Annotated in this window: 54 protein-coding genes (2 of these 54 cut by a window edge); 29 read left to right on the top strand and 25 right to left on the bottom strand. The window is 70.6% G+C overall.

All coding sequences use genetic code 11. From position 1 onward, the window contains the following. Together ACFY1H_RS27975 and ACFY1H_RS27970 are read left to right on the top strand one after the other, a co-directional pair. Positions 1 to 223, top strand: partial view of an LLM class flavin-dependent oxidoreductase gene (locus tag ACFY1H_RS27975; protein ID WP_386951075.1) — the 3' end only. It extends 908 nt beyond the left edge of the window; only the last 223 of its 1,131 coding nucleotides appear in the window; its start codon lies beyond the left edge, outside the window; the stop codon is at positions 221 to 223. Between the two features lie 120 nt (positions 224 to 343). Next, positions 344 to 1,213, top strand: coding sequence for an SAM-dependent methyltransferase (locus tag ACFY1H_RS27970; RefSeq protein ID WP_386951072.1), 870 nt, complete (start codon positions 344 to 346; stop codon positions 1,211 to 1,213). 75 nt (positions 1,214 to 1,288) lie between these two features. Here ACFY1H_RS27970 and ACFY1H_RS27965 read toward each other — a convergent pair whose 3' ends face one another. Next, positions 1,289 to 2,035: a transporter substrate-binding domain-containing protein gene (locus tag ACFY1H_RS27965; protein WP_386951069.1), complete on the bottom strand. Its 747-nt coding sequence runs from the start codon at positions 2,033 to 2,035 to the stop codon at positions 1,289 to 1,291. A 96-nt stretch (positions 2,036 to 2,131) separates the two neighbouring features. Here ACFY1H_RS27965 and ACFY1H_RS27960 point away from each other — a divergent pair, with 96 nt between their 5' ends. Both ACFY1H_RS27960 and ACFY1H_RS27955 read left to right on the top strand, forming a co-directional pair. Continuing rightward, complete coding sequence (locus ACFY1H_RS27960; protein ID WP_386951067.1) at positions 2,132 to 2,815, top strand: class I SAM-dependent methyltransferase; 684 nt, start codon at positions 2,132 to 2,134, stop codon at positions 2,813 to 2,815. A gap of 7 nt (positions 2,816 to 2,822) precedes the next feature. Then, entirely contained in the window at positions 2,823 to 3,254 is a 432-nt protein-coding gene (locus tag ACFY1H_RS27955) for a hypothetical protein (protein ID WP_366584317.1), read from the top strand. Positions 3,255 to 3,380: 126 nt separating this feature from the next. Here ACFY1H_RS27955 and ACFY1H_RS27950 read toward each other — a convergent pair whose 3' ends face one another. The 3 genes from ACFY1H_RS27950 to ACFY1H_RS27940 form a co-directional block, all read right to left on the bottom strand. Continuing rightward, positions 3,381 to 4,259, bottom strand: coding sequence for an SDR family NAD(P)-dependent oxidoreductase (locus ACFY1H_RS27950; protein WP_386951064.1), 879 nt, complete (start codon positions 4,257 to 4,259; stop codon positions 3,381 to 3,383). 186 nt (positions 4,260 to 4,445) lie between these two features. Beyond that, a complete protein-coding gene (locus tag ACFY1H_RS27945; protein WP_386951061.1) occupies positions 4,446 to 5,867 on the bottom strand; it encodes a neutral zinc metallopeptidase in 1,422 nt (473 codons plus the stop codon). Between the two features lie 58 nt (positions 5,868 to 5,925). Continuing rightward, positions 5,926 to 6,849, bottom strand: a complete 924-nt coding sequence (locus tag ACFY1H_RS27940; protein WP_386951058.1) for a hypothetical protein — start codon at positions 6,847 to 6,849, stop codon at positions 5,926 to 5,928. Between the two features lie 184 nt (positions 6,850 to 7,033). On the opposite strand from ACFY1H_RS27940, the gene ACFY1H_RS27935 reads away from it, so the two are divergent. Then, positions 7,034 to 9,748 (top strand): BTAD domain-containing putative transcriptional regulator, encoded by a 2,715-nt coding sequence (locus ACFY1H_RS27935; protein ID WP_386951056.1) that lies wholly within the window; start codon positions 7,034 to 7,036, stop codon positions 9,746 to 9,748. Positions 9,749 to 9,832: 84 nt separating this feature from the next. Here ACFY1H_RS27935 and ACFY1H_RS27930 read toward each other — a convergent pair whose 3' ends face one another. After that, a complete protein-coding gene (locus ACFY1H_RS27930) occupies positions 9,833 to 10,648 on the bottom strand; it encodes a CDP-alcohol phosphatidyltransferase family protein (RefSeq protein ID WP_386951053.1) in 816 nt (271 codons plus the stop codon). Positions 10,649 to 10,717: 69 nt separating this feature from the next. Between ACFY1H_RS27930 and ACFY1H_RS27925 the strand changes: the two genes are divergently transcribed. Genes ACFY1H_RS27925 through ACFY1H_RS27915 form a run of 3 tightly spaced genes read left to right on the top strand, consistent with a single transcriptional unit; the run spans position 10,718 to position 12,859 of the window. Beyond that, entirely contained in the window at positions 10,718 to 11,701 is a 984-nt protein-coding gene (locus tag ACFY1H_RS27925) for a zinc-binding alcohol dehydrogenase (RefSeq protein ID WP_366584311.1), read from the top strand. 10 nt (positions 11,702 to 11,711) lie between these two features. Beyond that, the gene (locus ACFY1H_RS27920) at positions 11,712 to 12,110 is read left to right on the top strand and encodes a 6-carboxytetrahydropterin synthase (protein ID WP_366584310.1); all 399 of its coding nucleotides are present in this window, start codon (positions 11,712 to 11,714) and stop codon (positions 12,108 to 12,110) included. A 5-nt stretch (positions 12,111 to 12,115) separates the two neighbouring features. Further along, a complete protein-coding gene (locus ACFY1H_RS27915; protein ID WP_386951401.1) occupies positions 12,116 to 12,859 on the top strand; it encodes an SAM-dependent methyltransferase in 744 nt (247 codons plus the stop codon). A 5-nt stretch (positions 12,860 to 12,864) separates the two neighbouring features. Here the strand turns inward: ACFY1H_RS27915 and ACFY1H_RS27910 are convergent, their stop codons facing one another. Both ACFY1H_RS27910 and ACFY1H_RS27905 read right to left on the bottom strand, forming a co-directional pair. Then, the gene (locus ACFY1H_RS27910; RefSeq protein ID WP_386951048.1) at positions 12,865 to 13,824 is read right to left on the bottom strand and encodes a DNA polymerase domain-containing protein; all 960 of its coding nucleotides are present in this window, start codon (positions 13,822 to 13,824) and stop codon (positions 12,865 to 12,867) included. Positions 13,825 to 13,865: 41 nt separating this feature from the next. Next, on the bottom strand, positions 13,866 to 14,663 hold the full coding sequence (locus ACFY1H_RS27905) for an oxygenase MpaB family protein (RefSeq protein WP_366584308.1): 798 nt from the start codon (positions 14,661 to 14,663) through the stop codon (positions 13,866 to 13,868). A 151-nt stretch (positions 14,664 to 14,814) separates the two neighbouring features. Here ACFY1H_RS27905 and ACFY1H_RS27900 point away from each other — a divergent pair, with 151 nt between their 5' ends. Next, a complete protein-coding gene (locus ACFY1H_RS27900) occupies positions 14,815 to 15,384 on the top strand; it encodes an antibiotic biosynthesis monooxygenase (RefSeq protein ID WP_386951045.1) in 570 nt (189 codons plus the stop codon). 44 nt (positions 15,385 to 15,428) lie between these two features. Here ACFY1H_RS27900 and ACFY1H_RS27895 read toward each other — a convergent pair whose 3' ends face one another. Further along, positions 15,429 to 16,304, bottom strand: a complete 876-nt coding sequence (locus ACFY1H_RS27895) for a LysR family transcriptional regulator (RefSeq protein WP_386951042.1) — start codon at positions 16,302 to 16,304, stop codon at positions 15,429 to 15,431. 70 nt (positions 16,305 to 16,374) lie between these two features. Here ACFY1H_RS27895 and ACFY1H_RS27890 point away from each other — a divergent pair, with 70 nt between their 5' ends. The 3 genes from ACFY1H_RS27890 (at position 16,375) to ACFY1H_RS27880 (ending at position 20,379) form a co-directional block, all read left to right on the top strand. Then, positions 16,375 to 17,517 carry an FAD-binding oxidoreductase gene (locus ACFY1H_RS27890; protein WP_386951039.1) on the top strand — a complete coding sequence of 381 codons (1,143 nt, stop codon included), beginning with the start codon at positions 16,375 to 16,377 and terminating at the stop codon, positions 17,515 to 17,517. A gap of 110 nt (positions 17,518 to 17,627) precedes the next feature. Continuing rightward, the gene (locus ACFY1H_RS27885; protein ID WP_366584304.1) at positions 17,628 to 18,056 is read left to right on the top strand and encodes a hypothetical protein; all 429 of its coding nucleotides are present in this window, start codon (positions 17,628 to 17,630) and stop codon (positions 18,054 to 18,056) included. Between the two features lie 283 nt (positions 18,057 to 18,339). Further along, entirely contained in the window at positions 18,340 to 20,379 is a 2,040-nt protein-coding gene (locus tag ACFY1H_RS27880; protein WP_386951035.1) for an alkaline phosphatase family protein, read from the top strand. Between the two features lie 45 nt (positions 20,380 to 20,424). On the opposite strand, the gene ACFY1H_RS27875 is transcribed toward ACFY1H_RS27880, so the two are convergent. After that, positions 20,425 to 20,640: a hypothetical protein gene (locus ACFY1H_RS27875; protein WP_366584302.1), complete on the bottom strand. Its 216-nt coding sequence runs from the start codon at positions 20,638 to 20,640 to the stop codon at positions 20,425 to 20,427. Between the two features lie 119 nt (positions 20,641 to 20,759). Here ACFY1H_RS27875 and ACFY1H_RS27870 point away from each other — a divergent pair, with 119 nt between their 5' ends. Further along, complete coding sequence (locus ACFY1H_RS27870; protein WP_366584301.1) at positions 20,760 to 21,914, top strand: acyltransferase; 1,155 nt, start codon at positions 20,760 to 20,762, stop codon at positions 21,912 to 21,914. 9 nt (positions 21,915 to 21,923) lie between these two features. On the opposite strand, the gene ACFY1H_RS27865 is transcribed toward ACFY1H_RS27870, so the two are convergent. Beyond that, positions 21,924 to 22,331, bottom strand: coding sequence for a nitroreductase family deazaflavin-dependent oxidoreductase (locus ACFY1H_RS27865; protein ID WP_366584300.1), 408 nt, complete (start codon positions 22,329 to 22,331; stop codon positions 21,924 to 21,926). 120 nt (positions 22,332 to 22,451) lie between these two features. Here ACFY1H_RS27865 and ACFY1H_RS27860 point away from each other — a divergent pair, with 120 nt between their 5' ends. Then, entirely contained in the window at positions 22,452 to 22,907 is a 456-nt protein-coding gene (locus ACFY1H_RS27860; protein WP_366584299.1) for a MarR family winged helix-turn-helix transcriptional regulator, read from the top strand. Here the strand turns inward: ACFY1H_RS27860 and ACFY1H_RS27855 are convergent. Together ACFY1H_RS27855 and ACFY1H_RS27850 are read right to left on the bottom strand one after the other, a co-directional pair. Next, positions 22,888 to 23,460 (bottom strand): oxidoreductase, encoded by a 573-nt coding sequence (locus ACFY1H_RS27855; RefSeq protein WP_386951030.1) that lies wholly within the window; start codon positions 23,458 to 23,460, stop codon positions 22,888 to 22,890. The two genes, ACFY1H_RS27860 and ACFY1H_RS27855, sit on opposite strands and share 20 nt — an antisense overlap. A 65-nt stretch (positions 23,461 to 23,525) precedes the next feature. Then, entirely contained in the window at positions 23,526 to 24,194 is a 669-nt protein-coding gene (locus tag ACFY1H_RS27850) for a GNAT family N-acetyltransferase (RefSeq protein WP_366584297.1), read from the bottom strand. A gap of 52 nt (positions 24,195 to 24,246) precedes the next feature. On the opposite strand from ACFY1H_RS27850, the gene ACFY1H_RS27845 reads away from it, so the two are divergent. After that, entirely contained in the window at positions 24,247 to 25,095 is an 849-nt protein-coding gene (locus tag ACFY1H_RS27845; protein ID WP_386951026.1) for a PaaX family transcriptional regulator C-terminal domain-containing protein, read from the top strand. On the opposite strand, the gene ACFY1H_RS27840 is transcribed toward ACFY1H_RS27845, so the two are convergent. Next, positions 25,085 to 25,477 (bottom strand): RidA family protein, encoded by a 393-nt coding sequence (locus tag ACFY1H_RS27840; RefSeq protein ID WP_386951023.1) that lies wholly within the window; start codon positions 25,475 to 25,477, stop codon positions 25,085 to 25,087. The two genes, ACFY1H_RS27845 and ACFY1H_RS27840, sit on opposite strands and share 11 nt — an antisense overlap. Positions 25,478 to 25,545: 68 nt before the next feature. Between ACFY1H_RS27840 and ACFY1H_RS27835 the strand changes: the two genes are divergently transcribed. The 3 genes from ACFY1H_RS27835 to ACFY1H_RS27825 are packed head-to-tail and all read left to right on the top strand — an operon-like array spanning position 25,546 to position 29,825. Further along, positions 25,546 to 27,894: a bifunctional salicylyl-CoA 5-hydroxylase/oxidoreductase gene (locus ACFY1H_RS27835; RefSeq protein WP_386951020.1), complete on the top strand. Its 2,349-nt coding sequence runs from the start codon at positions 25,546 to 25,548 to the stop codon at positions 27,892 to 27,894. Further along, positions 27,894 to 29,033 carry an acyl-CoA dehydrogenase family protein gene (locus tag ACFY1H_RS27830; RefSeq protein WP_366584293.1) on the top strand — a complete coding sequence of 380 codons (1,140 nt, stop codon included), beginning with the start codon at positions 27,894 to 27,896 and terminating at the stop codon, positions 29,031 to 29,033. Before ACFY1H_RS27835 ends, ACFY1H_RS27830 begins: the two co-directional genes overlap by 1 nt. Before the next feature lie 60 nt (positions 29,034 to 29,093). After that, complete coding sequence (locus ACFY1H_RS27825) at positions 29,094 to 29,825, top strand: dienelactone hydrolase family protein (protein WP_386951018.1); 732 nt, start codon at positions 29,094 to 29,096, stop codon at positions 29,823 to 29,825. A gap of 55 nt (positions 29,826 to 29,880) precedes the next feature. On the opposite strand, the gene ACFY1H_RS27820 is transcribed toward ACFY1H_RS27825, so the two are convergent. After that, positions 29,881 to 30,132: a hypothetical protein gene (locus tag ACFY1H_RS27820; RefSeq protein ID WP_386951016.1), complete on the bottom strand. Its 252-nt coding sequence runs from the start codon at positions 30,130 to 30,132 to the stop codon at positions 29,881 to 29,883. 115 nt (positions 30,133 to 30,247) lie between these two features. Beyond that, on the bottom strand, positions 30,248 to 30,961 hold the full coding sequence (locus tag ACFY1H_RS27815) for a DUF2306 domain-containing protein (protein ID WP_386951013.1): 714 nt from the start codon (positions 30,959 to 30,961) through the stop codon (positions 30,248 to 30,250). 188 nt (positions 30,962 to 31,149) lie between these two features. Between ACFY1H_RS27815 and ACFY1H_RS27810 the strand changes: the two genes are divergently transcribed. Further along, a complete protein-coding gene (locus tag ACFY1H_RS27810) occupies positions 31,150 to 31,989 on the top strand; it encodes a TIGR03619 family F420-dependent LLM class oxidoreductase (protein ID WP_386951011.1) in 840 nt (279 codons plus the stop codon). On the opposite strand, the gene ACFY1H_RS27805 is transcribed toward ACFY1H_RS27810, so the two are convergent. From ACFY1H_RS27805 to ACFY1H_RS27770, 8 genes are all read right to left on the bottom strand, one after another. Further along, positions 31,980 to 32,336, bottom strand: a complete 357-nt coding sequence (locus tag ACFY1H_RS27805; RefSeq protein WP_386951008.1) for a nuclear transport factor 2 family protein — start codon at positions 32,334 to 32,336, stop codon at positions 31,980 to 31,982. The two genes, ACFY1H_RS27810 and ACFY1H_RS27805, sit on opposite strands and share 10 nt — an antisense overlap. Before the next feature lie 129 nt (positions 32,337 to 32,465). Then, entirely contained in the window at positions 32,466 to 33,872 is a 1,407-nt protein-coding gene (locus ACFY1H_RS27800) for a GH1 family beta-glucosidase (protein WP_386951006.1), read from the bottom strand. Between the two features lie 13 nt (positions 33,873 to 33,885). Continuing rightward, the gene (locus tag ACFY1H_RS27795) at positions 33,886 to 34,902 is read right to left on the bottom strand and encodes an ABC transporter ATP-binding protein (protein ID WP_386951004.1); all 1,017 of its coding nucleotides are present in this window, start codon (positions 34,900 to 34,902) and stop codon (positions 33,886 to 33,888) included. Continuing rightward, entirely contained in the window at positions 34,899 to 35,891 is a 993-nt protein-coding gene (locus tag ACFY1H_RS27790) for an ABC transporter permease (RefSeq protein WP_366584286.1), read from the bottom strand. The genes ACFY1H_RS27795 and ACFY1H_RS27790 overlap by 4 nt, the downstream gene beginning before the upstream one ends. 3 nt (positions 35,892 to 35,894) lie before the next feature. Beyond that, positions 35,895 to 36,875 carry an ABC transporter permease gene (locus tag ACFY1H_RS27785; protein WP_364049408.1) on the bottom strand — a complete coding sequence of 327 codons (981 nt, stop codon included), beginning with the start codon at positions 36,873 to 36,875 and terminating at the stop codon, positions 35,895 to 35,897. Then, a complete protein-coding gene (locus ACFY1H_RS27780) occupies positions 36,872 to 37,888 on the bottom strand; it encodes an ABC transporter ATP-binding protein (RefSeq protein WP_386951398.1) in 1,017 nt (338 codons plus the stop codon). Before ACFY1H_RS27780 ends, ACFY1H_RS27785 begins: the two co-directional genes overlap by 4 nt. A gap of 108 nt (positions 37,889 to 37,996) precedes the next feature. Continuing rightward, positions 37,997 to 39,667, bottom strand: a complete 1,671-nt coding sequence (locus tag ACFY1H_RS27775; RefSeq protein ID WP_386951000.1) for an ABC transporter substrate-binding protein — start codon at positions 39,665 to 39,667, stop codon at positions 37,997 to 37,999. A gap of 200 nt (positions 39,668 to 39,867) precedes the next feature. Beyond that, a complete protein-coding gene (locus ACFY1H_RS27770; protein WP_366584283.1) occupies positions 39,868 to 41,328 on the bottom strand; it encodes an ROK family transcriptional regulator in 1,461 nt (486 codons plus the stop codon). A 121-nt stretch (positions 41,329 to 41,449) separates the two neighbouring features. Here ACFY1H_RS27770 and ACFY1H_RS27765 point away from each other — a divergent pair, with 121 nt between their 5' ends. The 5 genes from ACFY1H_RS27765 (at position 41,450) to ACFY1H_RS27745 (ending at position 49,503) form a co-directional block, all read left to right on the top strand. Then, positions 41,450 to 42,700 (top strand): ROK family transcriptional regulator, encoded by a 1,251-nt coding sequence (locus tag ACFY1H_RS27765; RefSeq protein ID WP_366584282.1) that lies wholly within the window; start codon positions 41,450 to 41,452, stop codon positions 42,698 to 42,700. Between the two features lie 477 nt (positions 42,701 to 43,177). Further along, on the top strand, positions 43,178 to 44,422 hold the full coding sequence (locus tag ACFY1H_RS27760) for a ricin-type beta-trefoil lectin domain protein (RefSeq protein WP_386950996.1): 1,245 nt from the start codon (positions 43,178 to 43,180) through the stop codon (positions 44,420 to 44,422). 743 nt (positions 44,423 to 45,165) lie between these two features. Next, positions 45,166 to 46,248, top strand: a complete 1,083-nt coding sequence (locus tag ACFY1H_RS27755; protein ID WP_386950993.1) for a ricin-type beta-trefoil lectin domain protein — start codon at positions 45,166 to 45,168, stop codon at positions 46,246 to 46,248. Between the two features lie 2 nt (positions 46,249 to 46,250). Next, positions 46,251 to 48,119, top strand: coding sequence for a ricin-type beta-trefoil lectin domain protein (locus ACFY1H_RS27750; RefSeq protein WP_386950991.1), 1,869 nt, complete (start codon positions 46,251 to 46,253; stop codon positions 48,117 to 48,119). A gap of 19 nt (positions 48,120 to 48,138) precedes the next feature. After that, on the top strand, positions 48,139 to 49,503 hold the full coding sequence (locus ACFY1H_RS27745; protein WP_386950988.1) for a ricin-type beta-trefoil lectin domain protein: 1,365 nt from the start codon (positions 48,139 to 48,141) through the stop codon (positions 49,501 to 49,503). A 532-nt stretch (positions 49,504 to 50,035) separates the two neighbouring features. Here ACFY1H_RS27745 and ACFY1H_RS27740 read toward each other — a convergent pair. Beyond that, a complete protein-coding gene (locus ACFY1H_RS27740) occupies positions 50,036 to 50,743 on the bottom strand; it encodes a GntR family transcriptional regulator (protein WP_366584277.1) in 708 nt (235 codons plus the stop codon). Positions 50,744 to 50,867: 124 nt separating this feature from the next. Here ACFY1H_RS27740 and ACFY1H_RS27735 point away from each other — a divergent pair, with 124 nt between their 5' ends. The 5 genes from ACFY1H_RS27735 to ACFY1H_RS27715 are packed head-to-tail and all read left to right on the top strand — an operon-like array spanning position 50,868 to position 55,159. Then, positions 50,868 to 52,142: an MFS transporter gene (locus ACFY1H_RS27735; protein ID WP_366584276.1), complete on the top strand. Its 1,275-nt coding sequence runs from the start codon at positions 50,868 to 50,870 to the stop codon at positions 52,140 to 52,142. Positions 52,143 to 52,165: 23 nt separating this feature from the next. Beyond that, positions 52,166 to 52,933 carry a putative hydro-lyase gene (locus ACFY1H_RS27730; RefSeq protein ID WP_366584355.1) on the top strand — a complete coding sequence of 256 codons (768 nt, stop codon included), beginning with the start codon at positions 52,166 to 52,168 and terminating at the stop codon, positions 52,931 to 52,933. Next, on the top strand, positions 52,924 to 53,673 hold the full coding sequence (locus ACFY1H_RS27725) for a LamB/YcsF family protein (RefSeq protein WP_386950984.1): 750 nt from the start codon (positions 52,924 to 52,926) through the stop codon (positions 53,671 to 53,673). The genes ACFY1H_RS27730 and ACFY1H_RS27725 overlap by 10 nt, the downstream gene beginning before the upstream one ends. Next, positions 53,673 to 54,272: a 5-oxoprolinase subunit PxpB gene (pxpB, locus tag ACFY1H_RS27720; protein WP_386950982.1), complete on the top strand. Its 600-nt coding sequence runs from the start codon at positions 53,673 to 53,675 to the stop codon at positions 54,270 to 54,272. Before ACFY1H_RS27725 ends, pxpB begins: the two co-directional genes overlap by 1 nt. Further along, entirely contained in the window at positions 54,272 to 55,159 is an 888-nt protein-coding gene (locus tag ACFY1H_RS27715) for a biotin-dependent carboxyltransferase family protein (RefSeq protein ID WP_386950979.1), read from the top strand. The genes pxpB and ACFY1H_RS27715 overlap by 1 nt, the downstream gene beginning before the upstream one ends. Here ACFY1H_RS27715 and ACFY1H_RS27710 read toward each other — a convergent pair. Further along, positions 55,128 to 55,443, bottom strand: partial view of an alpha-ketoglutarate-dependent dioxygenase AlkB family protein gene (locus tag ACFY1H_RS27710; protein ID WP_386950977.1) — the 3' portion only. The gene runs 305 nt beyond the window's last position; 316 of the gene's 621 nt are visible here — the last part of the coding sequence; the start codon falls outside the window, past its right edge; its stop codon occupies positions 55,128 to 55,130. The two genes, ACFY1H_RS27715 and ACFY1H_RS27710, sit on opposite strands and share 32 nt — an antisense overlap.

Genomic DNA, 55,443 nt, shown 5'->3' with positions numbered 1-55,443 from the left:
CCACGCCGCGTTCGGCCACGACCTCCAGTCGTTCAGCCTGCCCACGATGCTGCCGCACGAGCAGCAGCTCGAGATGCTGGAGCGCTTCGCCGCCGAGGTGATCCCCGTGGTGCGCAAGGAAGTCCCCACGACACTGTGGACAGACGCCGACCCGTACGGCGCCCGTCCCGCCTTCGCGGGCAAGCAGGTCCCCGACGCCGCCGCCACCATCGACGGCCGCTGAGTTTTTTTCCTGTCCGGCCAGGCAGGACGCGGAACTTGATCACCCCGATGGAGGTATCCGGTTCGGGCGGGCTTGCCGGTACCGTGAGCGCCGACTTCCCGGCCGAAAGGTGTTCAGCAGGTGTCGGACTCAGATCTCGCGGCGGGCGTCAGCTCCACCGCCCTCATGGTCGCGGCCGCGCGCGCCATCGAAACCCACCACCCGCACAGCCTGCTGCGCGACGAGTACGCCGAGCACTTCGTCCGCTCGGCCAGCTCCCCCGTCGCCCTGCCCACCCGCATCTCCGACGTCCCGCTCGGCGACGCCGACCCCTTCTGGGGCCACCTCGGCCGCTTCTTCGCCGTCCGCGCCCGCACCTTCGACGACTTCCTGATCGACTCCGCCCCGCACACCCCGCAACTCGTCATCCTCGGCGCCGGCCTGGACACCCGCGCGCTGCGCCTGCCCCTGCCCCCGTCGGCGACCTGCTACGAGATCGACCGCCCCGACGTCCTCGCCTTCAAGACGAAAGTCCTGGACTCCTTGGGCGCTCTTTCGCCTGTGCCCCACCACCTCCTCACGGCCGACCTCGCGGACGACTGGCCCTCGGTCCTCCTGGCCGCGGGCTTCGACCCCGCCGTCCCCACGACGTGGATCGCCGAAGGCCTCCTCCTCTACCTCCCCGCCCCGGTCGAGACCACCCTCATCACCACCCTCAACACCCTGTCGGCCCCCGGCAGCCGCGTCGGCCTGGAAACCCTCCCCGGCCAGGACTCCCTCCGCGACCACACACTCTTCGACACCAGCACCTCGGAAACCGGGTCGCACTTGGGGAGCCTGTTCGATCCGGATCCCCGGCCGGATACACCTGGTGCTCTTCGTGCGTCCGGGTGGACCCTCACGACGTCGCCGGTGGATGTCTTCAGCAGGCGCTACGGCCGGGGGCCGGATCCGTCGATTCCGGGGCCGATCCTTCAGTCGCGGTTCACCTTTGGTGAGAAGGACTCGTGACCGAGGAGGGTTTCCGGGCGACGCCCGGAACAACCCTTCGTCGACCGGCCACTTACTCGGACTCCCGAGGATTTCTCAGCTGAACGCTTGCCGGTAGAACCGCGCGAAGGTCCCATCGTGCAGCGCGGCTTTGAGCCACTCATTCACCCGCGCGGTAAGGGGGCTGTTCTTCGGGAGCAGGTAGGCCTTGTGGTCCGACGTGAAGGGCTGGGCGGGGTGCACGGCGACGAGGCCGGGGTTCTTGCGGGCCTGGTATTCGGCCTCGATGGCGTCGGTGATCATCACGTCGGCGTGGCCGGTGAGGAGCTGGGCGAAGCACTGCGTGTTGTCCGGGGAGACGATGAGGGTGGCGTTGGACAGGTGCTGCTTCGCGAACGCGATATTGGTGCCGCCGGTGTCTTCGAGGACGCGGTTGCCGCGGGTGTTGATCTGGGCGACGGTCTGGAAATCCGCGGCGCGGGCGGTGGTGGTGAGGGGCGTTTTGCCGTTGGCGAGGTAGGGCGCGGTGAAGTCGGCCTGCTGCTCTCGGGCCGGGGTGACGGAGATGCCGCCCATGGCGATGTCGCACTTCGGGAGGTCGTGCATCAACGTCGACCACGTCGTGGGGACGAAGGTGACCGCGCGGCCGAGGTGGGTGGCGAGGCCGCGGGCCATGTCGATGTCGATACCGGAGTAGCGGCCGGTCGCGGGGTCGCGGTAGGTGAGGGGCTGGTAGTCGCCGGTGGTGCAGACCTTGAGTGGGGCCGGGGTGTTCGCGGAGCAGCTGGTCGCGAGGACCGCTGCAGCCAAGGCGACGACAGCGATGCGGGTCGGGATGGGCACGGAGACCTCCTCGTTGCTCGCGCTCGGTCAAGATCGTAATTCGCTTCGAGCGGAAACGGTGGCGGGCGCGGCGGCGCGAGCGGTCCACTGGTGCGGGTGAGGACGGCGTACGACGAGATCGCGGACTGGTACGAGGGACAGTTCCTGGGCGCGCAGCAGTCGGATCCGCTCGGGATCTCGGCCGCACTGCGGGAGCTGCTCGGGGAAGGCTCGGGCGCGTGCCTCGAGGTCGGGTGCGGCACGGGGGTTCACGCGGGCGTGCTGCGCGAGCTCGGGTGGACACCCGTCGGGGTCGACTTGTCGGCCGGGATGCTGCGGTACGGGCGCGAGCGGATGCCCGTCGCCCGCGCGGACGCGCAGCGGTTGCCGATGCGGGACAGCAGCGTGGACGCGGTCGTCGCTGTCATGGTGCACACCGACATGCCGGCGTACCCGGCCGTGCTGCACGAGGTTGCGCGGGTGCTGCGGCCGGGTGGGGTATTCGTGCACGTCGGGGTGCACCCGTGTTTCTGCGGCAGCTTCGCGGACCGAAGCGACCCGGCCGCGGCGGTGATCCGGGCGGGCTACCGCGAGCGCCACTGGACGAAGGATTCCTGGACGGACCAAGGGATCCGGGACAAGGTGGGCGCGGCGCACTGGCCGTTGCCGCAGCTGCTCAACGCGTTGGTGGACGCGGGGTTCGGGCTCGAACGGTTCAGTGAGGGTGGGGAGCCGCTGCCGATCGTGTTATCGGTGCGGGCCAGATTTCCGATCGACGGCGGAGCAGCCGGGTCGGCATGATGGCCGCATGCTCATCAACTCGCGAGCCTTCCCCTACCCCTTCCGCGAGGTCCCGTGGCCGGAGATCGCCGTGAGGTTTCGCGAGATGGGGGACCGGCACCCGGAGTTCGCGCACATGGCGGACATCGTCGACAGCGTCCTCGACTGCGACGGCGCCTCCCGCCTGGCCGGGCTGACCTCGATGCACGACCTGATCGTCACGCCGCGCCCGGTGCCCGACCGGCTCCCGGTCGAGGTCGTCGTGGCGCGGTCGCCGTCGTCGGGGTTCGTCGGTGCCGGCGGGGTGTTCATCGAGCACCGCTCGCACACCGGGTACGACGATCGGATCTACCGGCCGAGTTCGGAGGCCGTGCCGCTGTTCTGGCGGTTCATGATCGAGAAGTTCGCTGTGGCGCCGGTGCGTACCGGGCGAATCAGCGACCCGGAAGCCGCTGCGTGATCGCGGGCATCCCCGTCGCCACCCCGTTCCGCGACAAGGGCAGCGTCTTCCACCACTGCGCCCCCACGCCGATGGCCCCCACCCGGCGTTGTATCGGACGTTCCAGTGAGAAGTCCATGATCGTCCTTACCACGCGTGCGGGTGGAGGAGGTCGGAAAGACCCAGGCGGGTCAGGAACTGCGTGCGGGCCTCGTCGGCGACGGTGCTGACTGCTTCGGAGCCGTCGTCGACCGGGTCGATGTGGACGCGGAAGGGGCGGGTGCCGTGGGGCAGGGCGACGAGGTCGGTGACGGCGGTGGCGACGGCGTCGATGTCCGGTGGGGCCAGGTCGGAGAGCCGCGCGGCGACGTGGTCGAGGAGGCCTGGGTAGGCGGCGTCATACGCGGCGGCGCGGGCGGTGTCGGAGGCCGCGTGGCCGTTGGCGAACAGCGAGGTGCCCTGAGCGAAGACGCCGGGGACGACGATCGTGGTCTCGATGTCGAAGCGGGCGAGCTCGGCGGCGTACGACACGGCGAAGGCGTCCATCGCCGCTTTGGCCGCGAAGTACGGCGCGAGGTACGGCGGGGTGCCGCCCTTGGTGCTGGAGGAGCCGATCCACACCACCAGACCGTGGCGACGCTCGCGGAAGCGCGGCAGCACCGCGCGGTTGACGCGTTGGGGGCCGGAGACGTTGGTGTCCATGACATCCGCGATGTCGGCCGGGGTGAACGCCTCGGCCGGGCCCAGGGCGAGGTACGCGGCGTTGTGGACGACGACGTCCAGCGGCTCGGCGATCGAGGCGACGGCGTTGTCCACCGAATCCTGCGAACGGACGTCGAGTTCCACCGCGCGCAGCGCCACTTCGCGGGAGGACGCGTAGGTCGCCAGCGCGGCGGCCGCGGGGGCGTTGCGGCCGGCGAGGTCGCGGATGCCCGCGTGGACGGTGTGGCCGGCGTCGGCCAGCGCGCGCACGATCAGCGCGCCGAAGCCGGAGCCCGCGCCGGTGACGAGGACGGTCTTGCCCATGGCACTCCTTGGTTCAACGTGGGCAGCCGTCGAACGGGGCTGCCGAATGGTCGAACCAGCGAACGCGCGGAAATCATTGCCCGGCAACGAACTTCGGCGTGATCCGTGGGTTTGGCGGGATTCGTGCCACCGACGAAAACGGCCCTCCCCCGCCGAACCGGCGAGGGAGGGCCGCAGGAACCGAACTCAGGCGCCGTACTTACTGGTGCACGTCGCGACAGTCGGCGACGTGAACCCGTCGCGGAAAGCCTCCACGCGGGCGAAACCCGAAGGTACCGTCGCCCCGGAAGGGTCGGAAGCGATGACGCTCTTGGGCGACAACAGCTCGGCGATGGCTTCGTCCAGGTCACCCGGTGAAAGCTCCAGCGTGGCCTTCTTGTCCGGCGTCAACGTGCCCGCCCACATGCCCGTCAGGCAGGCCGTGAGCTGGCCCGTGGAGGCCGTGTCCAAGCGCAGGCCGTAGGCCTTTTCGACCGACAGCGCGTAGCGGGAGGCCACCTCGGCGAACGCGGCGAAGTCGCCGAAGCCGCCGGAGGTGCCGCGCGACGGTGGGGTGCCGACGCGGCGCAGGGAGGTCAGGTCGACCGACACGGTGTCGGTCGACGGGCAGTACGCGGCGGGCGTGGTCACGCGAGCGTCCGAGCAGGACTCGGGGTCGGAGGTGAGCTTCGGGGCGCCCTTGGGGAACGCGGCGCGCAGGCTCGACTCCAGGTCCTGCAGGTTCGCCGGGTCGACGACGTCGAGGTTGCCCTTGCCGTCGCCCGTGTCGAGGTCCTTCGACGAGAAGGGCAGCTGGCTGGTGCGGCTCACGACCTCGGCGTTGTCGATGGCGGCGCAGCGCTTCGGGCCGTCGGTGAAGCCGAACTGGAAGGCGGACACGCGGTCGAACGCGCTGCCGTGGGCGCCGGCGGTGTCGAAGCTGGAGCCGGCGGAGTCGCGGATGAAGAAGAGCGTGGCCATGATCTGGTTGAGGCCCGTGCCGGTGGACACCTGGAAGTGCGGCGAATTGCCCTCGGCCACCCAGCGGAAGAAGGTGCCGGCGTAGCAGTCGGCCTGCTGTTCCTTCACGATCGACGGGGTGTTGGGGCTCAGGCCGAGCCGCGTCTGCACGGCGTGGCCCAGTTCGTGGGCCAGCACGGCGACCACGGACATCGGGCCGAAGGAGTCGTTCAGCATGGGCAACAGCTCGCCGCGGTCCCACGCGACGAGGTCTCCGGAGGGGCAGTAGAACGCGTTCACGAGGCCGGCGGTGCTGGAGCCGCAGAGGTTCAGGCCCTGGCCGCGCGAGTCGTAGGAGATGAGCTGCCCGACGGGTTTGTAGTCCTTGCCGAAGCTCTCCGGCAGCTGCTCGGTCCAGTACTGCTGGACGTCGGCGACGGCGTTGGCGGCGAGCTTGTCGATCGCGCCGCCGTCGGTGTTGGCCACGGGCAGGTCGGTGTCCGCGACGCCGGCCTTCGGTCCGCTGGGACCGTCGGTGATGGCGAGGCCGGCGACCTTGGCCGGGTCGGGCCGGTCGACGCCCGCGCTGCCCTGGACGGCCGTGGTGCACCCGGCCACCAGCACGGCGCCCACGACCAGCGTCGCCACCCACGTGAACCGCGAAATCATTGCTCCTCCAAGGAAAAAGAGCCGATGCGACCGAGAGGCCGCACCGGCTCGAAGTAGATCAGGCGCCGAAGTGGACAGACTGGATGGCGTCGTCGAAGCCGATCGTGGAGAGGTCCTTCACGTCGCTGTCGACGACCGTGGACTTGCCGGTGCAGTTCGGGCCGGTCCACAGCTTGAGGGTGCCGTCGGTGGTCAGCGACGAGGTGACGCCGGGGCGGGCGAGGTTCTGGCAGGCGTTGTCACCGGAACCGAAGGAAAGGCCCTGCGAGGCACCGTTGTCGCTGAAGAACGCGTCGTCGAACAGGATCGTGCTGGTGGCGGCCTTCGAGCCGCTCGACGGGGTCGGGTTGTCCGACGGCGGGGTGGCGGTGCCGGAGCCCGAACCGTCGAGCACCTTGCCACCGGTCGGACTCATGCCGAACCACGTGCCGCCGACGCCTTCACCGTTGGTGTCGCCCGGGTTCTTGTCGCCGGAGAACGTGTAGGCGGGCCAGTTGCCGATCGTCAGCTGCAGCGAGCCGTCGTCGCGCTTCACGACGCCGATCGCGGACTTCTTGATGCCGGCGATGAAGACCTTGGTGCCCTTGGTGACCTTGACCGGCGGCCACTTCTTCTCGCAGTCACCGTTGCAAGTGGACTTCGGCGGCTTCGGGGAGTCGTTGTCGAAGCGGTAGATCGTCATCCCGGCGCCGTTGATCACGACCGGGTTCAGGTTGCCCGCCTTGCCGGCGCGCAGCGACACCCACTTGGTGCGCACGTCCGCGGGCGCGCCGGCCGGGGCGAGGTCGCCGGTGTCCCGAGCGGCGTTGTTGCTGCGGGCGGTGCCACTCAGCAGGTCGAGGCCACCGGCGTCGCCGGCGTTCACCGCCGCACCGGCCGGGGCCGCGCTCGGGGTGCCGTCCGTCTGACCGCCGCAGGCCGACAAGAGGGCCGCGCCCGCCGTCACGAAGGCAGCGAAAAACAGGGCGTGCTTGCGGAACATGGGGGAACTCCAAGGGGGTTCGACCGGGGCTCCCGGACCGTCCGGAGCCGCTCTTGCCCGTGACACGGGGCTGGGGTCGTGTTCGGTTCACGTGAGTTCGGAAGTTTTTTGGGGAATCGCGAACTCGCAGGTCACGCGGGATTCCCGGTCGCACGCCCCCGCCCGGGTGCGGTAAGCATGGGCCATGACCCTGGTCCGGTTCGGCTTGCTCGGCCCCGTGGAGGCGCACGTCGCCGGCGAGCCCGTCGACCTCGGGCACGCGCGGCAGCGCTGGGTGCTGGCCGCGCTGCTCGCCGACGCCAACCGGCCCGTGTCCACGGAGCGGATCGTCGAGCGCGTGTGGGCGGACGAGCCGCCGTACCGCGCGCACCGGCTGCTCGCCAGCTACCTCTCCCGGCTGCGCCGCACGCTCGCGGCGGCGGAGGGCGTCGAGATCAAGCACGGCCCGAGCGGTTATGTGCTCACCACGCCGCCCGGGAGCGTCGACGTGCAGCGGTTCCGCGCGCTCGTCGCGCAGGCTCGATCGCAACGGCGGCCGGAGCTGTTCGACGAGGCCCTCGCCCTGTGGCGCGACGACGCGTTCGCCGGCCTCGACACTCCGTGGGCCGAAGCCGCCCGCGAAACGCTCGCTGCCGAACGCCTGTCCGCCCAGCTCGACCGCACGGACCTCGCGCTGCAGCTGGGTGAGCACAACGCCGTGCTCGCCGACGCGGCCCAGCGCGCCGTGGCCTTCCCGCTCGACGAGCGGATCGCCGGCCAGCTCATGCTCGCGCGCTACCGCGCCGGGCGGCAGGCGGGCGCGCTCGAGGAGTACGACCGGATCCGCCGCCGGCTCGCCGACGAGTTCGGCGCCGACCCCGGTCCCGCGCTGCGCGAGCTGCACCAGCGCATCCTCACCACCGACCCGGAGCTCAGCCCGCCGCGCGAGACGCCCGTGCCACGCCAGCTGCCCGCGCCGCCGCGGTGGTTCGTCGGGCGCGACGCCGAGCTGGCCGAACTCGACGCCGCGATGGCCGGCGGCTCGGGCACGGTCGCGATCTCGGCGATCGGTGGCGCCGGCGGCATCGGCAAGACGTCGCTCGCGCTGCGGTGGGCGCACCGCAACGTCGCGCGGTTTCCCGACGGCCAGCTGTACGTGAACCTCCGCGGCTTCGACCAGGCCGGTTCGCCGCTACGGCCCGAAGCCGTGGTGCGCCACTTCCTCGACGCGTTCGGCGTCGCGCCCGCGGCCGTGCCCGCCGACCCCGAAGGCGGCTTCGCGCTGTACCGCAGCCTCGCCGCGGGCCGGCGCCTGCTCGTGGTGCTCGACAACGCGCGCGACGCAGCACAGGTCGAACCGCTGCTGCCGGGCAGTGAGACGTGCACCGTGATGATCACCAGCCGCCACCGCCTCGGCGGCCTCGGCGTCCGTGGCGCGCAGCTGCTGGACCTGGCCGAGCTGGCCGAACGCGAGGCGCGCGAGCTGCTCACGCGCCACCTCGGCGACCGGCGCGTGGCGGCGGAGCCGGCGGCCGTCGCCGACCTCGTGCGCTGGTGCGGCGGTCTGCCGCTGGCGATCAGCGTCGTCGCGAGCCGGGCCGGGGCGAACCCACGGTTCCGCTTGGAGGTGCTGGCGCGCGAGCTCGAGGACGCGTCGGCTCGGCTCGACGCGCTGGACGCCGGCGACCTGGCCACGAACGTCCGGGCGGTGTTCTCGTGGTCCTACGACGCCCTCGACGCGGGCGCCCAGCGCGTGTTCCGGCTGCTCGGCGCCGTGCCGGGACCGGACGTGAGCCTCGCGGGCGCGGGCGCGCTGGCCGGCCTGGAGCGGCCGCGGGCGGTGCTGCGCCGCCTCGTCGACGCGCACCTGCTGCAGGAGCACCTGCCCGGCCGCTACCGGATGCACGACCTGCTACGGCTGTACGCCGACGAGCTCGTCACCCCGCCGGAACGCGCCGAGGCACTCCGGCGCTTCACCGACTTCCTGCTGCACACGGCCGGCGTCGCGAACCGCCTGCTGCGGCCGGAACGCCAGTCGATCGACCTCCCGGAGGCGACCGCGCCGCCGCTCGCCGACCGCCGGGCCGCGACGCGCTGGTTCGACGACGAACAGCACAGCCTCCGCGCGACGCTGGATTCCGCCGTGCAGCGCGGCGCGCACCAGGACGTCTGGCGGCTCGCGTGGAGCATCAGTGGGTACCACGTGATTCACGGCCAGCTCGTCGAAGACCTCACGGCGTGGCAGGCCGGCCACGCCGCCGCCCGCGCCTTCGACGACCCGGAACCGCAGGCCATCGCCGCGATGTACCTCGGCACGGCCTACACGCGCACCGGGTCCCACGACCACGCCCTCCGGCACCTGCGTGAGGCACTTTCCCTTGCGCGACACGCGGATCTCGCCGCCGACGCGTCCCGCGCGCTCGGCTGGGCGCTCGGCCAGAGCGGCGACTTCGACGGCGCCCTGCACCACACCGCCGCCGCGCTGAAGCACTACCGCGCCACCGGCAACGGCCTGCGCCAGGCCGACGCGTTGAACACCCTCGGCTGGTACTCCGCGCAGCTCGGCTTCCTGACCGAAGCCCGCGAACACTGCGAACAGGCGCTCGCGCTGTGCCGCAAGCACGACCACCACCGCGCGGAGACCGTGACGCTCGACAGCCTCGGCTACATCGCCTCGGCGATGGGCGAACACGAAGACGCGCTCGACCACTACACGGCCGCTCTCGCGCTCGCCCGCGACACCGAAGACGCCTACGACGAGCCCGTGATCCTCGCCAACCTCGGCGACACCCACGCCGCCCTCGGCAACCCGGCCGCCGCGCGCGAGGTGTGGGCGCGGGCGCGCGAGCTGTTCCAGTCCCACGGCCGCACGGGTGACGCCGAGAGGATGGCGGCGAAGCTCGCGTCAGCCGAAGGGTGACGCGAGGGTGTCCGCAGCTACCCGCGAGACCCCGTGGCGAGGGAAAACCGGGCAACCCGGGCGCGTGATCCCCGTCTCTTCCGGCTACGGGTTGCGGGTCGCCAGGTGGTGGTGGCGACGCAGGGTCGAACGGCGCCGGACGACGCACGTCGCGTGGCCGGCGCGGGGTTCCGGGAGTGCGGCGGTGCGATGGGCTCGGTGGGCTCGATGGGCTCGATGGGCGCTGTGCAGCCACAGGACGTCGCGGCCGAAGGACCACACGAGGGTGGCCAGGGCGGCCACCGTGACGGCCAGGCCGGCGAGGTGGGGCAGCAGGCCCGAGGCCGCGGCCACCAGCAGCACGCCCTGCAGCGCGGCGACGACCTTGCGCGCCCGGCTGGGCGGCAGTGTGCCGTTGAGCCAGGGCAGGGCCCAGGTCGCCGCGACGAACGCGTAGCGCATCAGGCCGATGACGAGGACCCAGTAGCCGAACGTCTCCGCTGCCAGCACGCTGAGCACCAGGATGAGGAACGCGTCGGACTCCATGTCGAACCGAGCGCCGAGCGCCGAGGATGTGCCGGTGCGGCGCGCGACCTGCCCGTCGACGGCGTCGAGCGCCAGCGCGACCGAAGCCAGCGGCACGAGCACGGCGAGCGGCGCTCCCCCGTTCAGGTGGTCCGCGACCAGCGCGGTGACGCCGCCGATGAGGATGGCGCGGGCGAGCGTGACGTGGTCGGCGGGGCCCAGGGACCGGGCACCGGCCTTGCGCGCGGCGCCCGCGAGCAGGGCCCACAGGCCGACGGTGTACGCCAGGCCCGCGGCCCAGCCGGCGGCGCCGAGGCCGACGGTCAGGGCGAGCACGCCCAGCAGCGCCACCTGGGCTCCGGCACCCGCGGCCTGCTGCCGAACGAGTGAACCCACGGTGGAACGTGATCGTGTAGTGGTGGTGACAGCCATATCGCCTCGATCTCGCGGCAGAGGAGGACGACCATGACACGTACGGGACAGGCCTTCTGGTTCAAATCCGCCGGAACCGGCGAGATCCGGGCGGCGGAGGTGCCGGCGCCGGGGCCGGACGAAGTGCTGGTCAGGACGCTGTTTTCCGGCATGAGCCGCGGCACGGAAAGTCTGGTGCTGCGCGGCGGCGTGCCCGAGAGCCAGCGCGAGGTGATGCGCGCGCCGTTCCAGGAGGGCGACTTCCCGTTCCCGGTGAAGTACGGCTACCTCAACGTCGGGCGCGTCGAGGCCGGGCCGGCCGAGCTGGTGGGGCGGACGGTGTTCAGCCTGTACCCGCACCAGACCGAGTTCGTGGTGCCGGCCTCGGCGGTCACGGTGGTGCCGGACGACGTGCCGGCCGCGCGGGCCATCCTCGCGGGCACCGTGGAGACGGCCGTGAACGCGCTGTGGGACGCCGCGCCCCTGGTCGGCGACCGGATCGCCGTGGTCGGGGCCGGGATGGTCGGCAGTAGCGTCGCCGGGCTGCTCTCCCGCTTCCCGGGAGTGGACGTCCAGCTGGTGGACACCGACCCGGCCCGGGAGAAGGTCGCGGCGGCGTTCGGCATCCGCTACGTGCGGCCGGAGGACGCCGAGGGCGACCTCGACCTCGTGGTGCACGCCAGCGCGACCGACGCGGGGCTCGCGCGGTCGCTGGAGCTGCTGGGCCGCGAGGCGACGGTGGTGGACCTGAGCTGGTACGGCGACCGGCGCGTGAGCGTGCCGCTCGGCGAGAACTTCCACTCGCGCCGGCTCACGATCCGCAGCAGCCAGGTGGGCACGGTCTCCCCCGCCCGTTCGGCGCGGCGCACCTACGGTGACCGCATGGCCACGGCTCTGCGGCTGCTGGCCGACCCGGCGTTCGACGTGCTCGTCACCGGCGAGACCGCGTTCGCGGACCTGCCGGACCTCATCTCCCGCCTCGCCGGCGGGGACCTGCCGGGGCTCGCGCACCGGATCGTTTATCCACTGGGTACGTAAGGAGAAAATCTTGTTCAGCGTCACCGTCCGCGACCACATCATGGTCGCCCACAGCTTCCGCGGTGAGGTCTTCGGTCCGGCGCAGAAGCTGCACGGCGCCACTTTCGTCGTCGACGCCACGTTCCGCCGCACCGACCTCGACTCCGACAACATCGTGGTCGACATCGGCCTCGCGACTCAGAAGCTCGGCTCCGTCCTGGCCGACCTCAACTACCGCAACCTCGACGACGACCCGGCGTTCGAGGGCATCAACACGTCCACGGAGTTCCTGGCGAAGGTGATCGCCGACCGGCTGGCCGACGCCGTGCACGCCGGGGAGCTCGGCGAGGGTGCCCACGGGCTGTCGGGGATTTCGGTGACGCTGCACGAGTCGCACGTCGCTTCGGCCGGCTACGAGCGTTCGCTTTGACCGAGGTGGATCCCTCCGGCTACGCGCCGGAGTGGTTGCGGCTGCGGGAAGGCGCGGATTCCGTCGCGCGCGCCGCGTCCCTTGTGGACTCGCTCGAGCCGGCCACGCCGGTCGTGGTCCGCGACCTGGGCTGTGGCACCGGTTCCATGAGCCGCTGGCTCACGGGCCGGTTGCCGCGGCCGCAGCAGTGGATCCTGCACGACCAGGATCCGGGACTGGTGCGGCTGGCGGTCGCGGGTGTTGAGAATGCGACAGGCGAGGTTCGAGATGTCACACGGCTGACGGCGGCGGATCTTTCGGGAACCTCGCTGGTGACCGCGTCGGCGTTGCTGGACCTGTTCACGCCGGAGGAGATCCGGCGGCTGGTCGACGCTTGTGCGGGGGCGCGGGTGCCGGCGTTGCTGACGTTGTCGGTGGTCGGGCGGGTCGCGCTGACGCCGCCGGATCCGCGCGACGAGGCGGTGGGGGCGGCGTTCAACGCGCACCAGCGCCGGGAAGGCCGGCTGGGGCCGGACGCGGTGGCGTTCGCGGCGGCGGAGTTCGCCGCCCGTGGGTTCGCGGTGCGGCGGGTGGCGACGCCGTGGCGGCTCGGGGCTCAGGACGCGGCGTTGATGGAGACGTGGTTCTCGGGCTGGGTTTCCGCGGCCGAGGAGGAGAATCCGGCGTTGGAGTTGGCGGGATATCGGCGGGAGCTCGAGTCGGCGGTTGTGGAGCACGAGGACTTGCTGGCTCTGCCTCCGCAGTCTTAGCCGCCTTAGCTGTCGGCTTCCCGCCGGGCCTTGGCTCGCCGTTTGCCCTCGTGCATCGCGGCGACCCGGGCGATCGGGATGGTGTGGCCTTCGGCGACGAGGTCGTCCGGAAGTGCCTGCGGTGCGGGCATTTCCGTCGCCCACGGGTCGGTGTCGCCGAGGAGGCCGAGTGCCGTGTGGACGGTGAAGTCGCGCGGGGTCACGTCGTCGGCCGCGGACCACGGGATCGGGAACGACACGGTGAGGCCGGGCCGCACGCGTGGGCTGTAGGCGGCGACCACGGTGGCGCCGCCGGCGCGGGTGGAGTCGAGGAACACCTTGCCGTGGCGGTCTTCGCGGATGAACGCGGTGGTGGCGAGGTCCGGGTCGAGGCGCTCGGCGCAGGCCGCGACCGCGCGGGTCGCGGCGGCGACGTCCTCGTGGGCCTGGCCGGGCTGGAGCGGCACGAAGACGTGGACACCCTTGGAGCCGCTCGTTTTCAGCGCACCGGCCAGCCCCGCGTCGGCGAGGGCCTGGCGGACCAGGCGCGCGCCCGCGACGGCGACGCCGAACGGCGCGCCCTCGGGCGGGTCGAGGTCCATGATCAGGTGGGTCGGGCCCTGGGTGTGGTCGAAAAGCGTCAACGTGGGGTGGTATTCGATCGCGCGTTGGTTGCCGAACCACAGGAGCGTGGGGCGATCGTTGCACAACGCGTAGGAGACTTCCCGCTTCGAACTCTCGGCCCACAGCTTCACGCGCGGCACGAACTCGGGCGTGTACTTCGGCAGGTTCTTCTGCATGAACGCGTCCTGCCCGCGCAGCACGCGCACCACCGACAGCGGCCGGTCGTGCAGCACCGGCAGGAGCCGCTGCGAGACGCCGTCGAGGTAGTCGAGCAGGTCGCGTTTGGTCGCGCCGGCGTCGGCGAACAGCGGCTGGTCGAGATTGGTCAGTTTGACACCCTCGCGTACGTCGTCGCTGCTCATCGGCCTACCTTCGCCCACCGCGCGGGCGTCGGTCAACCGCTTCACACGAGCGGACGGCCCTCGCAGCGGCGCTTGCGGAGATCACGCAGGTACGCGTTGTACGGGAACCGCTGCACGCTGCGCGGGAGGTGCCGCACGACGTGTCCGATCCCGCGCGTGAGACGTTCGAATGTTCGCTGATCGTGTTCGGTCCACGACAACCGCATGTGCTCCCGGAAACACGCCGGCAGGAACCCGGTCGTCACGAACCGGTGGAACCGCCCGAACACCAGTGGGAACGGCTGCGGCAGGAACCGCAGGTCGACAAGGTCGGTGAGGTACGCGCGGGTCCGGTCGTCGATGGTCACCCGGTCGAGCCCGTCGGCCCAGTACTTCGCGAACGCCTCGCGGTCCTCGGGCCACATCTCCGGCCGCACCTGCAGCGTCGTGCCGAGCACCACGGCGTCGGCGTACAGCTCCTCGGGCGCGGCCCCACCGAAGAACGCCGCGTGCACATCCTCGAGCCCCTTGTACAGACACGCGGCGACCCACAGCTGCAGCTCGGGGTCGAAGGCGTTGTAAGCGACCGGACTGTCCTTCGTGGACCGCACCTGACGGTGGGATCCGTTGACCGCCTTGCGGTAGGCCTTGCGCTCCTCGTCGGTCCCGAACGCCGCGACCGCCAGGTAGGTCCCCGTGGTGCGCGCCCGTTTGACCGGGTGCCGGAACAGGTTCCCGCTCTCGACGCGGCTCTCCATCACCCCGTACCCCACCGGCGCCCGCCCGAGCTGCATGATCACGTTGGCGCTGCCGGCCATCAGCCCGATGCCGACCATGGCTTTCTCGAGTGCGTCACCCATCGCGCCTCCTCGTGGATCAAGGAAACGCGACTGTTTACCCGGAGTCAAGAGCGGCTTGACTTCAAGACGCCTTGAAGTTCCACAGTGTTCGCCAAGACGGGGATCTCCAAGACAGGGATCTCCCAGACGGGAACTTCACCAGGAGGCAACCATGACCTTTCCCGACCCGGGCCGCGCGGGCGTCGCGGCCGTGCGCATCCGCCAGGGCGACGGTTCGCCTGAGCTCAGCGCGCCGGCTCCAGCGGCAGGACGATTGAGTCACACGGTGTTCACCGGCGACGAAGGGTGGTTCACCTACGAACAGTGGGCGCGCGAACCCGAACCGGACGGGAGCGAATTCCACCTCTACCGCAGCGCCCGGCGGCCCGATGCGCCACCGGCGGGCTGCGTCGTGCTCGTCTCCGTGGCGTTCGACAGCCCCGACGAAGCCCGGCTGAAGGCGTGGGTCGACACGATCTTCGAGGCCCTCGCCGACTCCCGTCCCCACCCCGGCGGGATCTCGGCCCACTTCCACCTCAGCGCCGACGGCACGCGCGTCGCGAACTACGCGGAGTGGGTGAGCGAGGCAGCGCACCTCGACGCACTCGGCGAGACGGGGTTCGTGGGTTCGTCACCGAAGTTCCAGGTCGCGCAGGCGTTTCCGGGCCTTGTCGGCAGCACTGTGCGGCGGTATCGCCCGATCGGCCGCCTCGACGTTGCCGACCGGACCGGTACGGACTGAACCTGTCAGCAGACCGACACTGAAGCCGGACCCGAGGGAGGCGGCTAGAGCACCGAACGCGCGAACTCGATCAACGTGCGCGCGGCGGGACCGCTCGGGCCGTCGGCCCGCCACGCCAGCGCGAGCTGACCGCGCAGCCGAGGCCGCAGCTGCAGCGTGTGCAGCTCGGTGGCGTGGTACCGCGCGAGGGACTCCGGCACGATCGCCACGCCGAGGCCGCGCATCGCCAGCTGGGCCAGCACGTTCGGGTCGCTGGCCTCGATCGTCACGCGCGGGTGGACCCCCGCCGTCGCGAAGGCGCGGTCGAGCACGCCGCGCACGCCCGTGCCCTTGGGCAGGCAGATCAGGCCGCGGCCGGCCAGGTCGGAGTACGCCACTTCGTCGCGTGAGGCCAGCGGGTCGCCGGGCGCGGTGACGGCGACGACCGCCTCGTCGAGCACGACCTGCGCGGCGAGGCCCGCGGGCACGCCGTCGGCGAGGCCGATCACGGCGACGTCGAGGCGGCCTTCGCGCAGCGCTTCGACCATCACGTCGGAATTGGCCTCGCCCAGGGTGATCTCGACACCCGGGTACCGCTCGGCGAAGCCGGCCAGGAAATCGGGCAACGCGACCGGTCCCGCCGACGTCACGATCCCCATCGCCACCTGCCCGCGGACCAGACCTTCGTGCTCGGCGACCGTCTCGCGCACAGCGGCCACCGCGGCGAGCGCGGCGCGGGCGTGGGGCAACGCGGCGGCGCCGACGTTGGTGAGCCGCACCGCGCGTCCCGACCGGTCGAACAACGGCTGCCCCAGCTCGCGTTCCAGACGCCGGATCTGCGCACTGACGCCGGGCTGCGCGACGTGCATCCGGGCCGCGGCGCGCGTGAAGTTGGCTTCCTCGGCGACGGCCACGAAGTACTCGAGCTGATGCAGTTCCATAAGCGCTGATTCTAGCCAGCGGAACCACTATCTCTTGGACTTCTCGAACGCCCCGAGCCACGCTGGGGTCATGCAAACCTTCACCCCTGGCCAGGACGGCTACCGCGAGGAAATCGCCGGTTTCCAGACCGGCATCGAGTCGACGCCGAAGCTGGTCGTCGCCGCCACCACGGCCGACGACGTCGCCGAGGCCGTGCGCCACGCCGCGGCCCGCGACCTGCCCGTGGCGGTCCAGGCGACCGGTCACGGCCTGCGCGCCCCGGCCGACGGCGTGCTGATCTCGACGCGGCGCATGACCGGCGTCGAGATCGACCCGGTCGACGCCGTCGCCCGGGTCGAGGCCGGCACGACCTGGGGCAAGGTGCTCGAAGCCGCCGCCGAGCACGGGCTCGCGCCGCTCAGCGGTTCGGCGCCCGGCGTCGGCGTGGTCGGCTACACGCTCGGCGGCGGCTTCAGCCTGCTCGGGCGCCGCTACGGCCTCGCCTCCGGCCAGGTGCGCTCCGCGGACGTCGTGACCGCCGACGGCACGCTCGAACGCACCACCGACCTCGGCGCCGGCGTGATCACCGCACTGGAGTTCGGGCTCGTCCCCGTGACCGGCCTGTACGGCGGCGGCCTCTACTTCGACACCCCGAAGCCGGCCGACGTCCTGCGCACCTGGCGAGACTGGACCGCCGACCAGCCCGACACGCTCACCACGTCGCTCGCCCTGATCCCCTACCCGGACCTGCCGATGGTGCCGGAACCGTTGCGCGGCAAGCACATCGCCCACGTCCGCGTCGCCTACCTCGGCGACGACGGCCCGCGGCTCGTCGCTCCCCTGCGCGCGCTGGGACCGCTCGTGGACACGCTCGACACCATGCCGTTCACCGACTCCGGCTCCATCGCCGCCGAGCCGCCGCACCCCCACGCGTACCTCGGCGACAACCGCGTTGTCGCGCAGCTGCCCGACCCCACGATCGACGTGATCCTGGAGCACGCGGGCCCCGGCGCGCCCGTGCCGACCGTGCTGATCATCGACCTCCTCGGCGGCGCCTACACCCGGTCGACGGCCCCGGACTTCACGCCCGAATCGCGTTACACGATCCGCGCCCTGTCCGTTTTGGACGAATCCGGCCCGGACCCCGTGCGCGCGGCTCACGACAAACTGTTCGTCCCGCTCACCGCAACAGGCCGGCTGCGCAGTTTCGTGTACGGCCAGCCGTTCTCCTAAGTCGATCTTAAGTTTTCACCGGAGCCCTCGACGCCGCTCGCGCTCTGAGTAGATTTGCGCCAGGCCAGTCGAATTCTGGGGGCTGGCACTACTCGGAAGGTTCACCGCGAATGGGTATTCAGGATTCTTCGCGCCGTTTTTCCCGGCTCGGCGCGGTCGTCGCCGCGGCCGCAGTCGCCGGGGGCGTGCTGCTCACCGGCGCCACAGCCGAGGCGGCACCGCAGTCGGCCAATGCGTGTTCGGGCGCCCACCAGGCGGGCGGCGCGCCGCAGGTCTGGAGCAAGGCGTCGCACTCGGGCTGCAGCGTGTTCGGCTCGCCGGGCCGCAAGCAGGGTTACAGCTTCACCGTGACGAACAACCAGACCGCCTGCGTGCAGGGCTGGGGATTCGACTCGGCACACCCGAAGGGCGGCTGGTTCGACATCGGCTGCGGCGTTTCCGGGCACATGACCGTGCCGTGGGGAAATGTGCTCGGCGAACCGCAGGTGCGCGTGAAGAGCGTTTCCCTGTTGCCGACACTGCTCGACTGGTACAACTGATTTCCTGAAACCGCGGCCGGCGAATTCATTTCCCCGGTGAGTTCGCCGGCCGGTTCTTCTCATCGCGGCGGTTGCCCGTTCTCCACTCGATCCGCACACCCGAAAACGCCTGACCAAAACTGGGCGTTTTGTGCGGTTTCGGACACTCGGCGCGGGCTCGTGGGACCGTGTGCCCTCAACCGTCGGCCGCCTGCCAGTGATCGCTTCGCAGGTGTTCACGCGGCGTTGGTGTCGGCTGGATTGGATCGACGGTCGACACCACCCCCGCGTGAGGAGTTGTACCTTGTCCGCCGACCCCACCACCCCCACCCCCGAGCCCGAAGCCGGCCCCACCCGCCGCCGGTTCCTGCAGGGCGCGGGCGTCGCCGCCGGAGCCCTGATGTTCGGCGGGATCGCCGACGCCGGCCCCGCGAGCGCCGCGACCCTGGGCAAGAACGGCTTGCCCAGAGGGTTCAGAGGCGACATGTCCGACCTGAAGCACGTCGTGATCCTGATGCAGGAGAACCGTTCGCTCGACCACTACTTCGGCACGTTCCCCGGCGTGCGCGGCTTCAACGACAAGCAGGCGCTGAAGTTCCAGGACGGCACCACCGTCTTCCAGCAGAAGGACAAGACCGGCGCCATCGTGACGCCGAAGGTCGACGACGGCATGTGGGGCAACGACCACGGTGCCTGGGGCGACGTCGCGCACCGCAGCTGGGACCAGTGGGTGCAGCACAACGGCGCCAGCTGCATGAACTACCACAGCGACGGCTACATGAGCTTCTACCACTCGGTGGCGGCCCAGTACACGATCGCCGACCAGAACTTCTGCTCCGAGTTCGGCCCGACCGACCCGAACCGCAAATACCTGTGGAGCGGCACGTCGAACACCGAGACCGGCAACACCGACGAATCGAACTACAGCCGCCCGTGGATCACCGTGCCCGAGCAGCTGCAGCAGGCCGGCATCGACTGGCGCCTCTACTCCGACAACAGCGGCAACGGCCGCCAGGGCTACCTCAGCTCGTGGATCGGCGACTACGGCGACAACGAACTCAAGTACTTCAAGGGCTTCGAGCCCAACGGCCTCAGCCCGCTGGACCCGAAGCTGCAGCCCGGCACCGGCCTGATCTGGCGCGGCAACGCCACCTACTACGCCGGCAAGACCACCCCGAACGACGACTCCGACGCCAACCTGCAGGCCGTCCTCAAGGACTTCCGCGACGCCTGCCAGCCGGGCGCCGAGCACCCGCTGCCGGCCGTCTCGTGGATCGTCGCGCCCTACGGCTGGTCCGAGCACCCGGACGCCGACACGCTGCACGGCGAGCGCTACGTCCAGGAGGTGCTCTCGATCCTGCAGAGCAACCCGGACATCTGGAACCACACGCTGTTCATCCTCAACTACGACGAGAACGACGGGAAGTTCGACCACGTGCTCCCGCCGTGGCCCGAGGCCGGCACCGAAGGCGAGTACACCGGCTCGTACCCGCTCGGCTTCGGCCCGCGCGTGCCGATGCTGCTCGTCTCGCCGTGGTCGCGCGGTGGCTACGTCGCTTCGGAGGTCTTCGACCACACGTCGACGATCAAGTTCCTGGAGAAGTGGGCGGCGCACCTCGGCAAGCCGTTCACCTGCCCCAACATCAGCGACTGGCGCCGCTCGATCGCGGGTGACCTGACGAGCGCGCTCGACTTCGCCCACCCGCAGACCGGGCCGGCGACGTTCGCGGACCCGACGGCCGAGCAGCCGGTGAAGGTCGCGGCCGGCCACATGAAGCCGCGGCCGCTGAACTTCCACCCGCACGCCACGGTCACGCAGGACCACAAGGGCCACGTCACGGCGAAGCTGACGCTGGCCGGCGGCGACAAGGGCAAGGCCGTGAGCTTCCAGGTCTTCCCGGACAAGCTCAAGCCGTTCACCAGCACGCCGTTCACGGTCACCGAACGCAAGTCGCAGTCCTACACCTGGGACACCTCCGCCACCGGCGGCGAGTACGCGTTCTCGATCTACTCCAACGACGGTTTCGTGCGCTCGTTCGCGGGCAAGGTCACCTCGTCCGGGCACGACCCGCGCGTGGACGCCGACCTGCTGCAGCCGACGCTGCTGGTGCGGGAGCAGCACGTGCGCTTCACGCTGCACAACGACAACCTGCTCAAGCCGATGCACTACAGGCTGACGGCGAACGACTTCAGCGGCGGGACGAAGACCGTCACGGTGCTCGGCGTGCTGCCGGCGATCGTGAACTGGCCGACCGAGAACGGCTACTACGACGTGGTCATCACGGTCGAGGGCGACTCGACGTGGAAGCAGCGCTACGCCGGCCGGATCGGCGAGGGCTGCTAGTTCTCTCGCAGACGGCCGGTGGATCCCGCTCGGGTCCGCCGGCCGTCAGCGTTTGTTCCGGCGGACGCGGTCGAGCCAAGTGAGGTCGCTGCTCTGGTAGCGCGCGACCTCGGCGGCGTGGAAATCGCGGCGCGTCTCCTTGAGCGCGTCCCAGCCGTCTTCGGCGGCGCGCCGGCCGCGGCGGCGGGCCCGGAGGTCGAGTGCGGCGGCGACGCCGATCACCACGAGCACAGCCCCGACCAGGATCACCAGCAGCGCCACAGCACCCACCACCCAGAGTAATCGCAGGTCACGGGCGTGGGCCCGCCGCGCGGGTGCCCATGATCGTCCACCTATACTCCCACCGCAGCCGGGCGATTGGGGTCGATTTCTTGCGAACGATGAGCCATGACGAGTACCTCGGCATGCGCAGGTTCCCCGGCCTCGACGGCCTGCGCGCCATCGCCGCGACGATCGTCGTGTTCTTCCACTTCGCCGGGCCGGAGTTCGTGTGGCCGTCGGGCTGGGTGGGCGTCTACATCTTCTTCGTGCTGTCGGGGTTCCTGATCACGACGCTGCTGCTGCGCGAGCAGGACCGCACCGGACGCATCTCGCTGAGCGGGTTCTACGTGCGGCGCGTGTTCCGGATCCTGCCGCCGTACCTGGTGATCCTCGGCGGGATCATCGCGTTCGTGCTGCTGCGCGGCGAGTTCCTCGCGCGCGACTTCCCGCACGCGCTGAAGTACTATCTGACGTTCCTCAACGAGTTCTTCCCCGGCTCGCACGGCAACGGCTCCGACAACTTCTTCTCCGGCTCGTGGACGCTGGGCATCGAGGAGAAGTTCTACCTGGTGTGGCCGTTCCTGCTGGTCGCGATCGGCATCGGCGCCGCGCGGCGCAAGCTCGCGCTGGTGCTGGCGGCGATGGCCGTGCTGCTCGCGCTCGTGCCGCTGACCACCGAGGGCGGCTGGCTGCTCGACTTCTCGCCGACCGCCGTCTACCGCTCCAGCATCCACTACGCCATCCTGCTCGGCGGCTGCCTGCTCGCGATCCTGCTGCACTACCGGCGCAGCTTCGCCGTGCTGCGGCCGTTCACGCACCCGCTGGCCGCGATCCCGATCGTCGCGGGGTTCCTCGTGCTGCACGCGAACCTCGACCCGCTGTGGGTCGCGACGCGGCAGAACCTGCTGGTGCTGCTCGCGTACGCGCTGGTCACCATGCTGCTGCTGATCGTGCTGCTGTCACCGGGCCCGGCGCGCTGGCTGCTGTCGACGGCGCCGATGCGGTTCGTCGGCGAGCGGTCGTACTCGCTGTACCTGCTGCAGGGCCCGGTGCACTTCGTGGTGGTGCAGGCCGTGCCGGCGCTGGGTCACAACCGGCTGGTCACGGCCGTGACGGTGTTCCTGGTCGACCTCGCGATCGCCGACCTGATCCACCGCTGGGTCGAGCAGCCGATGATCGCGACCGGCAAACGGCTGCTCACGCGCCGGCAGGCCCGCAAAGCCGCACGGGCCGCGGTTCCTGCCGACGCGAAGCCGGTGCCGGCCGGCGTCTGAGCTGTTTGCTCAGCGCTCGAGCACGAAGACCGGGATCAGGCGGGTGGTCTTCTTCTCGTAGTCGGCGAACCCGGGCATGTGCTTGACCATGCCGGCGAAGAGGCGGTCGCGCTCGGCGCGGTCCTCGATCAGCTTGGCGGTGGCGTCGAACTTCTCGGTGCCGATCTCCAGCGTGACCTTCGGGTTGGCCACGAGGTTGTGGTACCAGTCCGGGTTGGTGTCCGCGCCGCCCTTGGACGCGGCGATGACGTACCGGCCGTCGCCGTCGGTGGTGTAGACCAGGGGCGCGACGCGCTGCGTGCCGCTCTTCGCGCCGGTGTGGGTCACCAGGATCATGTTCGCGCCCTCGAACATCCCGCCCACCTTGCCCTCGTTGGCGCGGAACTCGTCGATGATCTGCTGGTTCCAGTCCGACATGGGGTGGGTCCCTCCAGTTTGGTTTTGCGACCAAACTTACTTTGTTTGCAAAACTGATGTCAACGCGAGGTATCCTCTTGCGCGACAAGGTGTTTGCGTGGTTCTGGTCGAAGGAGCGGGATGACCACCGGACCGAGCCTCGAGGACGGCGTGCGCGAACTGCTGCTGCTCATGCCCCGCCTGGCCGGCCGCGGCAAGCGCGCCCCGGTGCCCCCCGAGCTCGCGGACCTGACGTTGGCGCCGCGCCACCTGTGCCTGCTGTCCATTCTGCTGTTCGACGGCCCCATGACCGTCACCGAGCTCGCCGGCCGCCTCGAGATCGCCCCCACCACCGCCAGCCTCATGATCGGCGACCTCTCCCGCCAGGGCGTGCTCGCCCGCACCGAAGACCCCACCGACCGCCGCCGCACGATCGTCAGCATCAGCCCCTCCCAGCGCGCCGCCGTCGACGCCTGGCTGGCCCCGGGCGCCCGCGCTTGGGAACGCGCGCTGGCGCCACTGTCGCCCGGCGAGCGGGCGCTGGTGATCGACACTTTGAAGACCTACTCGCAGGGGTTCACTGGCGAGTGCTGCTGAGGGCTCCTTCGGCGAGGGCCTTGGCGTGGGCTTCTCCCGGGCAGGCGTGGGGGCCGATGCCGAAGGGGAAGTCTTTCAGGTCGACGATCACTTCGGCGCCGTCGACCCAGCGGCGAGTGGTGGGGACGGGCGGGCCTTGGGGGTTCTCGATCAGGCTCTCGGTGGCGGCGGCTTGGACCAGCAGGCCGACTTTGGCGGCGGTTCGTTCGTCGGGCCGGCCCAGGGCTTCGACCAGCCTCGCCACGGCTTTGTCCGCCTCGGCGGTCTGGGGGAAGTGGGGCTGGTAGGCCTTTGCCACTTTGTCGACGTCTGCCGGGTCGACGTCGAATCCGAGCACCTCGGCGAGTGTTGCCACCGGCCCTTGGTGGGGCTTCGCTGCTGCCGCCTGGCGCAGGGCTTCCGGCTCTGCGTTGGCGAGTTCCTCGGTGACCAGCTTTCGCCGCCGGGTGTGGTCCTCGCCACTACTGAACCTCGCGACCATCGCGCGCAGCCAGGCCATGTTCACTTCGACGGGCGGCACGGGGGCATCGGTGAGGAGCTCGCGGGAATCCATGACTGGGACGGTAGGGCCGCGAAACGTCGGTGCGGGCCGAAGTTTCCAGCCGCCGGGCCGGCACCTCAAACCGACAACCACTCCGCCTGCGGTCCCTCACACCGATGCGGCCGTGGCACATCGTGCTGGTACCACCAGGCCTCACTCACCCGCCCGTTCGGCAGCGTGTACCGAGGCGGCCCGGCCGCCCGGCGCATCCCCGCCGCCTCCAGCGACCGCCCGCTCGCCACGTTGCCCACCTCGGCGCCGGCCCGGACCCGTGGCAGCCCGAGGTGCGAGTGCGCCAGCAGCAGCCCCGCCGTGAACAGATCCCGCCCCAGACCGCGGCCGCGGTAGGCCGGCGCGAGGTAGCCGCCCGTCTCGGGGCCGCCGTTCTCCCCTGCGTGGACGCTGACCAGCCCGGCGCAGCGGTTCTCCCGGAGGTCGATGGCAACGATGTCGACGGACTGCGGGTCCGGGTAGGTCCAGGCCGGGCCGGTGCCGGGTGTCACGCGGAGGGCTTCGGAGCGCAAGGGCTCGGCGATGACCGAATCCGCGAGCCAGCCGAGCCAGCGCTGGGCGGCCGGGTCGCTGCCGGAGGCCACGGCCGCGGCGTATTCCCAGGCTGTGGGGGTGCGGAAGAGGAACCGGCCGAGGGCGAACGCGTGGCCCCTGCGGTCGCACGTGCGTTTCGCCATGAGCCGGCCTCGGCGGGTCAACCGGCCGAACAGCGGTGCTTCACCCAGGTTCACCATCGCGGGAGAAATGGTACCCGCAGTCACGGCCCGCGGTTGTTATGGTGACCGGGTGACGGCCGTACCGGAGTCAACCGAGCTCGACGCCGGGCGTGCCGCCCAGCCTCGGCAGCTGATCGTGTCCGTATACGGCTTCTACCACCGCATCGAGGGTGGCTGGCTGTCCGTGGCGTCGCTCATCGACCTGCTCGCGGCGCTCGGCGTCGACGAGCCGGCGGTGCGCTCGTCGATCTCGCGCCTCAAACGCCGGAGCATCCTCGACGCCGTGCGGCGCGACGGGACCGCCGGCTACGAGCTGTCGGACACCGCCCTGGCGATCCTGCGCGAAGGCGACGAACGCATCTTCCGCCGAGACCGCGCGACGCTGGCCGACGGCTGGCTGCTCGCCGTGTTCTCCGTGCCCGAGACCGAGCGCCACAAGCGCCACGTCCTGCGCACGCAGCTGGCCCGGCTCGGGTTCGGCACGGCGTCGTCGGGTGTGTGGATCGCGCCGGCGCACCTGCACCAGGTGACGGCCGAGGCGCTCACCCGGCTCGGTCTCGCGAGTTACGCCGACCTGTTCCGAGCCGAACACCTGGCGTTCGGAAACGCACAGGACAAGGTGCGCGAGTGGTGGGACCTCGACCAGCTCGACGAGCTGTACACGGCGTTCCTCGACGAGCACGCCCCCGTGCTCGACCGTTGGAAGCGCCGGCGCACCGTGCCCGGCAACGAGGCCTTCGCCGACTACGTGCGCGTGCTCACCGGGTGGCGGCGCATGCCGTACCTCGACCCGGGCCTGCCCGCCGAGCTGCTGCCCGCCGACTGGTCCGGCATCCGCGCGGCCGAGGTGTTCTTCGCGCTCCACGAACGCCTCGAAGCCCCGGCCCGCGAGTACCTGCTGCAGGTCCTCAGCGGCTGAGCACCGCGAACCCCTGCACCTCCACCAGCGCTTCGACGTCCCACAGCCGGCTCACGCCGATGCCGGCCATCGCGGGGTACTCGGTGCCGGCGAGGCTCTTCCAGACCTTGCCGATCTCGCGCGCGTGGGCCTTGTAGTCGTCCATGTCGACGATGTAGATCGTCACGCTGCACAGGTCCGCGGGCTCGCCGCCGGCCGCGCGCAGGGCCGTGAGCAGGTTGCCCAGCGCCTGGGAGAACTGCTCGACCACACCGTCGCCGACGATCTTGCCCTCGGTGTCGAGAGCGGTCTGTCCGGCGAGGAACACGAGCTGTCCGGTTGCGGACACCGCGTGGGAGAAACCGGACGGGCGGCCCAGCTCGGGCGGGTTGATGCGCTCCATGGCGCGGAAGCCTAGCTCATGTATCGGATTCTTGACGATCGTATGTCAGACGACATACCCTGGCTCTCGTGCGGATATCGGTTCTCGGCGGCGGCCCGGCGGGCCTGTACTTCGCCGCCCTCGCGAAGCAGCTCGGGCCCGGCCACGAGATCACGGTGTGGGAACGCAACGCGCCGGACGACACCTTCGGGTTCGGCGTGGTGTTCTCCGACGAGACACTCGGCGGCATCGAGCACGCCGACGCGCAGGTTCACGAGGCCATGAGCCGCGAGTTCGCGCGCTGGGACGACATCGACGTGCACTACCGCGGCGAGGTCCACACGTCCGGCGGCCACGGGTTCGCCGCGATGAGCCGCAAACGCCTGCTCGCGATCCTGCAGGAACGCTGCCGCGAGCTGGGCGTCGACCTGCGCTTCCGCACCGAGGCCCCCGACCCGGAGCAGCTCTCGCGCGACTACGACCTCGTGATCGCCTCCGACGGCGTCAACTCGGGTGTCCGCCGGCGCTTCGCGGACTCGTTCCGCCCGACGGTCGAGGCGCGCCGCTGCCGCTACATCTGGCTCGGCACCGACCTCGTCTTCGACGCCTTCAAGTTCCACGTGCTCGAGACGCCCCACGGGATCATGCAGATCCACGGCTACCCCTACGGCCGCGACGGCAGCACGTTCATCCTCGAGCTGCACGAGGACGTGTGGCAGCAGGCGTTCGCGCCCATCGCCGCCACCGACCTCGGGCCGGGCGAGAACGACGAGAAGTCCATCGAGCTGATCCGCGAGCTGTGCGCCGACGTCCTCGGCGACCACCAGGTGCTGGCCAACAACTCGAAGTGGAACACCTTCGGCACCGTGCGCTGCGAAAGCTGGGTGCACGACAACGTGGTGCTGCTCGGCGACGCCGCGCACACCGCCCACTTCTCCATCGGCTCCGGCACGAAGCTGGCGATGGAGGACGCGCTGGCGCTGGTCGCGTGCCTGCACGAGCAGGACACCGTGCCCAAGGCGCTGGCGGCGTACGAGGCCGAGCGCAAGCCGGTCGTCGAGTCGACGCAGCGCGCGGCGCAGGCGAGCCTGGAGTGGTTCGAGAACCTCGCGCAGTACACGCACCAGGAGCCGGAGCAGTTCGCGTTCAACCTGCTCACCCGCAGCCGCCGCGTCACCTACGACAACCTGAAGCTGCGTGACCCGGAGTTCGCCACGGAGCTCGACGAGTGGTTCGCGCGCTCGCTGGGCACGGCACCCGCGCCGCCGATGTTCCAGCCCGTGAAGATCGGTGAGCTCGAGCTGCCCAACCGCGTGATCGTGTCGCCGATGGACATGTACGTGGCCGTCGACGGCGTGCCCGGCGACTTCCACCTGGTGCACCTGGGCGGCAAGGCGCTCGGTGGTGCCGGCCTGGTGATGACGGAGATGATCTGCGTGTCGCCCGAGGCGCGGATCACGCCGGGCTGCCCCGGGCTGTACAACGACGAGCAGGAGCAGGCCTGGAAGCGCATCGTCGACTTCGTGCACGGCAGCACGCCGGCGAAGATCGGCCTGCAGCTGGGCCATTCCGGGCGCAAGGGCTCGACGAAGCTGATGTGGGAAGGCATGGACGACCCGTTGCCGGAGGGCAACTGGGAGGTCTGCGGGCCGTCGCCGTTGCCGTACCGGCCAGACAGCCAGACGCCGCGTGAGCTGAGTGTCGAGGAGCTGGCGGAGATCCGCGAGCAGTTCGTGGCTTCGGCGCGCTCGGCGGCTCGCGCCGGATTCGATCTGCTGGAATTGCACTGCGCGCACGGGTACCTGCTGTCGTCGTTCATCTCGCCGCTCACGAACCAGCGGACGGACCAGTACGGCGGCTCGCTGGAGAACCGGCTGCGGTTCCCGCTGGAAGTGTTCGACGCGGTGCACGCGGTGTGGCCGGCCGAGCGGCCGATGACGGTCCGCATCTCGGCCGACGACTGGTCCGCCGGCGGGATCGAGGCCGACGACGCCGTCGCCATCGCCGCCGCGTTCGCCGAGCACGGCGCCGCCGCGGTCGACGTGTCGACCGGGCAGGTCGTGAGCGAGGAGAAGCCGAAGTTCGGGCGCAGCTACCAGACGCCCTACGCCGACCGGATCCGCAACGAGGTGGGGCGCAAGTACGGCATCGCCGTGATCGCCGTCGGCGCGATCTCCTCGTACGACGACATGAACGCGCTGATCCTCGCCGGCCGCGCCGACCTGTGTGCGTTGGGGCGGACGCACCTCTACGATCCACAGTGGACGTTGCACGCGGCGGCGGAGCAGGACTACGTGATGCCGTGGCCGAAGCCGTGGGCGGCCGGGAAGCGCCGGCCGCAGACGGGCCGCACCGACGGGCCCGAGCCGCGGCTGGAACTCGTACGCACCGGCGGGCACCAGACCGCGCACGCCCGCTGGCGACCGGAAAGGGACTGATGAACGCCTTCGCACTTACGCCCGAACAGCAGGCCTTCACCGCCTCGGTCCGCACGATCGCCGCGGAGCAGCTGCGGCCGCTCGCCGAGGCCGGCGAGGAAGGCGCGGTGAACCGGCCGCTGCTCAAGGCGATGGGCTCGCACGGCCTGCTGGCGCGGCTGTTCCCCGGCGTCTCGGCGGGAAACCCGACGCGCCAGGCCGCGGCGTTCGACCTGTGCCTGCTGCGCGAAGCCCTGGCGTCCGTGAACACCGAGGCCGAGACGGCGCTCGCGTTGCAGGGCTTGGGAAGTTACCCGGTGCTGCAGTCCGGAAAGGACGAACAGGTCGCGCGCTGGCTGCCGGCCGTGGCGGCGGGCGACGCGGTGGCCGCGTTCGCGCTCACCGAGCCCGACGCCGGTTCCGACGCGGCCGCGCTGCAGCTGGCGGCCGAGGCCGACGGCGACGGCTGGCGGCTCACGGGGCAGAAGATGTGGATCTCCAACGCTCCCGAGGCCGACTTCTACACGGTTTTCGCCCGCACCACACCGGACGCCGGCTCGCGGGGCGTGAGCGCGTTCGTCGTGCCGGGCGACCGCGCGGGCCTGACCGGCGAGCACCTCGACCTGGTGAGCCCGCACCCGATCGGCACGCTGGAGTTCGACGGCGTACGCGTGCACCGCGACGAGCTACTGGGCGAGGAGAACCGCGGTTTCGCCGTCGCGATGCGGACGCTGGACCTGTTCCGCCCGAGCGTCGGGGCGTTCGCGGTGGGGATGGCGCAGGCCGCTCTCGACGCGACCGTGGCGTACACGGGCGAGCGCATCGCGTTCGGCGGGCCGCTGGCGAAGCAGCAGACCGTCGCGCACACGCTGGCGGAAATGGCGACACGGACGGAAGCGGCGCGGCTGCTCGTCTACGCCGCGGCCGCGGCCTACGACGCGGGCGAGACGGGCCTGGCCGGCCGCGCGGCGATGGCGAAGCTGTTCGCGACGGAGTCGGCGCAGTACGTCGTCGACTCGGCGGTGCAGCTGCACGGCGCTCGGGCGCTGCGTCGCGGGCACCTGCTGGAGCACCTGTACCGGGAGGTCCGCGCGCCGCGCATCTACGAGGGCGCGTCGGAGATCCAGCGGACGATCATCGCGAGGTCGCTGCGGTCCTGAAGTTTCCGCTCAGCGCGATACCGGCTCCGCGACGCCCGCGTGACCGGTAGTTTCGGCGACATGTCGAGGATCGCGGTCACCATCACCACGCCGGACGGCCTCTGCACGGCCACGCTGCACACGCCGCTGAGCGCGGGACCCGCGGTGATCCTGTACGCCGACGCGGCCGGGGTCCGCGAGACCTTCGCCGAGATGGCCGACCGGCTCTGCGCGCTCGGGTACGTCGTCCTCCTGCCGGACGGCTACTACCGCACGCCGTACGCGCCGTTCGACGTCACCACGGTGTTCACCCTCCCCGAGGAACGCGAACGCCTGACGCGACTCGCGCAGAGCGTGACGGCGGAGATGGCGGTGCGCGACACGGGCGCGTACCTCGACTTCCTCGCGGGGCGCGGTGAGGTCGCGGGCTCGCCGGTGGGGACGACCGGGTACTGCATGGGTGGGCGGTTCTCACTGTGGGCCGCCGCTCATCACCCGACGCGGGTGGCGGCCGCCGCGTCGTTCCACGGCGGCAACCTCGCCGCCGACGACCCCGACAGCCCGCACCTGCTGGCCGGCCGGATGCGCGCGTCCGTGCTGGTCGCAGCGGCGGACAACGACAGCGCGTTCCCGCCCGAGCAGTTCGACCGGCTGCGCGGGGCGTTCGTCAGCGCGGGCGTCCGGCACACGCTGGAGACGTACCCCGCCAAGCACGGCTTCGCGGTGCCGGACAACGACACCTACGACCGCGCGGCCGCCGAGCGCCACTGGGACGCGTTGGCGGGGCTGTTCGCGGAGAACCTGCCGCGTTAGGCGGAGGTCGCCGGCGCGGGACGGGAAAATGGGCCGGCGCCCTCGGCAGCGGGCCTCACCCGACGAGGCGGGCGGCGGCCCACAGCGTGACCTGCGTCGCGGTGAGGACGGGGCACCCGGCGGCCCGTTCGAGGTCGGCCGTGAGGCGGATGGCGTGCAAGGCGGTCTCCGGCCGGAACACGTCCTGCGCCGACGGATGCGCCGCCCGGGCGACGAGGTCGACGATCCGCTCGGCCGGCCACGCGGCGAGCTCGCGACCGGAGCCGGCGGAGGCGTCGACGCGGTGGACGACCTCGGCCCCGTCCACATCGGACGGCCAAGGGAAGTAGTGGACGACCAGGTCGAGTGTGGGACGGAGCCGGCCGGCGAGGTCGAGAAAGTCGTCCTCGCCGGCGTTCCTGGCCGGGTGGAGCGGGCCGGGCCTAGGCGGCGACGGCCTTCTTCGGTTTGCGTTCCAGCCACAGCTGGGCGCCGACCAGGGCGACTGTCCAGCTGACCCACGCGGCGATGGCCGCGACGGACTGCATGAGCGCGGTCTCGCTGCCGCCGAAGGAGGTGGGCAGCTGGGGTTCCAGGATGATGATCGCGATCGGTGAGATGAGGCGGTTGAGGATGATCGACATGGTCAGCGCGAAGCTGCGGATCATCCAGCGCCGGTGGTCGCCGAAGCGGCGGTCGCGGGCGGCGCGGTAGCCGGCCCAGGTGCAGCCGATCCAGATGACCGCCAGCATGACGTCGCTGGCTCGCGTGGCGGGGCCGAAGGGGCTGGCGGCGCCGATCGTCAGGGCCATCGCGCCGGAAGGCAGCACGCCGCCGAACACGTACGCGCGGCCGGCGTAGCGGTGCAGCACCGGGAAGCGGCGGCGGATCCACGGCCAGATCTGGACGACCGCGCAGATCATGGCGATCGAGCCGAACACCACGTGGCCCACGAGGAACCAGTAGTGCGCGCCGAAGCCGGCCGGCGCCGGGACCCGCGACTGCGCCGGGTCGAGCGCGAGGTACGGCGGCAGCGAGTACGCCAAGAAGGCCACCACGACCAGCCCCAGCACCCCGATCCACGGGCGGCGCTTCTTCGTCGTACGCGGCTGCTGCGCCGGCACCCGCGGTGGTCGCAGATCCGTCCCCGCCGTCATGGCCACTCTCCCTCGCTCGTCGCCTGATGCTCTCCGAACGTAGGTCCGGCGGGGGTGCCGCGACCATGGTGCGCGCTGGCGTCGGCGGGGTGGGGACAGCCTTACCCTCGCCCGGGTGATCTTCGGGCTTGCCTTGCCGCGCACGGCAACGTTTAGCGTCTCCGCCATCCACTCGAGCGGAGGCACGAATGCGGTTCGCGGTCAGCTACAACCCGGCGTTCCACGGGCTGGAGGGCCTCGTCGCCTTCGCTCGCCACGCGGAGGCGTGCGGCTTCGAAGGCCTCCTCCTGCCCGAGCACCTCGCGTCGCGCCCGGGCGCCGAGCTCGGCGGGTGGGAGATCCCGCCGACGCTGCCGTACGCCGACCCGCTCGAATGCCTCGCGCACGTCGCCGCGGTCACCGATCGGCTGCTGCTCGGGACCGGAGTGCTGTTGCTGCCGTACCACCAGCCGGTCACGTTGGCGAAGCGCCTGGCCACGCTCGACGTCCTGTCCGGTGGCCGGCTGCGGCTGGTCACCGTGGGCGTCGGCGCGTTGCCACACGAGGCTTCGGCGGCCGGGGTCGACTACCGGACGCGGGGCCGTCGGGCGGACGAGGCCCTCGACGTCCTCCGTCTACTGTGGACAGGCGGGCCGGAAGGCGTCAGCCATCACGGAGAGTTCGTCGAATTCGACGAGTTGTGCAGCTACCCGAAGCCGGTCGGGACGATCCCGATTCGGGTGGGCGGGTCCAGCCGGGCGGCCGCGCGGCGAGCGGGTCTCCGGGGTGACGGGTGGTTCCCCGGCGGGTCCCTCACCGCGGAGGACCGCGTCGCCCTGTTCGACCTCGTCCGGGAGACCGCGGCCGCGTCGGGCCGCCCCGCGCCGGACTACACGCGGTGGGGCTCAACGGACCTGACACCGGAGGCGGTCGACGCGCTGGCCGCCGAAGGCGTGACTCGCGTCGTCGTCTCCGCTGCCGGCGCCGATCCACAGGAGCGGCTGGACGAGCTGTCCGCATTCGCCGCGAAGTTCCTGAGTCACGTGTAACTCGCGTGCGCGGCGATCACCCGCCAGCCGTCCGCCGTGCGCAGCCAGGTGCGGGTGTAGCGCATCCGCGCGGTGAACGGCTCGCCGCCGAGCGAGCCCGTCAGCCGGCCGAGGAACCACGTGACGCCGGTCGTCCCCTCGGAGAACACCCGCAGATCTTCCTCGACGAGCTCGGACAGGACCTGGCTGCCACCGCGGTGACCGGCCAGATCGTCGGCCTTCGAGGCGACCACCTCACCGAACGTGAAGGTCAGCCGGTCGTCGAGCAGTACGTCGAGAGCGGCGACGTCACCGGCCAGCTGCGCGGCCTGGAGCCGGTGTTCGGCGTCGAGCAGGGTCTGGTCCACGGTGCGGCTCCTTAACGCGAGACGCTGCCATCGTGGCACCGGAACCCGGCCGCGCGACAGGAAGTTCGCGCAAAGCCGAAGGGCGCCCGCGCGAACGCGGACGCCCTTCTTGTCACCCCCCGGGGTGAGTCAGGAACCGCGGACCCGCCGAACGGTGTCGCGGTAGAACAGCCCGCTCTGCTTGATCGTGCGTGCCTGCGTCTCGTAGTCGACGCGCACCAGGCCGAAGCGCTTGGCGTAGCCGTAGGCCCACTCGAAGTTGTCCAGCAGCGACCACGCGAAGTAGCCCCGGATGTCCACCCCCTCCAACCGCGCGGCGGCCACCGCGGCCAGGTGCGAAGCGAGGTACGCCGTGCGGCCCTCGTCGCGCACGAAGCCGGACGCGTCGGGCGCGTCGTCGAAGGCGGAGCCGTTTTCGGTGATGTACATGGGCAAACCGGGGTAGTCGCGGCCCAGGCGGGTGAGCAGCTCGGTGAACTTGCCCGGCAGGATCTCCCAGCCCATCGCCGTGGTCGGCTCGCCGAACGGCACGGCGCGCTGCACCGGGAAGCCGTCCTCGCCGACGCTGCGGCCCTGCTCGTCGACGCCCGAGTACTGCTGGCCGAAGTAGTAGTTCACGCCCAGGAAGTCCAGCGGGGTCGAGATGATCGCCAGGTCACCGTCCTCAATGGGCAGTGCGGCACCACGGACGGCCATGTCCTCGACAACATCCGCGGGGTAAGAGCCACGCACCAGCGGGTCGAGGTAGACGCGCACGCCCATGCCGTCGGCGTTGCGCGCGGCCTCGCGGTCGAGCTCGCTGTCGGACGCCGCGTCGGACGTGCCCATGTTGAGCGTGATGCCGAATTGCGTGCCCTCGGGCGCGGCCTCGCGCATGCGCTGGGTGGCCAGGCCGTGGCCGAGCAGCAGGTGGTGGATGGCCTTCATGCCGGCCGCGAAGTCGCGACGGCCCGGGGCCATCACGCCGTGCACGTACCCGTGCATCGCGGAGCACCACGGCTCGTTCAGCGTGGTCCAGTGCCGCACCCGGTCGGAAAGCCGGTCGAACACCAGCATCGAGTAGTCGGCGAACCGGTAGGCCGTGTCACGCGCCGGCCAGCCGCCCGCGTCTTCGAGCTCCTGCGGCAGGTCCCAGTGGTACAGCGTGAGCCACGGCGCGAGGTCCTTGGCCAGCAGCTCGTCCACGAGCCGGTCGTAGAACCCGATCCCGGCCTCGTTCACCGGGCCCTTGCCGTGCGGCTGCACCCGCGGCCACGCGACGGAGAAGCGGTAGGTGTCGGCGCCGAGCTGCTTGACGAGTCCCACGTCCTCGGGCATGCGGTGGTAGTGGTCGCACGCGACGTCGCCGTTGTCGTTGTTGTCGATCGCCCACGGGACCCGGCAGAAAGTGTCCCAAATGGACGGTGTGCGCCCGTCTTCGGCCACCGCGCCCTCGATCTGGTACGCGGCCGTCGCCACGCCCCACCGGAAGTCCGGGGGCAGCGAGTCGATCAGCGCCTGCTGCTCGCGGGTCGCAGCGTCGGTGGTCTCGGTCAAGGGGTCTCCTTATCTACGACTTGACGGCGGCGACGGGGTCGGCCGGGTGCAGCCAGCACGCCACGGTGCGCGCGGAATCGTCACGGTCGGCGGGCACGCCGAGCACCGGCACCTCGGTGGTGCAGCGGTCGAACGCGTGCGGGCACCGCGGCGAGAACGCGCACCTGACCGGCAGCGACCGCGGGTCGGGCGGCGAACCGGGAATACCGGTGAGCTCGCGCCGCGGTCCGCGCAGCGCGGGGAACGAGTGCAGCAGGCCGTCGCTGTACGGGTGCAGTGAGTCGCGGTAGAGGTCCACGCCGCGGGCCTGCTCCACGATCCGGCCGCCGTACATGATCGCGATGCGGTCGGAGAACTCCACCAGCAGCGACAGGTCGTGGGTGATGAACAGGACCGAAAAACCCAGCCGCTCGCGCAGTTCCACGAGCTGCGCCAGGATCTGGCGCTGCATCACCACGTCGAGCGCCGTGGTGGGCTCGTCCATGATCACCACCCGCGGTTCCAGCGCCAGCGCCATCGCGATCATCACGCGCTGGCGCATGCCGCCGGAAAGCTGGTGCGGGTAGGCGTCGAGCCGGTCGGCCGCGATGCCCACCAGGCGCAGCAGCTCGCGCGCGCGGGCGAGCCGGGCCACCTTGGTGCTGCGCGGATCGTGGGCTTTGATCACGTCCATCAGCTGCACCGACACCTTGTGCACCGGGTTGAGCGAGTTCATCGCGCCCTGGAACACGATGGACGTCTCGGCCCAGCGGAAGTCGCGCAGCTGCTTGGGAGTCAGCTTCAGCACGTCGTACGGCTCGCCGTCGCCGGGGTGGTAAACCACGCTGCCACCGCGGATCACGCCGGGCGGCGGGAGCAGGCGGGTCAGACCGTAGGCCAAAGTGGACTTTCCGCTGCCGCTTTCGCCGGCCAGGCCGAGCACCTCGCCGCGGTGCAACGTCAACGTCACGTCCTGCACCGCGTGCACGGCGTCGGCGCCGAGGCCGTAGTCGACGTCCAGGCCCTTGATCTCGAGTACGGGTTCGTTCATTCCTTCTCCCGGCCGAGCACGGGCGTGAAGCCGACGCGCAGGCGCACCGTCTTGCCCTCGGCGTTCTTCGCCTTGGTCTTGCCGCTCGAGCGCAGCCGCGGGCTCACGAACTCGTCGATGCCGAAGTTCAGCAGCGACAACGCGGTGCCGAGGATCGCGATCGCGAGCCCCGCCGGCACGAACCACCACCACGCGCCCTGTGCCAGGGCCTGCTGGCTCTGCGCCCAGAACAGGATCGTGCCCCAGTTCCACTCCGAGAAGCTGGAGACGCCGACGAACGCCAGCGTGATCTCCGACATCACCGCGAACACCACCGTGCCCACGAAGCTCGACGCGATCACCGCGGTGAGGTTCGGCATGATCTCGAAGAAGATGATCCGCCACGTCGACTCGCCGCTCGCGCGGGACGCCTCGACATACTCCCGCCGGCGCAACGAGAGTGTCTGCGCGCGCAGGATCCGCGCACCCCAGGCCCACGAGGTGAAGCCGATGATCACGGCCACCAGGTAGTCGCCGCCGCTGGGCAGTGCCGTGCCGATGATGATGATCAGCGGCAGCGCCGGGATCACCAGGAACACATTGGACAGGGCCGACAGGCCCTCGCCCGGCGTCCCGCCGAGGTATCCGGAGGTGACGCCGACGATCACGGCGAGGATCGTCGCCACGATGCCGGCGGTGAGCCCCACGAGCATCACGCTGCGCGTGCCCACGATGACCTGGCTGAAGATGTCCTGGCCGAGGTGCGTGGTGCCGAACCAGTGCTTGCCCGAAGGCGATTCGAGCAGGTCGTTGCTGCGCGCGGACGGGTCGAACGGCGCGATCCACGGCCCGATGATCGCGATGACCACGAAGAAGGCCAGCACCACGAGCCCGGTGACCGTCTTGCCACCGGTCAGGAACCGGAAGCGCCGGCGTTTCGCGGCGGGCCCGGCGACGGCCTCGGCCGGCAGCGGTGCGACCGCCTTGAGATCGGCTGCGGGAAGTGCCACGGCTCAGCCCTCCTTCCGGGTGCGCGGGTCGAGCACGAGGTAGGCGACGTCGGCGAGCAGGTTCGCCACCAGCACCGAGAGCGTGATGATGAGGAAGATGCCCTGCATCAGCGGGTAGTCCTGCGAACCGACGGCCTGGAACAGCTCGTAACCGACGCCGGGGTAGGAGAACACGATCTCCACCAGCAGGGTGCCGCCCACGATGAAGCCCAGCGCCAGCGCGAAACCGGACACGCTCGGCAGCAGCGCGTTGCGAGCCGCGTAGCTCACCATCACGCGCCGTTCCTTGAGGCCCTTGGCGTGCGCGACGGTGATGTAGTCCTCCGACGCGACGGTGACCATCATGTTGCGCATGCCGAGGATCCAGCTGCCCATCGAGCTGATCAGGATCGTGATCGCCGGCAGCAGGCTGTGCTGGATCGCGCTGCCGATGAAGTCGCCGCCCCACCCGGGCACCAGGCCCGGGTCGTAGCCGCCGGATGCCGGGAAGAAGCTGCCCGGGCCGGCCAGCAGCGTGATCGCGATCAGGCCGAGCCAGAAGTACGGGATGGACGACAGGAACGTCGTCACCGGCAGCAGACCGTCCACCCAGGACCCGCGCCGCCACCCGGCGACGACGCCGAGGCCGGTGCCGATCAGGAAGCCCACCACCGTGGTGAACCCGACGAGGATGATCGTCCACGGCAGACTGTCGCCGATCACCTGGGACACGGGCGAGGGGAAGAACGTGAATGACAGCCCGAGGTCGCCGCGGAAGAGCTGCGCCCAGTAGTGGAAGTACTGCGTGATCAGGCTTTCGTTCTTGTCGAGTCCGAACAGGACGTACAGCGACTGGATCGCGTCGGCGGACAGCGTGCCCTGGTTCTTCGTGATGAGCGACTGCACCGGGTCACCCGGGATCAGCCGCGGGATGAAGAAGTTGATGGTGACGGCGGCCCACGCGGTGAAGACGTAGAAGCCGAGCCGTTGGAGCAGGTACCTCACGGGCGCACCGCCGAGTCGTACAGCCAGCAAGCGGCCCAGTGGCCCGGAGCGTCATCCACCTCGAACCGCGGCGGCAGGTCGGTTTTGCAGCGTTCCATCGCCACGGGACACCGCGGGTGGAACCGGCAGCCCGACGGCGGCGCGATCAGGCTCGGCGGTTCGCCGGAACCCTTTTCCTTCGGCGCCTCACCGGGTGCGGCTTCCGTGCCCGGGTCGAGCCGGTCGGGGTCCGGTGCCGATTCGATCAGCAGCCGCGTGTACGGGTGCGCTGGCTGCTGCGTCACGGTCTCGGAGTCGCCGCCCTCGACCATGCGCCCGGCGTACATCACCAGCGTCTCGTCGGCGAAGTAGCGCGCCGACGCGATGTCGTGGGTGATGTAGAGGATCGCCAGGTGCAGGCGTTCCTTCAGGTCCCGCAACAGGTTCAGCACGCCGAGGCGGATGGAGACGTCCAACATGGACACCGGCTCGTCGGCCAGCAGCGCCTCGGGGTCCGCGCCCAGCGCCCGCGCGATCGCGACGCGCTGGCGCTGGCCGCCGGACAGCTCGTGGGGGAACTTGTCGACGTAGCGCTCCGGCGGGGTCAGCTGCACCCGCGTGAGCAGCTCGTGGAGCGCCTGCTCCAGGTCGGCACCCGCGCGGTCGTGGATCTTCAACGCCCGCGTGAGGTGGTAGCGCACGGTGTGCACGGGGTTCAGCGACGCGAACGGGTCCTGGAAGATCATCTGGACCCGGCGGCAGTAGGCCCGGAAAGCCTTGCCGCCCTTCACGGTCGTCGACTTGCCGTGCAGGCGGATGTCGCCGCTCGTGCGCGGGTAGAGCTGGGCGAGCAGCCGCGCCACAGTCGACTTGCCCGAGCCGGACTCGCCCACCAGCGCGGTCACGCGGCCGCGCCGCAGCACCAGGTCGACGTCGTCGACGGCCTGGACACTGCGGCGCCCCTTCGTGAGCACCTCGCGCCCGCGCTTGCGCACGGGGAAGTGCTTGGTCAGCCCGGAGGCCTCGAGCACGATCGTGTCCGAGGCCCCGGTTTCGATCTCGCCGGCCGGGGAGGCCACCCCCGCCTCGAGCGAGGCGGAGGTGGCTTCCCGGGTGGCCACTGCGTTGTCCTCGGGCATGGATCAGGCCGCGGGCTTCAGGTGCATGACGATGTCCAGCGCGTTGCGCAGGGTCGGCTGCGCGGGGCCGTACGGGTTGGCTTCGTCGGGCCAGCCCGTCCAGTTCTTCGTGCTGTACTCGCCGCCGGAGTTGGCCGCCATGAGCGGAACCATCGGCTGCTGGCCGATCATGATCTGCTGCAACGTGTTCATCGCGGTGGCGCGGCTCGCGTCGTCGGCGGCGTTGGCGTAGGTCTCGAGCGCCTGCGTCGCCTGGTCGTTCTTGAAGCGGCCGTAGTTGCCGTTGATGCCGCCCTGGCCGGTCGGCTTGTAGCGGTTGCCGTCCATCACGTCGCGGTACATGTCGTACGGCGTGGCACCGTCGTTGGTCCAGTGCAGCAGACCCTCGAAGTCACCGGTGTCGACCGACTTCGTCCACGCGTCCTGGTTCATCTTCTCGACGGTGGCGGTGATGCCGATCTGCGACAGGTTGTCCTTGATGATCTCGAGGTCGGTGATGTAGTCCGACCAGCCCGAGGGCACCGTGAGCTTGAGGGTCACCGGCTTGCCGCTCGGGTCCACGAGCTGGTTGCCGTTGTACTTGAAGCCCGCACCGGTGAGCAGCGACTTGGCGCCCGGCACGTCGACCTTCACGGTCTGGCCCTTGTACTGCGACGCGATGAACGAGTCGCCCGCCGGCGTCGGGATGCCGGTGACCTGGTCGTTCTTCGGGTAGAAGTAGCCGGCCTCACCCTGGTTGAAGATGTCGTCGCGGTTGATGACCTTGTTGACCGCCTGGCGCAGCTTCGCGTTGTTCCACGGCGCCTTCTCCGTGTTGAACCACAGGCCGTGCACGGCGAGCTGGGCCGGGAACCACAGCTTGTAGTGCTGCGGGTCCTTGTTCACGTAGACGGACTTGTAGTTCGGGATGAAGACGAAGCTCCACTCGGCCGCACCGCTGGTGAGGGCGGCGACCTGCGCGTTGTTGTCGTTGTAGGAGGTGTAGCGGATCTCCTTGACTGCCGGCGCCTGCTGCCAGTAGCCGGTGCGCTGGCTCACGGTGATCGTCTGCGGGGTGAACGACTTCAGCGTGAACGGACCGGTGCCCACCGGGTTCTTCACGAGGTCCGTGGACGGGTCCTTGATCTGCGACCAGATGTGCTTGGGCACCACGATCGTCTGCAGGATCTTGACCTGGTTCACGAACTGCGAGGTGTCGAAGCCCAGGGTGACCTGGTTCCCGCTCGCGGAGATGTCCTTGTAGGGCACCGAGTCGATGTTCAGGGCCTTGTTGTCGCGCAGCAGCTGGAACGTGTAGGCCACGTCGTCGCCGGTCATCGGCGTGCCGTCGGAGAACTTCACTCCGTCGCGGATGGTCAGGACCAGCTTCTTGTAGTTGTCCGACCAGTCCCACTTCGTGGCCAGCCACGGCTTGCCGGCTTCCTGCGGCTTCACGCGGTTGAGCATCACGAGGGGCTCGTAGATCACGTAGCGGTACCCGAGCGACGCTGCCGCCGAGGTCTCCAGGAACGGGTTGTTGTTCTCGGCCTGCGGGCCGTTCGGCATGCCGACGTTCAGCACGGCCGCGGCGTTGCCGCCGCCACCCGCGCTGCTCGAGCCGCCGCCGCAAGCGGCGAGCACCGCGGCTGCCACCACGGCGACGAGCGCTGCGACGACGGAGCGCTTCACTCGCATTCGTCCTCCTAGGTCCTGGTGCTACGGATTCCGCCCGTGCTCTTCAGAGCTCGGTCCGGCCGCGCAACAGGAGGAGTCAACCCGGGTGACTCGGGTCACGTCAATAACACGGCGGTAACATTTTGTGCCTAAGTTTAAGTACTGAAAGAAAGGCTCACGCTCGGTGTCCGACTGTCGATCTCCTTGCGGGGCAAGGAGATTCAGCCGGCTGAACGCCCGCCCGACGCCAGCAGCGCCGCGATCGGCAACGTCGCCGCACCCAGCGCGACGGCCTCCGGGCCCAGCTCCCCGAGCTCGACCACGGTCGCCTCGGCGAGGTAGCCGAGCGCGTGCCGGGCAGCGGCGTCACGGACGTGCGGCAGGATCGCCGGGCCCATGATCGCTCCCGCCGAGCCTGCCAGCACGACCCGGTCGGGCGCCAGGAGGTTGATCAGATTCGCGATGCCGATGCCGAGGTATTCACCCGTCGCGGCGAGTGCTTCGGCAGCTGGACCAGACCTTTCGGCCAGGGCACCCGGGTCGGCCGGACCGCGGCCGGGAGCCGCCGGGCCGGCGAGTGTTTCGGCAGGTGGACCAGACCTTTCGGCGGGTCGGAAACCGGCCGAGCCGCGGCCACGAGCAGGCGTGCCCGACGCCGAAGTGGCCGACCCGGCGTGGCCACCGGCAGCGAAGCCGAGTGCGGCGCCGGAGCGCCCGGGCGCCGGAGCGAGATCCGCGCCAGGTGCGCCGGTGCCGAGTCCCCGAGCAGCAGCTGCCTCGGCTTCGGCCAGGGCGACGAGCTCGGCGAGCCGGCTCTCGCTGTCCGCGCCGCGCAGGGGCTGCGCGCCCGGGGTCTCGGCGTACCGCCGCACCACGGCCTCGGTACCGACGTAGGCCTCCAGGCAGCCGCGCGAACCGCAGCGGCACGGGGCGCCCGCGGCTTGCACGACGGTGTGACCCCACTCACTGGTCGTGATGCCGGGAAAAGACCCACCGTCCGTGACGAAGGCGGCGCCGACGCCCACGCCTAGCAGGGCGATCACGGCGCGGTCGGCTCCGCGGCCCGCGCCGAGCCACATCTCGGCCTGGCCGAGCGTGCGGGCGCGGTTGTCGAGGTGCAGGGGCGCGTCGGCGAACTGTGCGTGAGCGCGCAGCAGGTCGGCGAAGGCGACGCCGGCCCAGCCGAGCGTGGGGGCGTGCACGATGCCGCCGTCGCGCACCGCGCCCGGCACGCCGACGCCCACGCCGAGAACCCGGGACGCGCCGCCCGCCGCCAGCACCTCGGCGACGCCGGCCCGCGCGAGCTCGACGACTTCCGCCGGGTCAGGGTTGCTGCCCGCGAGCGGGTGCTGCACCGTCGCGAGCGTCCCGAGCGCGCAGTCGAAGAGCCCGGCCCGCACGTGGGTCTCGCCGACGTCGACGCCCACGACCTGCCCGTACTCGGGCCGGACGCGCAGCAGCGTGCGCGGCCTGCCACCATCGGACTCGACGGAACCGGCCTCGGCCACCACACCGTCGCCGATGAGCTCCGCGACCACGTTCGTCACGGTCGCGGGACTGAGCCCGGACTCGGCGACGAGTTCGAGCCGGCTGACCGGCCCTCGCAGGTAGAGCGACGACAGGAGCGCCGCTCGGTTGTGCCGCCTCAGGTCACGGGTTGTCTGCCGGAGCACCCTCGTCACCTGGGGGATTCTGCCAGACGACCATATGTTCGGGACTTAGTTCACTAGTTAATACATGGCCACAACTTACGGTGATCAGGCATCCTGGTGCCGGGAGAGTTCGAGGCCAGATGGGTGTCACATGGCGACCAAGCGCACGACCGTCCGCGATCTGCGGCGGCACAACCGTTCCCTGCTGCTGTCGAAACTGTACTTCGACGGCCCGCTGTCGCGGCACGAACTGAGCCAGCTCACCGGCCTTTCGGCGGCGACGGTCAGCAACGTGACCGCCGAACTCGGCGAGGAACGGCTCATCACCGAGGCCGGCCTGGTCGAATCCGACGGCGGACGGCCGCGGGTGCTGCTGCGCGTGGACCCGGCGTACGGCTACGTGGCGGGTGTCGACATCGGCGAGACGGGCGTGCGCGTGGAGCTGTTCGACCTCGCGATGCAGCGGCTGGCCACGGTCGAACACGAGCTGTCACCGGCGCGCACCGAGCCGGCCACGGTCGTCGCGGCCGTCGTCTCCGGGCTGCGCGAGGTGATCGCGTCCGCCGGGGCCGAGGAGTCGGCCGTGATCGGCGTGGGCGTCGGCGTGCCCGGCACGGTCGAGCAGGGAGAACGCGTGCTGGTGCACGCGCCCACCATCGGCTGGGACTCCGTCGCGCTGGCCGACGACCTGCGCGCGGCCGGCATCGAGCTGCCCGTGTTCGTCGACAACGGCGCCAAAACCCAGGGCCAGGCCGAGATGTGGTTCGGCGCCGGCCGCGGCGCGCGCCACGCGGTGATCGTGCTCATCGGCTCGGGCGTCGGCGCGGCCGTGATCGCCGACGGCGCCACCTACCGCGGGTCCACCAGCAGCGCCGGCGAGTGGGGTCACACCACGATCGTCTACGGCGGGCAGGCGTGCCGCTGCGGTTCGCACGGCTGCCTCGAGGCCTACATCGGCGCCGAGGCCGTGCTCGCGCGTTACCGCCGGGCCCGCGGCAAGCCCGTGCCCGGCGAGACCGAGCAGGACCAGTTCGCCGCCCTCCTCGCCTCGGCCGACCGTTCGAAGTCGGCGCAGAAGGTCCTGGAGGAGACGGCCGGCTACCTCGGCGCCGGCATCGCGAACCTGATCAACCTGTTCAACCCCGAGCGCATCGTCGTCGGCGGCTGGGCCGGTCTCGCGCTGGGCGAGCGCCTGCTGCCGCTGATCCGCTCCACCGCGTCGGCCCACGCACTGAGCCACCCGTTCGGCGAGACCACGATCCAGCTCGGGTACCTCGGTCTCGACGCCGTCGCGACGGGCGCCGCCACCCTGCCCGTCGCCGACCTGCTGGAACAGGGCGCCGATCCGCGACTTCTGGTCAAGCCGGCCCCCGCGATCCGCTCGGGCGCGGGCGCCGCCTGACCTTCCGTCGTCACCCGGCGAACATCGACGAGAACCCCAGGTGACCGGGCGAAAACGCGCCGGTGATCATCGTCGGCGCCCCCGTCGATCACCTGGGCGGCCACCGGCGGCCCTACTGCGCCGATCGTTGCCAATCCGACCACAGTCACGGCCGAATGGCTTCGTAGCAACGGTTACGCGCCGCGTGGGGGGTCGGCCTACTTTTGGTTGGATCAGTAAGGCGGGTTGAAAAAATTCTCACATCCGCCATTGCCGCAGTGGTACGGACCATGCATACTGCTTTTACTTTGTTGCCAGGCACAACAAAGTAGTCCGATTAGTCCGACCCCTGCCGCCCGCCTGCGGTCCACCTCCGGAGTGGACACGAAGCGCTCGGCCGAGAACCGCACGGTCCCCCCGCCGTGCTCTCCTCCGCCCCACCGCGTTTTCGTGCTGCGCGTGAAAGCGCGGTCCCCTCCGCAAGAAGAGGTGACAACGATGTCCATCTCACGTTCCCTGAGACGTTCCCGCTGGGCCGGGCTCTTCGCGGCCGCTTCGCTGCTCGCCGTCGGCGTGCAGGCGACGCCCGCCGTCTTCGCGCCCACGGAAGCCGCGGCGGCGGCCAGCTTCACCGACGACTTCAACGGCCCCGCAGGCAGCCCGGCCGACGGTTCGAAGTGGAACTACGAAACCGGCGACAACGTCAACAACCACGAGCGCCAGTACTACACGTCGGGCACGAACAACGCCGCGCTCGACGGCCAGGGTCACCTGGTGATCACGGCCAAGCGCGAGAACCCCGGCAACTACAACTGCTGGTACGGCCGCTGCGAGTACACGTCCGCGCGCCTCAACACCTCCGGCAAGTTCAGCCAGGCCTACGGCCACTTCGAGACCCGCATGAAGCTCCCGCGCGGCCAGGGCATGTGGCCCGCGTTCTGGATGCTCGGCGGCGGCAACTGGCCGACCGACGGCGAGATCGACGTGATGGAGAACGTCGGTTTCGAGCCCAACACCGTGCACGGCACCATCCACGGGCCCGGCTACTCGGGCTCGGGCGGCATCGGCGCCGGCTACAGCGGCCCGAACTTCTCCGACGACTTCCACACCTACGCCGTGGACTGGTCGCCGAACAAGATCGTCTGGTCGGTCGACGGCAACGTCTACCAGACCCGCACCCCGGCCGACCTCAACGGCAACCGCTGGGTCTACGACCACAACTTCTTCATCATCATGAACCTCGCCGTGGGCGGCTACTGGCCCGGCGACCCCAACGGCAGCACGCAGTTCCCGCAGCAGCTGGTCGTCGACTACGTGCACGTGACCACCAGCACCGGCGGCGGCACCACCCCGCCGAGCGGGAGCACCGGGCGCATCACCGGCATCGCCGGCAAGTGCGTGGACGTCGCGGGCGCCAACAGCGCCGACGGCACGCCCATCCAGATCACCGACTGCAACGGCAACGCGGCGCAGAACTGGACCGTCGGCAGCGACGGCACCCTGCGGGCACTCGGCAAGTGCATGGACGTCACCTCCGCGGGCACGGCGGACGGCACTCCCGTGCAGCTCTACGACTGCAACGGTTCCGGCGCGCAGCAATGGGTCGTCACCGCCGCGCACGACATCGTGAACCCGGCCGCGAACAAGTGCCTCGACGCCACGGGCAACAGCTCGGCCAACGGCACCCGCCTGCAGATCTGGACCTGCACGGGCACGGCCAACCAGAAGTGGACCGCCCCCTGATCCACTGACCCCGGCGACACCCGTTGCGCCACAACGGGTTCCCGGTCCCCTGAAAGCCGCCGCGCGGGGCTGCTCGCCTCCTCTCCCTCCTCCGGCAGCCCCGCGCGGTGTTCCACTCCGGTCCCCACCGGCTCCCCCCGTTCGCCCGGGCGACACGATCCCGACCGGATCGCACCCCCGGCGCCCCGGATCCCCACCGGCCCGCCTCCACCCGCGAGGCTTCCGCCGGGGCGTCCGCGAACGCGCTCGATCCGCCTGGTCCCCACCGGGCTCTCCCCTCCCTACCGGCTTGGTCCTCACCGGGCTTGGCTTCGGCCGAGCAAAAGCTCCGCTCCCTATCGACCTGGTCCCCGCCATCCCCTTCTCCACCGAGCCCGGTCCCACCGACGCTTTCCCTTTCCGTACCGAGAACCCCGCACCACCGCCTCGGTCGCCAGCCGAGCAATCCGCCCCACACCGGCCCGCCAACCCGGGCACCCCACCACGCGACCTCGGCCCCACCGGGCTCTCCCTTTCCCACCGGCTTGGTCCTCACCGGGCTTTTCTCCACTCCCCCAACCGCCCGACACACAGCCCCCGCCCGACACACAGCCCCCGCCCTCCCAAGGGGGGCGTCCCCATCCCATTCTACCGGCGAGGTATGACCAAAAGTGGCCGAGCGGCCACGGAGGGTCAAGTTATCCACAACTCACCCTCGCCTGTGGACAACCGCAATCTCCCTTCCCCCCAAGGAGAACCCCACCGTGCGGCGATTCCTCGTCGCGTTGGCAGGTTGTTTCCTGCTGACGCTTTCCTTCCTGTCCGCAACCTCAGCCAACGCGGCACCCACAACCCCCGCGGCACCCGCCGCCGCGCCCACCGCGGCGCAGTTGCTCGCCAAGACCAACTCGTGCCAGCAGATCTCCAACGGCAAGTACAGCTACGACGAAGGCGGCGCGGCCACCGTGCCCGTCTGTCAGGCCAGTGGCGCCGTGTTCTTCAAGGCCGACATGGACATCGACTGCGACGGCCAGCGCACGACGCAGTGCAACGAGAGCACCGACTGCTGCTTCTACCCCGACACGGCGTTCCACACGTCCACCGACCAGCCGTTGAACGCGGCGCAGCTGCCCTACATCGTGCTGCCGCAGCCAACGTCCACTTGGGACTATCGCCAGTACGGGATCGACGGTGGCTCGGTGGTCGCCGTCATCTACAACAACAAGGTCACCTACGCGGTCGTGGGTGACACCGGCCCGACGAGCATCATCGGCGAGGCCTCCTACGCCACAGCCGTGAGCCTGGGCATCGACCCTGACCCGAGCACCGGCGGCACCGAGGGACCGGTCACCTACGTCGTGTTCCCGAACACGCACGTGAACCCGATCGAGAACCACAACACCGCGGTGAGCGTCGGCGAGTCGTCGGCGAGCAGCTGGGTCGGCGGTGGCCAGACGGACCCGCCGACGGGTGGCGCCGGCCAGATCACCGGCCTCGGCGGCAAGTGCGTGGACGTCGCGGCGGCCAGCAGCGCCAACGGCACCGCCGTGCAGCTCTACGACTGCAACGGCACCACCGCGCAGCAGTGGACCGTCGGCTCGGACGGCACGATCCGCGCACTCGGCAAGTGCCTCGACGCCGCCGGCACCGCCAACGGCACCAAGGCCCAGATCTGGGACTGCACCGGCGGCGCGGTCCAGCGCTGGAGCAGGAACTCGACCGGCAACCTCGTGAACGCCGCCTCCGGCAAGTGCCTCGACGCCACGGACAACAGCTCCGCCAACGGCACCCGCCTGCAGATCTGGACCTGCGCGGCCACCGCCAACCAGAAGTGGACGGTGTCGTAGGCATGCGCAAACGCCACCTGCTCCCGCTGCTCGGCGCGGCGGCCCTGGCACTGTCCACAATGGCCGTCCCGGTCGCGCAAGCGGCGAACGAGACCGTGAACATCTGGCTGACCACGACCGACGACGCCAAGGGCGTGAACGTGACGCGCGGCCTGCAGCAGCAGACGCCCATCACGTTCTCGGCCGGCACCGGCAGCGGCCAGCAGACGATCAACGTCAACGAGAACACCACCTACCAGCAGTTCGAGGGCGGGGGCGCGTCGTTCACCGACAGCGCGGCCTACCTGATGAACTCCAGCAACCTGCTGTCGGCAAGCACCCGCAGCCAGGTCATGCAGAAGCTGTTCGACCCGAACGCCGGCATCGGCATCGACTTCCTGCGCAACCCCATGGGCGCGTCGGACCTGGCGCGCTCCAGCTACACCTACGACGACATGCCCGCCGGGCAGACCGACCCGAACCTGCAGCACTTCTCCATCGCCCACGACCAGGTGGACGTGCTGCCGCTGACGAAGCAGGCCAAGCAGCTCAACCCGCAGCTGAAGGTGATGGCTTCGCCGTGGAGCCCGCCGCCGTGGATGAAGGACAACGACTCCTACAGCCAGGGCTGGCTCGAGTCGCAGTACTACAACGCCTACGCCCAGTATTTCGTGAAGTACGTGCAGGCCTACCAGAACGCCGGCGTGCCGATCGACTACCTGTCGGTGCAGAACGAGCCGACCTGCTGCCCGGGCTACCCGTCCGCGCAGTGGAACGGCTCGGGGCTGGCGTTCTTCACCAAGAACAGCCTGCTGCCGGCGCTGCACTCGGCGGGACTGTCCAGCAAGGTCCTGGCCCTGGACTGGAACCCCGACAAGTACGACGAGTTCGCGGCGCCGACGGTGGACGACGCGGCCGTGCGCAACGACCCGAACTTCGGCGGCATCGCCTGGCACGGGTACGAGGGCAACGTCTCCGAGCAGTCGACGGTGCACGCGAAGTACCCGAACGTGAACTCCTACTCGACCGAGCACTCCGGCGGCACCTGGATCGGGAACCAGCAGGCCGAGGACATGAACAACATCGTGGACTACACGCGCAACTGGAGCCGCTCGGTCGTGAAGTGGAGCCTCGCGGTCGACCAGGCGCACAACCCGCACAACGGCGGCTGTGGCACCTGCACCGGGCTCATCACCGTCCACAATGGAGACGGTCGCAACGGCCAGGTCGACTACACCGTCGAGTACTACACGATGGGCCACCTCACCAAGTTCGTGAAGCCGGGCGCGGTGCGGATCGATTCGAACGACACCTCGGCCGTGCGCAACGTCGCCTGGAAGAACCCCGACGGGTCCAAGGCGCTCATCGCGTACAACTCCACCACGGGCAACCAGAGCGTGCGCGTGAACTGGGGCGGGCAGTCGTTCACCTACACGCTGCCGGGCCACACGTCGGCCACGTTCACGTGGAACGGCACGCAGGCGGGCGGGGGCACCACGCCGCCGACCGGCCGCACCGGCCAGATCACCGGGCTGGCCGGCAAGTGCCTCGACGTCGCGGGCGCCAACAGCGCCAACGGCACCGCGGTCGATCTCTACGACTGCAACGGCACGGGCGCGCAGCAGTGGACCATCGGCTCCGACGGCACGATCCGCGCACTGGGCAAGTGCCTTGACGTCAGCGCTGCGTCCACAACGGACGGTGCGAAAGTCCAGCTGTACGACTGCAACGGCACCGGCGCGCAGCAATGGACGGCGAACTCGTCCCGCGACATCGTGAACACCGCCGCGAACAAGTGCCTCGACGTCACCGGCAACAGCTCAGCCAACGGCACGCGCACGCAGATCTGGACCTGCACCGGCGCGGCCAACCAGAAGTGGACCGCACCCTGACCCTCCCCAGGAGTCCCCGATGAGAAGAAGAGTCCTCGCGGCGCTCGGCGGCTTGCTCGCCGCCTCCGCCGTCACCCTGATCCCGGCCAACGCGCAGGCCGCGACCGGGCAGATCACCGGCCTCGGCGGCAAGTGCGTCGACGTCGCCGGCGCGAACAGCGCCAACGGTTCCGCCGTGCAGCTCTACGGCTGCAACGGAACCACGGCACAGCAGTGGAACGTCGGCTCCGACGGCACGATCCGGGCGCTCGGCAAGTGCCTCGACGTGGCGTCCGCGGCCACCACCGACGGAGCCAAGGTGCAGCTGTACGACTGCAACGGCACCGGTGCGCAGCAGTGGACGGTCACCGCCGCCCACGACATCGTCAACACCGCCGCGAACAAGTGCCTCGACGCCACCGGCCAGAGCTCGGCCGACGGCACCCGGCTGCAGATCTGGACGTGCACCGGCACCGCCAACCAGAAGTGGACCGCGCCTTCCGGCGGCGGCGACACGACCCCGCCGCCCTCGGCCGGCGCGATGGCCGTGGCCCCGTACATCTACAACGGCTGGGGTGCGCCGCCGAACCCGACGACGATCATGAACGCGACCGGCGTCAAGTGGTTCACGCTGGCGTTCGTGCTGTCCAACGGGTACTGCAACCCGCAGTGGGACGGCGCACGGGCGCTCACCGGCGGCGTGGACCAGGGCACGATCAACACCGTGCGCGGTGCGGGCGGCGACGTGATCCCGTCGTTCGGCGGCTACAGCGGCAACAAGCTGGAGTCCTCGTGCGGCAGCGCGGGTGAGCTCGCGTCGGCGTACCAGAAGGTGATCAACGCCTACGGCCTCAAGGCGATCGACATCGACATCGAGGCCGACGCCTACAGCAACCCGACGGTGCAGCAGCGCACCGTCGACGCGCTGAAGACCGTGCGCGCCAGCAACCCGGGCATCAAGATCTACGTCACGTTCGGCACCGGCACCAGCGGTCCGGACTCGAGCCTGGTCAACCGCGCCGCGCAGTCCGGCTTCGCCGCCGACGGCTGGGTCATCATGCCGTTCGACTTCGGCGGCGCCGGGCAGAACATGGGCACGCTCACCACGCGCGCGGCCGAGGGGCTGAAGAACGTCGTCAAGAACGCCTTCGGCTACACCGACGACAACGCCTACCGGCACATGGGCATCTCGTCCATGAACGGCATCACCGACCAGAACGAGACGGTGACGGTGACGGACTTCACCACCATCCTGGGTTACGCGAACCAGCACCACCTGGCACGGCTCACGTTCTGGTCGGCCAACCGCGACCGGCCGTGCACGGGTGGTCCGGACGACAGCTGCTCGAAGGTCTCGCAGCAGCCGTGGGACTACACCAAGGTGTTCGCCCGGTACGCGGGCTGAGGATCCGAAGTGGACTGACCCGCGAGTACGGGTCCGGCCGATCGGCGCAGTACGCAGCGGCGAACCGTGATCTCCCCCCGGGGACCACGGTTCGCCGTTGCTCCACCATCTCCACCATCTCCTGGCCACGCACGCCGGATCGGGCACTGGGGGCGACCATCCCGATTCGATCTTCGCGTAGGCGCCTGGCCCCGTCTGGGGGTTCCGGGGCAGGGATGCCATTCGCTTCACGCGGCCTGATGAAGACGGTAATCAGGTGTCCGCGATCTTGACACCACCCAGACTGCGGACGGCCCGAACGGCCACAATCGGATGCCCATCCGCGCGGAAGCACGCTATGTAAGCAAGTGCTTCATCCCTTTTGCGACGGAAGTAGTGCCGTTCCTGCGTCGCGGACACGCAACTCGTGACAAACGTTTTCCATGGCGCAGCACACACTTTCCCGTCGGGTCACGGCGATTTTCGGGTCCCTGACACGGATCCCGCCCCGTCGCGAAACCGCAGGCGGTCCGGTTTGGACCACTGCCGCGGCCTACAAACCGACGCCGCCCACCGAACGTTCCGAGTACGCCTCGACGAGCTGCGCCTCCGCGTCGGAAAGGTAGGCCGCGAGCAGCTTTTCCGCGCGCCCGCCGTCGCCTTCTCCGAGCGGCCCGAGCAGTTCGCGGTTGCGCGGCAGGTACCGCTCGTGGAATCGCCGCGGGTCGGCCATCACGTGGAACACCAGCCGCAGCTCGGCGGTGAGGCCCTGCATCAGCTCGACCACGCGCTCGCTGCCGGTCAACGCGACGAGCTCGCTGTGGAACCGGATGTTCGCCGTGCCGAGGTCCTGCCAACGGCCGGTTTCGGCCGCTTGGTGACCCTCGGCGACCGTGGCCGCGATCTTGTCGTAGGACGCCGGCCGTTCGGTGATCGCGCGGACGGCGGCGCACTCGACGAGCTTGCGGACGCGGTAGATGTCGCGCACGTCGTCGACCGTCGGCACGCGCACGAAGACGCCGCGGTTGAGCTCGTGGGTGAGCAGCCGCTCGTGCGTGAGCAGGCGGAACGACTCGCGCAGCGTGTTGCGCGAGACGCCCAGCGCGTTGCCGATGTCCTGCTCCGACAGCCGGCCGCCGGGCAGGAAGAAGCCTTCGGAGATGCGCGTGCGCAGCACTCCGGCAACGCGTTCCGCGGTGCTCGTGCGGCTCAGCAGGCCGCGGTCGGCTTCCAGGCCCAGCGGGCTCTCGTCGGTGACCACGTCGCCCAGCGTAGCCGTAGGGTTGAGAACAATAAAATAAGAGACTTGTGGAATTGTTGAACGATCCGTACGGTGACTGCCATGTGACTCGTGCCACTATGAGAACTCTCCCTGCGAGGTACCCATGAACACGAACGTGACAGCAGGCACCACAAGTGCGGCCCGGCCGTTCGAGTGGTTCCGCTCCCTCGGGCCGAAGGGCAAGCGCGCCTTCTTCGCCGCCTTCGGCGGATACGGGCTCGACTCCTTCGACTACCAGACCCTGCCGTTCGGCCTGGCCGCGATCACGGCCTACTTCGGCATCTCGTCCGGCGAGGCCGGCCTGCTCAGCACGACCACGCTGGTCGTCTCCGCGATCGGCGGCATCGGCGCCGGCGTGCTGGCCGACCGCATCGGCCGCGTCCGTACGCTGCAGCTGACCATCGCGCTGTACACGGTCTTCACGGTGCTCTGCGGTTTCGCACCGAACTTCGAGACACTGCTGGTGTTCCGCGGACTGCAGGGCCTCGGCTTCGGCGGCGAGTGGGCCGTCGGCGCGGCGCTGGTCGCCGAGTACTGCTCCGCGCGCTACCGCGGCCGGACCGTCGCGTTCGTGCAGAGCGCGTGGGCCGTGGGCTGGGGCCTGCTGGTGATCGTCTACACGGTGCTGTTCAGCGTGCTCGACGACGCCGTCGCGTGGCGCGTGCTGTTCTGGGTCGGCGTGCTGCCGGCGCTGCTCGTGCTGTGGGTGCGCCGCCGGGTGGCCGACGCCGAGCACGTGACCGACCGGCGCCTGAAGACTTTGAAGACCAAGTCGAAGGGTTCGCTCGCGGGCATCTTCCGCCCCGGTCTGCTGCGCACCACGCTCTTCGCGGCGCTGCTCGCGACCGGTGTGCAGGGCGGGTACTACACGCTGTTCACCTGGATGCCCCAGTACCTCAAGACCGCCCGCGGCCTGTCCGTGGTCGGCACCGGTGCGTACTTCGCGCTGCTGATCCCCGGCGCGTTCATCGGCTACGTCTGCGGCGGATACCTCACGGATCTGTTGGGGCGCAAGCGAACCTTTCTGCTGTTCTCCGTGCTGTCGGCGGTGCTGATCGTGCTGTTCGTGCAGCTGCCCTACGGCGCCAACGGGCTCATGCTGCTGATCAGCTTCCCACTGGGCTTCTCGACCTCGGCGATCTTCAGCGGCTTCGGCGCGTACCTCGCGGAGCTGTACCCGACCGAGGTGCGGGCGACGGGCCAGGGCTTCACGTACAACTTCGGGCGTGCGGTGGGTGCCGCGTTCCCCGCGGTGGTCGGGTTCATGGGCGCGGGCGGCGCGATCGCGCTCGGTGCCGTCGGGTACGCCATCGCCGCGCTCGCGTTGCTGGGCCTGCCCGAAACCCGTGGCCGGGAATTGACCGGGATCGGGTCGTGACCACCTTCCGCGACCCCGCCACGCTGACGCCGGCCGAGGCCCGCGCGCTCTTCCGCGCGGGCACCGAGCGGCCCACCGAGGGCTGGGCGGCCGGCTACGCGCAGGCCAACCTGATCGCCGTGCCGCAGGACTGGGCCGACGACGTGCTGCTGTTCTGTGCGCGCAACCCGCGCGCGTGCCCGGTGCTCGACGTCAGCCGGCCCGGCGACCCGAGCTCGCGGCTCGCGCCCGGCGCCGACCTGCGCACCGATCTGCCCCGCTACCGCGTGTGGCACAACGGCGTGCTGACCGGCGAGGTCACCGACGCGACCGGCCTGTGGCGCAGCGACATGGTGGCGTTCTCGATCGGCTGCACCTATTCGTTCGAGGCGCCGCTGGTCGCGGGCGGAGTGCCCCTGCGGAACCTGACGCAGGGGCGCGGAGTGGCGATGTACGTGACGGACCGGCCGTGCACGCCCGCCGGGCGGCTGCACGGCCCGCTGGTGGTGACGATGCGGCCGGTCCCGGCCGAGCTGCTCGACGACGCCGTGCGGATCACGTCGGCGTCGCCCTCGCTGCCCGGCGCCCCGGTACACGTCGGCGACCCGGCGGCGCTGGGCATCACGGACCTGGCGCGGCCCGACTTCGGCGACGCCGTGGACCTGGAACCCGGCGACGTGCCGGTGTTCTGGGCCTGCGGCGTCACCCCGCAGGCGGCGGTGATGGCTTCGCGGCCGCCGTTCGCCATCACGCACGCGCCGGGGTACATGTTCTTGACGGACCAGCGCGAGACGGGAGTGACATGGATCTGAACAGCGACCTCGGCGAAGGCTTCGGCGCGTGGCGGATGGGCGACGACGAGGCGATGCTCGACATCGTGACCAGCGCGAACATCGCGTGTGGCTTCCACGCGGGCGACCCCGGCGTGATGCGGCGGGTGTGCGCCCGCGCGGCCGAGCGCGGCGTGACGATCGGGGCGCACGTGGGCTACCGCGACCTCGCCGGCTTCGGCCGGCGGGCCCTCGACATCTCACCGGCGGATCTCACGGACGACGTGCTGTACCAAATCGGCGCGTTGGACGCGTTCGCCCGGGCGGCGGGATCTTCGGTGAAGTACGTGAAGGCGCACGGGGCGCTGTACAACACGGCGGCGGTGGATCCGGCGCAGGCGGCGGCGCTCGTGGAGGGCGTGCGGCAGTTCGGGACCGGGCTGGCGCTGTTGTGCCCGCCGGACTCGGAGATGCTGCGCGCGGCTTCAGCGGCCGGGGTGACGGGGTATGCGGAGGCGTTCGCGGACCGGGCGTACACCCCGGAGGGCCGGCTCGTGTCGCGCAAGCTGCCGGGCGCGGTGCTCCACGACGCCGACGAGGTCGCCGCGCGCGCCACGGCCATGGCGACGACGGGCTCGGTGATCGACGTGGACGGCGGGAAGCTCGACCTGCGGGCCGTTTCCCTGTGCGTGCACGGTGATACGCCCGGGGCCGTCGACCTCGCGCGGCGGATCCGGGCTTCGCTGACGGAGGCGGGGATCACGGTGGAGTCGTTCGTGTGATGACCGTGTTGCCCTACGGCGGGTCCGCGGTTCTCGTCGAGGCTCAGGACGTGCTCGGGTTGCAGGCCGCGTTGGCGGCGGACCTGCCGGCCGGGGTGGTGGAGCTCGTGCCGGCGGCTCGGACGCTGCTGGTGCGGTTCGATCCCGCGGCGGTGGAGGTGGGTTCGTTGACGCGGTTGTTGTCTTCGATGTCCACTGTGGATGTTGTCGGCGCCGCTGCGGACTCGGTTACCGTGCCGGTGCGGTACGACGGGGCGGATCTCGCGGACGTCGCGGAGGCTTCCGGGTTGTCGGTGCGCGAGGTCGTGTCTTTGCACAGCTCGACTTCGTACGTGGTGTCGTTCTGCGGCTTCGCGCCGGGTTTCGCGTACTTGACGGGCCTGGATCCCGCGTTGCACCTGCCGCGGCGTTCGGTGCCGCGCACCCGCGTGCCCGCCGGTTCGGTCGCCATCGCGGGCGAGTACTCGGCCGTTTATCCGCGCCCGTCCCCCGGCGGCTGGCACCTGGTCGGGACGACATCGTTGTCGATGTGGGAGGTCGAGCTCGACCCGCCCAACCGGCTCACGCCGGGCACGCGCGTGCGGTTCGAGGCGGTGTGATGACCGGGAAGGTGGAAGTGCTCGCGACCGGTCCGTTCGCGACCGTTCAGGACCTGGGCCGGCCCGGGCTCGCCGCCGTCGGGGTCGGGCGGTCGGGGGCGGCGGACCGTTCGTCGCTGCGGCTGGCGAACCGGCTGGTCGGCAATCCCGAGACGCACGCGGCGCTGGAGGTGACGCTCGGCGGGCTGCGGCTGCGGGTCTCCGAAGCGGCCTTGGTCGCCGTGACCGGAGCCGAGGTGGACGTGCGGGCGGGGCAGCGGGCGGCCGCGCCGAACGGACCCCTCGCGCTGCGGGCCGGCGACGAGCTCGTGCTGGACACGGCCACGCGGGGCCTGCGGTGCTACGTCGCCATCCGCGGCGGGTTCGACGTGCGGCCGGTGCTCGGGGCGCGGGCCACGGACACCATGGGTGGGCTCGGGCCGCCGCCGCTCGCGCCGGGGATGACGCTGCCGGTGGGCGATGTCGTCGCCGGGCAGCCGGTCGTCGACCTGGCTCCGCTGGCCCGGCTTCCGGAAGAGCCGGTCCTGCGCGTCACCCCGGGGCCGCGGCTCGACTGGTTCACGCGGACCGCACTGTCCACTTTGGTCACTTCCGCATACACGGTGACCGCCGACCTCGACCGCGTCGGCGTCCGGCTCGACGGGCCGCCGCTCGATCGCGCGCGTTCGGGCGAGCTCCCTCCGGAAGCCGCCGTGCCGGGCGCGCTGCAGGTGCCGCCGTCGGGGGTGCCGATCCTGTTCCTCGCCGACCACCCCGTGACCGGCGGTTATCCCGTGCCCGCCGTGGTGTGCGAACCCGACCTCGACGTGGCCGCGCAGCTGCGGCCCGGTCAGCGGGTGCGGTTCGCGCTGGACGTCACAAGCCCGACACCCGCAACGTCAGGTTGAGCCGCCCGGTCAGGCCCAATGCCGGGTCGGCCGTGCCGGGCAGGGTGCGCGGCACGCCGTGGTACGCCAGCCGCGAGGGGCCGCCGAAGACGAACAGATCGCCGGAGCGCAGCTCGAGGTCCGTGTACGGGCGGTTGCGGTTCTCGGTGTTGCCGAAGCGGAAGACGCACGTGTCGCCCAGGCTCAGGGACACGACGGGCTCGAGGGAGCGCTCGTCCTTGTCCTGGTGCTGGCCCATTTTGGCCGTGGCGTCGTAGTAGTTCACGAGGGCGACGTCGGGGTCG

The organism is Amycolatopsis sp. NPDC001319, assembly GCF_042896185.1.
GTDB lineage: Bacteria > Actinomycetota > Actinomycetes > Mycobacteriales > Pseudonocardiaceae > Amycolatopsis.
Note: the sequence above shows the minus strand (reverse complement) of the source record. Positions and strands in the feature narration are given on the sequence as shown.

What these genes read in the sequence shown, in the direction of transcription:
- ACFY1H_RS27825 (WP_386951018.1), top strand. Translation starts at nt 29,094, where the DNA reads ATGTCGAGGATCGCGGTCACCATCACCACGCCGGACGGCCTCTGCACG.
- ACFY1H_RS27895 (WP_386951042.1), bottom strand. Translation starts at nt 16,304, where the DNA reads ATGGAACTGCATCAGCTCGAGTACTTCGTGGCCGTCGCCGAGGAAGCC.
- ACFY1H_RS27885 (WP_366584304.1), top strand. Translation starts at nt 17,628, where the DNA reads ATGGGTATTCAGGATTCTTCGCGCCGTTTTTCCCGGCTCGGCGCGGTC.
- ACFY1H_RS27795 (WP_386951004.1), bottom strand. Translation starts at nt 34,902, where the DNA reads ATGAACGAACCCGTACTCGAGATCAAGGGCCTGGACGTCGACTACGGC.
- ACFY1H_RS27910 (WP_386951048.1), bottom strand. Translation starts at nt 13,824, where the DNA reads ATGAGCAGCGACGACGTACGCGAGGGTGTCAAACTGACCAATCTCGAC.
- ACFY1H_RS27830 (WP_366584293.1), top strand. Translation starts at nt 27,894, where the DNA reads ATGAACGCCTTCGCACTTACGCCCGAACAGCAGGCCTTCACCGCCTCG.
- ACFY1H_RS27840 (WP_386951023.1), bottom strand. Translation starts at nt 25,477, where the DNA reads ATGGAGCGCATCAACCCGCCCGAGCTGGGCCGCCCGTCCGGTTTCTCC.
- ACFY1H_RS27775 (WP_386951000.1), bottom strand. Translation starts at nt 39,667, where the DNA reads ATGCGAGTGAAGCGCTCCGTCGTCGCAGCGCTCGTCGCCGTGGTGGCA.
- ACFY1H_RS27940 (WP_386951058.1), bottom strand. Translation starts at nt 6,849, where the DNA reads ATGTTCCGCAAGCACGCCCTGTTTTTCGCTGCCTTCGTGACGGCGGGC.
- ACFY1H_RS27810 (WP_386951011.1), top strand. Translation starts at nt 31,150, where the DNA reads ATGCGGTTCGCGGTCAGCTACAACCCGGCGTTCCACGGGCTGGAGGGC.
- ACFY1H_RS27935 (WP_386951056.1), top strand. Translation starts at nt 7,034, where the DNA reads ATGACCCTGGTCCGGTTCGGCTTGCTCGGCCCCGTGGAGGCGCACGTC.
- ACFY1H_RS27715 (WP_386950979.1), top strand. Translation starts at nt 54,272, where the DNA reads ATGACCGGGAAGGTGGAAGTGCTCGCGACCGGTCCGTTCGCGACCGTT.
- ACFY1H_RS27890 (WP_386951039.1), top strand. Translation starts at nt 16,375, where the DNA reads ATGCAAACCTTCACCCCTGGCCAGGACGGCTACCGCGAGGAAATCGCC.
- ACFY1H_RS27855 (WP_386951030.1), bottom strand. Translation starts at nt 23,460, where the DNA reads ATGGATTCCCGCGAGCTCCTCACCGATGCCCCCGTGCCGCCCGTCGAA.
- ACFY1H_RS27900 (WP_386951045.1), top strand. Translation starts at nt 14,815, where the DNA reads ATGACCTTTCCCGACCCGGGCCGCGCGGGCGTCGCGGCCGTGCGCATC.
- ACFY1H_RS27815 (WP_386951013.1), bottom strand. Translation starts at nt 30,961, where the DNA reads ATGACGGCGGGGACGGATCTGCGACCACCGCGGGTGCCGGCGCAGCAG.
- ACFY1H_RS27735 (WP_366584276.1), top strand. Translation starts at nt 50,868, where the DNA reads ATGAACACGAACGTGACAGCAGGCACCACAAGTGCGGCCCGGCCGTTC.
- pxpB (WP_386950982.1), top strand. Translation starts at nt 53,673, where the DNA reads ATGACCGTGTTGCCCTACGGCGGGTCCGCGGTTCTCGTCGAGGCTCAG.
- ACFY1H_RS27905 (WP_366584308.1), bottom strand. Translation starts at nt 14,663, where the DNA reads ATGGGTGACGCACTCGAGAAAGCCATGGTCGGCATCGGGCTGATGGCC.
- ACFY1H_RS27865 (WP_366584300.1), bottom strand. Translation starts at nt 22,331, where the DNA reads ATGTCGGACTGGAACCAGCAGATCATCGACGAGTTCCGCGCCAACGAG.
- ACFY1H_RS27950 (WP_386951064.1), bottom strand. Translation starts at nt 4,259, where the DNA reads ATGGGCAAGACCGTCCTCGTCACCGGCGCGGGCTCCGGCTTCGGCGCG.
- ACFY1H_RS27765 (WP_366584282.1), top strand. Translation starts at nt 41,450, where the DNA reads ATGGCGACCAAGCGCACGACCGTCCGCGATCTGCGGCGGCACAACCGT.
- ACFY1H_RS27850 (WP_366584297.1), bottom strand. Translation starts at nt 24,194, where the DNA reads ATGGTGAACCTGGGTGAAGCACCGCTGTTCGGCCGGTTGACCCGCCGA.
- ACFY1H_RS27955 (WP_366584317.1), top strand. Translation starts at nt 2,823, where the DNA reads ATGCTCATCAACTCGCGAGCCTTCCCCTACCCCTTCCGCGAGGTCCCG.
- ACFY1H_RS27750 (WP_386950991.1), top strand. Translation starts at nt 46,251, where the DNA reads ATGCGCAAACGCCACCTGCTCCCGCTGCTCGGCGCGGCGGCCCTGGCA.
- ACFY1H_RS27745 (WP_386950988.1), top strand. Translation starts at nt 48,139, where the DNA reads ATGAGAAGAAGAGTCCTCGCGGCGCTCGGCGGCTTGCTCGCCGCCTCC.
- ACFY1H_RS27725 (WP_386950984.1), top strand. Translation starts at nt 52,924, where the DNA reads ATGGATCTGAACAGCGACCTCGGCGAAGGCTTCGGCGCGTGGCGGATG.
- ACFY1H_RS27945 (WP_386951061.1), bottom strand. Translation starts at nt 5,867, where the DNA reads ATGATTTCGCGGTTCACGTGGGTGGCGACGCTGGTCGTGGGCGCCGTG.
- ACFY1H_RS27760 (WP_386950996.1), top strand. Translation starts at nt 43,178, where the DNA reads ATGTCCATCTCACGTTCCCTGAGACGTTCCCGCTGGGCCGGGCTCTTC.
- ACFY1H_RS27870 (WP_366584301.1), top strand. Translation starts at nt 20,760, where the DNA reads ATGAGCCATGACGAGTACCTCGGCATGCGCAGGTTCCCCGGCCTCGAC.
- ACFY1H_RS27860 (WP_366584299.1), top strand. Translation starts at nt 22,452, where the DNA reads ATGACCACCGGACCGAGCCTCGAGGACGGCGTGCGCGAACTGCTGCTG.
- ACFY1H_RS27925 (WP_366584311.1), top strand. Translation starts at nt 10,718, where the DNA reads ATGACACGTACGGGACAGGCCTTCTGGTTCAAATCCGCCGGAACCGGC.